Source organism: Bacillus sp. AFS055030 (assembly GCF_002574545.1).
Classification (GTDB): domain Bacteria; phylum Bacillota; class Bacilli; order Bacillales; family Bacillaceae_G; genus Gottfriedia.
Genome location: NZ_NUGT01000077.1, coordinates 115,344 through 173,014 on the forward strand (window position 1 = coordinate 115,344; position 57,671 = coordinate 173,014).

At 32.9% G+C, this 57,671-nt stretch carries 58 protein-coding genes and 2 other annotated features (2 of these 60 cut by a window edge); of the genes, 44 read left to right on the forward strand and 14 right to left on the reverse strand.

The window, feature by feature from the left end; all coding sequences use genetic code 11:
* Positions 1-685 carry the 5' portion of a TPM domain-containing protein gene (locus CN925_RS16585; RefSeq protein WP_098847627.1) on the reverse strand. The gene continues 41 nt to the left of window position 1, outside the view, so the window shows 685 of its 726 coding nt (coding positions 1-685); its start codon is at positions 683-685; the stop codon falls past the left edge of the window.
* Entirely contained in the window at positions 682-1,257 is a 576-nt protein-coding gene (locus tag CN925_RS16590) for a LemA family protein (RefSeq protein ID WP_098847630.1), read from the reverse strand. The genes CN925_RS16585 and CN925_RS16590 overlap by 4 nt, the downstream gene beginning before the upstream one ends.
* 185 nt (positions 1,258-1,442) lie before the next feature.
* Positions 1,443-1,674, forward strand: a binding site (T-box leader).
* Positions 1,675-1,740: 66 nt separating this feature from the next.
* Here CN925_RS16590 and tyrS point away from each other — a divergent pair.
* The 6 genes from tyrS to CN925_RS16620 all read left to right on the forward strand — a co-directional run bounded on the left by tyrS (position 1,741) and on the right by CN925_RS16620 (position 6,624).
* Positions 1,741-2,997, forward strand: coding sequence for a tyrosine--tRNA ligase (tyrS, locus tag CN925_RS16595; RefSeq protein ID WP_098847633.1), 1,257 nt, complete (start codon positions 1,741-1,743; stop codon positions 2,995-2,997).
* Positions 2,998-3,001: 4 nt separating this feature from the next.
* Positions 3,002-3,244: a binding site (T-box leader), on the forward strand.
* Positions 3,245-3,298: 54 nt separating this feature from the next.
* Entirely contained in the window at positions 3,299-3,760 is a 462-nt protein-coding gene (locus CN925_RS16600; RefSeq protein ID WP_098847636.1) for a GNAT family N-acetyltransferase, read from the forward strand.
* Between the two features lie 18 nt (positions 3,761-3,778).
* Complete coding sequence (gene nhaC, locus CN925_RS16605; RefSeq protein WP_098847639.1) at positions 3,779-5,158, forward strand: Na+/H+ antiporter NhaC; 1,380 nt, start codon at positions 3,779-3,781, stop codon at positions 5,156-5,158.
* 57 nt (positions 5,159-5,215) lie between these two features.
* Positions 5,216-5,350, forward strand: a complete 135-nt coding sequence (locus tag CN925_RS21630) for a hypothetical protein (RefSeq protein ID WP_088013475.1) — start codon at positions 5,216-5,218, stop codon at positions 5,348-5,350.
* A 189-nt stretch (positions 5,351-5,539) separates the two neighbouring features.
* Positions 5,540-6,121 carry a YdcF family protein gene (locus CN925_RS16615; protein WP_098847642.1) on the forward strand — a complete coding sequence of 194 codons (582 nt, stop codon included), beginning with the start codon at positions 5,540-5,542 and terminating at the stop codon, positions 6,119-6,121.
* Between the two features lie 134 nt (positions 6,122-6,255).
* A complete protein-coding gene (locus CN925_RS16620; protein ID WP_286138435.1) occupies positions 6,256-6,624 on the forward strand; it encodes a hypothetical protein in 369 nt (122 codons plus the stop codon).
* 148 nt (positions 6,625-6,772) lie between these two features.
* On the opposite strand, the gene rpsD is transcribed toward CN925_RS16620, so the two are convergent.
* Complete coding sequence (gene rpsD, locus CN925_RS16625) at positions 6,773-7,375, reverse strand: 30S ribosomal protein S4 (protein ID WP_098847648.1); 603 nt, start codon at positions 7,373-7,375, stop codon at positions 6,773-6,775.
* 297 nt (positions 7,376-7,672) lie between these two features.
* Complete coding sequence (locus CN925_RS16630; RefSeq protein ID WP_098847651.1) at positions 7,673-8,161, reverse strand: GAF domain-containing protein; 489 nt, start codon at positions 8,159-8,161, stop codon at positions 7,673-7,675.
* Between the two features lie 146 nt (positions 8,162-8,307).
* Between CN925_RS16630 and refZ the strand changes: the two genes are divergently transcribed.
* From refZ to tpx, 11 genes are all read left to right on the forward strand, one after another.
* Positions 8,308-8,955 carry a forespore capture DNA-binding protein RefZ gene (gene refZ / locus CN925_RS16635; protein ID WP_098847654.1) on the forward strand — a complete coding sequence of 216 codons (648 nt, stop codon included), beginning with the start codon at positions 8,308-8,310 and terminating at the stop codon, positions 8,953-8,955.
* 244 nt (positions 8,956-9,199) lie between these two features.
* A complete protein-coding gene (gene ezrA, locus CN925_RS16640) occupies positions 9,200-10,900 on the forward strand; it encodes a septation ring formation regulator EzrA (RefSeq protein ID WP_098847656.1) in 1,701 nt (566 codons plus the stop codon).
* A 97-nt stretch (positions 10,901-10,997) separates the two neighbouring features.
* Positions 10,998-12,140 (forward strand): cysteine desulfurase family protein, encoded by a 1,143-nt coding sequence (locus CN925_RS16645; protein WP_098847823.1) that lies wholly within the window; start codon positions 10,998-11,000, stop codon positions 12,138-12,140.
* Between the two features lie 4 nt (positions 12,141-12,144).
* Complete coding sequence (gene thiI, locus CN925_RS16650) at positions 12,145-13,374, forward strand: tRNA uracil 4-sulfurtransferase ThiI (protein ID WP_098847658.1); 1,230 nt, start codon at positions 12,145-12,147, stop codon at positions 13,372-13,374.
* 81 nt (positions 13,375-13,455) lie between these two features.
* Positions 13,456-13,665: an alpha/beta-type small acid-soluble spore protein gene (locus CN925_RS16655; RefSeq protein ID WP_098847660.1), complete on the forward strand. Its 210-nt coding sequence runs from the start codon at positions 13,456-13,458 to the stop codon at positions 13,663-13,665.
* Between the two features lie 140 nt (positions 13,666-13,805).
* On the forward strand, positions 13,806-14,678 hold the full coding sequence (locus tag CN925_RS16660; protein WP_098847662.1) for an aldose 1-epimerase family protein: 873 nt from the start codon (positions 13,806-13,808) through the stop codon (positions 14,676-14,678).
* Positions 14,679-14,909: 231 nt separating this feature from the next.
* Positions 14,910-16,484, forward strand: a complete 1,575-nt coding sequence (gene mbcS, locus CN925_RS16665; RefSeq protein WP_098847664.1) for an acyl-CoA synthetase MbcS — start codon at positions 14,910-14,912, stop codon at positions 16,482-16,484.
* Between the two features lie 107 nt (positions 16,485-16,591).
* Positions 16,592-18,166: an amidohydrolase gene (locus tag CN925_RS16670; protein WP_098847667.1), complete on the forward strand. Its 1,575-nt coding sequence runs from the start codon at positions 16,592-16,594 to the stop codon at positions 18,164-18,166.
* Positions 18,167-18,453: 287 nt separating this feature from the next.
* The gene (locus CN925_RS16675) at positions 18,454-18,960 is read left to right on the forward strand and encodes a DUF2953 domain-containing protein (protein ID WP_180232996.1); all 507 of its coding nucleotides are present in this window, start codon (positions 18,454-18,456) and stop codon (positions 18,958-18,960) included.
* A gap of 11 nt (positions 18,961-18,971) precedes the next feature.
* Entirely contained in the window at positions 18,972-19,415 is a 444-nt protein-coding gene (gene ytfJ, locus CN925_RS16680; protein WP_098847671.1) for a GerW family sporulation protein, read from the forward strand.
* 91 nt (positions 19,416-19,506) lie between these two features.
* Complete coding sequence (gene tpx / locus CN925_RS16685; protein WP_098847673.1) at positions 19,507-20,007, forward strand: thiol peroxidase; 501 nt, start codon at positions 19,507-19,509, stop codon at positions 20,005-20,007.
* 159 nt (positions 20,008-20,166) lie between these two features.
* Here the strand turns inward: tpx and proC are convergent, their stop codons facing one another.
* Positions 20,167-20,973 (reverse strand): pyrroline-5-carboxylate reductase, encoded by an 807-nt coding sequence (gene proC / locus CN925_RS16690; RefSeq protein ID WP_098847675.1) that lies wholly within the window; start codon positions 20,971-20,973, stop codon positions 20,167-20,169.
* A 163-nt stretch (positions 20,974-21,136) separates the two neighbouring features.
* On the opposite strand from proC, the gene CN925_RS16695 reads away from it, so the two are divergent.
* The 5 genes from CN925_RS16695 to CN925_RS16715 all read left to right on the forward strand — a co-directional run bounded on the left by CN925_RS16695 (position 21,137) and on the right by CN925_RS16715 (position 26,047).
* A complete protein-coding gene (locus tag CN925_RS16695) occupies positions 21,137-22,177 on the forward strand; it encodes a phosphatidylglycerol lysyltransferase domain-containing protein (RefSeq protein ID WP_098847677.1) in 1,041 nt (346 codons plus the stop codon).
* 307 nt (positions 22,178-22,484) lie between these two features.
* Positions 22,485-23,477 carry a class I SAM-dependent methyltransferase gene (locus tag CN925_RS16700; protein WP_098847679.1) on the forward strand — a complete coding sequence of 331 codons (993 nt, stop codon included), beginning with the start codon at positions 22,485-22,487 and terminating at the stop codon, positions 23,475-23,477.
* Between the two features lie 90 nt (positions 23,478-23,567).
* Entirely contained in the window at positions 23,568-24,758 is a 1,191-nt protein-coding gene (locus CN925_RS16705; protein WP_098847681.1) for an acetate kinase, read from the forward strand.
* 105 nt (positions 24,759-24,863) lie between these two features.
* Entirely contained in the window at positions 24,864-25,715 is an 852-nt protein-coding gene (locus CN925_RS16710) for an EcsC family protein (RefSeq protein ID WP_098847683.1), read from the forward strand.
* A 143-nt stretch (positions 25,716-25,858) separates the two neighbouring features.
* Positions 25,859-26,047 (forward strand): hypothetical protein, encoded by a 189-nt coding sequence (locus CN925_RS16715; RefSeq protein ID WP_098847685.1) that lies wholly within the window; start codon positions 25,859-25,861, stop codon positions 26,045-26,047.
* 51 nt (positions 26,048-26,098) lie between these two features.
* On the opposite strand, the gene CN925_RS16720 is transcribed toward CN925_RS16715, so the two are convergent.
* Positions 26,099-26,422: a hypothetical protein gene (locus CN925_RS16720; protein WP_098847687.1), complete on the reverse strand. Its 324-nt coding sequence runs from the start codon at positions 26,420-26,422 to the stop codon at positions 26,099-26,101.
* Positions 26,423-26,782: 360 nt separating this feature from the next.
* Here CN925_RS16720 and CN925_RS16725 point away from each other — a divergent pair, with 360 nt between their 5' ends.
* The 3 genes from CN925_RS16725 (at position 26,783) to CN925_RS16735 (ending at position 29,299) form a co-directional block, all read left to right on the forward strand.
* Complete coding sequence (locus tag CN925_RS16725; RefSeq protein ID WP_098847690.1) at positions 26,783-27,556, forward strand: SDR family oxidoreductase; 774 nt, start codon at positions 26,783-26,785, stop codon at positions 27,554-27,556.
* Positions 27,557-27,749: 193 nt separating this feature from the next.
* Positions 27,750-28,883 (forward strand): alanine dehydrogenase, encoded by a 1,134-nt coding sequence (gene ald, locus CN925_RS16730; RefSeq protein ID WP_098847692.1) that lies wholly within the window; start codon positions 27,750-27,752, stop codon positions 28,881-28,883.
* Positions 28,884-29,074: 191 nt separating this feature from the next.
* The gene (locus tag CN925_RS16735) at positions 29,075-29,299 is read left to right on the forward strand and encodes a hypothetical protein (RefSeq protein ID WP_286138442.1); all 225 of its coding nucleotides are present in this window, start codon (positions 29,075-29,077) and stop codon (positions 29,297-29,299) included.
* A gap of 58 nt (positions 29,300-29,357) precedes the next feature.
* On the opposite strand, the gene CN925_RS16740 is transcribed toward CN925_RS16735, so the two are convergent.
* Both CN925_RS16740 and CN925_RS16745 read right to left on the reverse strand, forming a co-directional pair.
* Positions 29,358-29,882: a GNAT family N-acetyltransferase gene (locus CN925_RS16740; protein ID WP_098847695.1), complete on the reverse strand. Its 525-nt coding sequence runs from the start codon at positions 29,880-29,882 to the stop codon at positions 29,358-29,360.
* 1 nt (position 29,883) lies between these two features.
* Positions 29,884-30,978 (reverse strand): M24 family metallopeptidase, encoded by a 1,095-nt coding sequence (locus tag CN925_RS16745; protein WP_098847698.1) that lies wholly within the window; start codon positions 30,976-30,978, stop codon positions 29,884-29,886.
* 190 nt (positions 30,979-31,168) lie between these two features.
* Here CN925_RS16745 and CN925_RS16750 point away from each other — a divergent pair, with 190 nt between their 5' ends.
* Both CN925_RS16750 and CN925_RS16755 read left to right on the forward strand, forming a co-directional pair.
* The gene (locus tag CN925_RS16750; RefSeq protein ID WP_098847701.1) at positions 31,169-31,855 is read left to right on the forward strand and encodes a metal-dependent hydrolase; all 687 of its coding nucleotides are present in this window, start codon (positions 31,169-31,171) and stop codon (positions 31,853-31,855) included.
* A 129-nt stretch (positions 31,856-31,984) separates the two neighbouring features.
* Entirely contained in the window at positions 31,985-33,301 is a 1,317-nt protein-coding gene (locus tag CN925_RS16755) for a DRTGG domain-containing protein (RefSeq protein WP_098847703.1), read from the forward strand.
* A 75-nt stretch (positions 33,302-33,376) separates the two neighbouring features.
* Here CN925_RS16755 and CN925_RS16760 read toward each other — a convergent pair whose 3' ends face one another.
* The gene (locus CN925_RS16760) at positions 33,377-34,414 is read right to left on the reverse strand and encodes a hypothetical protein (protein ID WP_098847709.1); all 1,038 of its coding nucleotides are present in this window, start codon (positions 34,412-34,414) and stop codon (positions 33,377-33,379) included.
* A 33-nt stretch (positions 34,415-34,447) separates the two neighbouring features.
* Positions 34,448-34,738: a YtpI family protein gene (locus tag CN925_RS16765; protein WP_098847712.1), complete on the reverse strand. Its 291-nt coding sequence runs from the start codon at positions 34,736-34,738 to the stop codon at positions 34,448-34,450.
* Between the two features lie 94 nt (positions 34,739-34,832).
* Between CN925_RS16765 and CN925_RS16770 the strand changes: the two genes are divergently transcribed.
* Positions 34,833-35,771, forward strand: a complete 939-nt coding sequence (locus CN925_RS16770; protein WP_098847829.1) for a DHH family phosphoesterase — start codon at positions 34,833-34,835, stop codon at positions 35,769-35,771.
* A gap of 48 nt (positions 35,772-35,819) precedes the next feature.
* On the opposite strand, the gene ytrI is transcribed toward CN925_RS16770, so the two are convergent.
* Both ytrI and ytrH read right to left on the reverse strand, forming a co-directional pair.
* Positions 35,820-36,323, reverse strand: coding sequence for a sporulation membrane protein YtrI (gene ytrI / locus CN925_RS16775; RefSeq protein ID WP_098847715.1), 504 nt, complete (start codon positions 36,321-36,323; stop codon positions 35,820-35,822).
* Positions 36,323-36,658, reverse strand: a complete 336-nt coding sequence (ytrH, locus tag CN925_RS16780) for a sporulation membrane protein YtrH (RefSeq protein WP_286138445.1) — start codon at positions 36,656-36,658, stop codon at positions 36,323-36,325. The genes ytrI and ytrH overlap by 1 nt, the downstream gene beginning before the upstream one ends.
* A gap of 173 nt (positions 36,659-36,831) precedes the next feature.
* On the opposite strand from ytrH, the gene dnaE reads away from it, so the two are divergent.
* The 7 genes from dnaE to CN925_RS16815 all read left to right on the forward strand — a co-directional run bounded on the left by dnaE (position 36,832) and on the right by CN925_RS16815 (position 47,216).
* The gene (gene dnaE / locus CN925_RS16785; RefSeq protein ID WP_098847718.1) at positions 36,832-40,176 is read left to right on the forward strand and encodes a DNA polymerase III subunit alpha; all 3,345 of its coding nucleotides are present in this window, start codon (positions 36,832-36,834) and stop codon (positions 40,174-40,176) included.
* Positions 40,177-40,343: 167 nt separating this feature from the next.
* Positions 40,344-41,546 (forward strand): NADP-dependent malic enzyme, encoded by a 1,203-nt coding sequence (gene ystJ / locus CN925_RS16790; protein ID WP_180233002.1) that lies wholly within the window; start codon positions 40,344-40,346, stop codon positions 41,544-41,546.
* Between the two features lie 370 nt (positions 41,547-41,916).
* Entirely contained in the window at positions 41,917-42,717 is an 801-nt protein-coding gene (accD, locus tag CN925_RS16795; RefSeq protein ID WP_098847834.1) for an acetyl-CoA carboxylase, carboxyltransferase subunit beta, read from the forward strand.
* Positions 42,718-42,722: 5 nt separating this feature from the next.
* Positions 42,723-43,673 carry an acetyl-CoA carboxylase carboxyl transferase subunit alpha gene (accA, locus tag CN925_RS16800; RefSeq protein ID WP_483295211.1) on the forward strand — a complete coding sequence of 317 codons (951 nt, stop codon included), beginning with the start codon at positions 42,723-42,725 and terminating at the stop codon, positions 43,671-43,673.
* 251 nt (positions 43,674-43,924) lie between these two features.
* The gene (pfkA, locus tag CN925_RS16805) at positions 43,925-44,884 is read left to right on the forward strand and encodes a 6-phosphofructokinase (RefSeq protein WP_098847727.1); all 960 of its coding nucleotides are present in this window, start codon (positions 43,925-43,927) and stop codon (positions 44,882-44,884) included.
* Between the two features lie 79 nt (positions 44,885-44,963).
* A complete protein-coding gene (gene pyk / locus CN925_RS16810; protein WP_098847730.1) occupies positions 44,964-46,718 on the forward strand; it encodes a pyruvate kinase in 1,755 nt (584 codons plus the stop codon).
* Between the two features lie 102 nt (positions 46,719-46,820).
* Positions 46,821-47,216, forward strand: a complete 396-nt coding sequence (locus CN925_RS16815; RefSeq protein WP_098847733.1) for an FxsA family protein — start codon at positions 46,821-46,823, stop codon at positions 47,214-47,216.
* Positions 47,217-47,283: 67 nt separating this feature from the next.
* On the opposite strand, the gene ytvI is transcribed toward CN925_RS16815, so the two are convergent.
* Entirely contained in the window at positions 47,284-48,396 is a 1,113-nt protein-coding gene (ytvI, locus tag CN925_RS16820; protein WP_098847735.1) for a sporulation integral membrane protein YtvI, read from the reverse strand.
* Positions 48,397-48,520: 124 nt separating this feature from the next.
* On the opposite strand from ytvI, the gene CN925_RS16825 reads away from it, so the two are divergent.
* The 4 genes from CN925_RS16825 (at position 48,521) to mdh (ending at position 52,662) form a co-directional block, all read left to right on the forward strand.
* A complete protein-coding gene (locus CN925_RS16825) occupies positions 48,521-48,979 on the forward strand; it encodes a DUF441 domain-containing protein (protein WP_098847737.1) in 459 nt (152 codons plus the stop codon).
* Between the two features lie 175 nt (positions 48,980-49,154).
* Positions 49,155-50,273, forward strand: a complete 1,119-nt coding sequence (gene citZ, locus CN925_RS16830) for a citrate synthase (RefSeq protein WP_098847740.1) — start codon at positions 49,155-49,157, stop codon at positions 50,271-50,273.
* Between the two features lie 133 nt (positions 50,274-50,406).
* Complete coding sequence (gene icd / locus CN925_RS16835) at positions 50,407-51,687, forward strand: NADP-dependent isocitrate dehydrogenase (protein ID WP_098847742.1); 1,281 nt, start codon at positions 50,407-50,409, stop codon at positions 51,685-51,687.
* Positions 51,688-51,723: 36 nt separating this feature from the next.
* A complete protein-coding gene (gene mdh / locus CN925_RS16840; protein WP_098847744.1) occupies positions 51,724-52,662 on the forward strand; it encodes a malate dehydrogenase in 939 nt (312 codons plus the stop codon).
* A 58-nt stretch (positions 52,663-52,720) separates the two neighbouring features.
* Here the strand turns inward: mdh and CN925_RS16845 are convergent, their stop codons facing one another.
* Entirely contained in the window at positions 52,721-53,185 is a 465-nt protein-coding gene (locus tag CN925_RS16845; RefSeq protein WP_098847746.1) for a phage tail protein, read from the reverse strand.
* Positions 53,186-53,499: 314 nt separating this feature from the next.
* Between CN925_RS16845 and CN925_RS16850 the strand changes: the two genes are divergently transcribed.
* From CN925_RS16850 to polA, 5 genes are all read left to right on the forward strand, one after another.
* A complete protein-coding gene (locus tag CN925_RS16850; RefSeq protein WP_098847749.1) occupies positions 53,500-53,970 on the forward strand; it encodes a MaoC/PaaZ C-terminal domain-containing protein in 471 nt (156 codons plus the stop codon).
* Between the two features lie 159 nt (positions 53,971-54,129).
* Positions 54,130-54,846 carry a response regulator transcription factor gene (locus CN925_RS16855; protein ID WP_098847752.1) on the forward strand — a complete coding sequence of 239 codons (717 nt, stop codon included), beginning with the start codon at positions 54,130-54,132 and terminating at the stop codon, positions 54,844-54,846.
* Positions 54,839-56,605 carry a two-component system histidine kinase PnpS gene (pnpS, locus tag CN925_RS16860; RefSeq protein WP_098847755.1) on the forward strand — a complete coding sequence of 589 codons (1,767 nt, stop codon included), beginning with the start codon at positions 54,839-54,841 and terminating at the stop codon, positions 56,603-56,605. The genes CN925_RS16855 and pnpS overlap by 8 nt, the downstream gene beginning before the upstream one ends.
* Before the next feature lie 314 nt (positions 56,606-56,919).
* On the forward strand, positions 56,920-57,096 hold the full coding sequence (locus CN925_RS16865; RefSeq protein ID WP_167555369.1) for a DUF4177 domain-containing protein: 177 nt from the start codon (positions 56,920-56,922) through the stop codon (positions 57,094-57,096).
* A gap of 214 nt (positions 57,097-57,310) precedes the next feature.
* Positions 57,311-57,671 carry the start of a DNA polymerase I gene (gene polA / locus CN925_RS16870; RefSeq protein WP_098847760.1) on the forward strand. Its footprint extends 2,264 nt past the window's final position, so only the first 361 of its 2,625 coding nucleotides appear in the window; its start codon is at positions 57,311-57,313; its stop codon lies beyond the right edge, outside the window.

The window sequence follows — 57,671 nt, forward strand, 5'->3', positions numbered from 1 at the left end:
CACCGCCACCTCTTGGGCCACCACCGCCCGAGGAGTTTAATAGTGCAGGTAATAAATTCAAAATGAAATAAGTAAGTACACCATTGAAGAACATCATATCAATGATGATGATCCCAATCACAATCGCTATGATGATGAATACTTTTAAATTGTCCCATAAATGACTTGTTTTAGAATGACTGGTTTGTTCAGAGCCATTTAAAATAACATTATAAAGTGATTTATAGGTGTTTGTTATTGCAAGGGATTCTTCACCTTTTTTCAAATATGGGATCGCACTTTGGTCCAGAATGTTACCAGATCTAATATCTGTTACAACCCCTTCTAAACCGTATCCTACTTCGATTCTTATTTGTCTGTCTTTTTTAGCATATAACAAAAGAACACCATTATTTTTCTCTTTATTACCTAAGCCATATTTTCGAAATGCTGTATTAGCATATTCTTTAATATCATTTCCTTCCAAACTTGGGATTGTTAATACCGCAAGTTGAGCAGTCGTAGTGTCTTCCAATTTTCTACCTAATTGAATTAGCGTTTGCGTATCTTCTCTGTTAAGAACATTTGCATAATCTTGTACATAAATGTCTCCTACTTGAGAAGGTATTTTAATTTCGGCATTTGCTCCAGTAGCAAATGAAAAAAGAAATCCTATTAGGAATATCGATGAGAGAAATTTTCTCATTTATTACCATCGCCACTAAAGTCAACCTCAGGTGTAGCTTGATCTTTTTCAGATACTTCAAAGTAATCTTTCTTCTCGAATCCAAAAGGTCCCGCTACTAGTACACCCGGGAATTTTTTGATTTTTTGATTATAAACAGTTACTGCATCATTATAATCTTTACGAGCAATCGCAAGTCGATTTTCAGTTCCTTCTAGGCTATCCATTAATGCTTGGAAATTTTGATTTGATTTTAAATCAGGATAGTTTTCTACGACAACTAAAAGACGGCTTAGCGCTCCAGATAATTCTGCATCGGCTTTACTTTTATCAGCAGTCGTTTGAGCACCAGCTAATTTTGCTCGTGCATCTGTTACTGAAGCAATCACATCTTTCTCTTGTGTAGCATATCCTTTTACTGTATTTACTAAGTTTGGTATTAAATCTGAACGACGCTTTAGTTGGTTATCAACTTGAGACATTTTATTTGTGACATTTTCTTCTTGAGTTACAAAGCTATTATAGCTTCCGACACCCATAAAGATTAGAACGACTACAATAGTTAAAGCAATCCATATTCCTTTATTCTTCAAGAAAAACACTCCATTTCCAAAATATGTATTTTTAAGATGTTAGTATTAATATTTAACCATATTATTTGATATAAATCATTTATATTCAAATATTGAATGATAATTTAAATAAATTTAATAAAAGTTTAATTATCTATTTGACTTAATCGTTTTATTTATGATATAAATGTTTCATAACATTTTAATAGTGAGCGTTGAAAGGCTTAGTAGTGTGAATGGTATTGGATCAGAGAGCTAATGGTTGGTGAGAATTAGCACAGTCATTGACATGAATTACACCCTGGAGCATTCTTTTTCGAAATTTGTTTAGTGCAAATTAGGATTAGAACGGTTAACAACCGTTAATTGTAAGAGAGGTAGTTAGTTTTATTAACTACAACTAGGGTGGTACCGCGATTATAATTATTCGTCCCTACTGTTTAACAGTAGGGACTTTTTGTTTTGTTTAAATGACGTATAGATCATAAAAGGGGTGGGCTAAAAATGGAAAATATCTTACAAGATTTAGAATTTCGTGGATTAATTAATCAAATGACAGATGAAGAAGGTCTACAAAAATTATTAAGCGAAGAATCAGTTTCATTATATTGTGGTTTTGACCCAACTGGTGATAGCTTGCACATCGGTCACTTGTTACCAGTGTTAATGTTAAAGAGATTTCAAGTTGCAGGTCATAAACCTATCGGTGTAGTAGGTGGCGCAACTGGAATGATCGGTGACCCGAGTGGTAAAAAGGCAGAACGTACGTTAAATACTGCTGATACAGTAAAAATGTTCAGTGAACGAATTCGTACTCAACTATTACCATTTTTAAGCTTCGAAGGTGACAATGCTGCTAAAGTAGTGAATAACTTTGATTGGACTGGCGAATTAGATGTTATTACATTCTTACGTGATATCGGTAAAAACTTCGGATTAAACTACATGCTAGCTAAAGACTCAGTTGCATCTCGATTAGAAGCAGGTATTTCATTTACTGAGTTCAGTTACATGATTTTACAATCATATGATTTCTTAAAATTATACCAAGACCATAATTGTAAATTACAAATTGGTGGTAGTGACCAATGGGGTAATATTACAGCTGGTATGGAATTAATCCGTAAGACAGAAGAAGATTCGAAAGCTTTCGGACTTACAGTACCTTTAGTAACAAAAGCTGATGGTTCTAAATTTGGTAAAACAGAAGGTGGAGCAGTTTGGTTAGATCCTGAAAAAACAACTCCATACGAATTCTACCAATTCTGGATTAATACAGATGACCGTGATGTAGTTAAATACTTGAAATACTTTACTTTCTTAACGAAAGAGGAAATTTTAGAGCTTGAGAAACAATTTAATGAAGCACCAGAACAACGTGTTGCTCAAAAAGCATTAGCCGCTGAAGTAACAAAACTTGTTCACGGTGAAGAGGCACTTGATCAAGCAATTAAAATTACAGAAGCACTATTTAGTGGATCTGTAAAAGAATTAACAGCTGCTGAAATTAAACAAGGTTTTAAAGATGTACCTTCATTTAATTTAAGTGAAGCGGAAAAAGGGTTAGTCGACTTATTAGTTGAAGCAAAAATTTCTCCATCAAAACGTCAAGCACGTGAAGATGTACAAAACGGTGCGGTATATGTAAATGGAGATCGTATACAAGACGTTGCAAAAGTGTTAACTAAACAAGATGCAATCGAAGAACAATTTATTATTATCCGTCGTGGTAAGAAGAAATACCACTTGGTTACATTATAATATCGAACAAACAGTGAACGAAAAAGCAGTAGTTTGGTTGGAAGTAGTCCAGAGAGCGAGTGGTTGGTGAAAACTCGTCTACACAATCAAATGAATTACATTTCGGGAGTTTTCTTTTCGAAGTTAGTTGGACTAATGGAGGGAAGAACGTAAATCTACGTTACAGATTCGAGTGATAAGGAATTTTACTAGTAATAGTATTGTTTCTTATAACTAGGGTGGTAACGCGATCGAGGTCGTCCCTATTTTTAATAGGGACTCCTCGATTTTTTATTGTCTTTTTTTGAAAGGGTGTAAAAACATGGAGATTGTTGCAACGAAAGATTACCGAATATTGGCAAAACTTAATGAGGGTGTTCAAAATTTACATGCAGAATTGTTTCCGGATTTTTTTAAGGTTCACAATCTGGATGAGATAACTGAGTTTTTTAAGAGTGTAGTTGAGAAACCGGGGCATTATTTTTTCATAGTAAAAGATATTGACGAATTGGTTGGATATGCTTGGATTGAAATAAAAAATATACCTGAAGGACCGATTAAAAAAGCTTTTCGGCTAGGGTATATTCATCAAATAAGTATTAATGAAGAAAAAAGAAATAAAGGATACGGTTCATTCTTAATCCATAAAATTGCTTCGTTTGCTCGCGAGAATAATCTATCTAGAATTGAGCTAGATTACTGGATCGATAATAAAAATGCAAGAAGCTTTTATGAAAAACTCGGATTCGTAAAACATCGTGAACATGTATATATGGAAATATAAATAAGGGAGAGTATTAAAATGAAAAATATGGAATTAGGTGCGTTAATTGCACTGTTTACAGTTATTATGTCTAGTTGTCTAGTTGTTATGAAATCAGATCCTCAAATTCCGCTTCTTTTATGTGTTGTTTGTTTAGCGGTATTTGGATTATTTAAAGGGTTTAAATGGGAACAGATTGAAAATGGGATGAAGAAGGGGATTCAGAATGGATTGTCCCCGACATTAATTTTAATGATGATTGGCCTATTAATTGGCTCTTGGATGCTAAGTGGTACAGTTCCTACATTATTATTTTACGGAATTTCTGTTCTTTCTGCTAAGTGGTTTGCAATCAGTGCAATTTTTATTACGATCATAGTTGCTAGTTTTACGGGTAGTACTTTCACAACAATTGCTACAGTTGGCGTAGCGTTAATGGGAATCGCTCATATTATGGGGATTCCACCAGCAATTGCAGCAGGCGCGATCATTAGTGGTGCGTGTTTTGGTGATAAGATGTCACCAATATCGGATACAACGAATTTTGTTCCAAGTATTTTAGGAATAAAGGTTAATGAACATATTCGACACATGGCATATACAACAATTCCAGCATTAATTGTGACAGTTATTTTATTCTTAATCATTGGTATGGGTCATGGAAATACAGATATGGCGCAAGTTACAGAAATGAAAAAAGCAATATCATCTAGTTTTGAAGTGAATCCTTTGTTACTAATCCCATGTTTAATTGTTTTCATTATGGCATTTAAAGGTTTTTCTACTTTACCAACGATGTCGGCTGGTATTGTTAGTTCGTTAGTTTTAGCATTTTTTATTCAAAAGGATATTACGCTTGCAAAAGTGTTTACAACATTACAAAATGGATTCCAAATGGATACAGGAAATGAAATGCTTAATTCGATTGTTAACCGGGGAGGATTACAATCGATGATGTGGTCTGTGTCATTAATTTTCATTGCCCTTGCTTTAGGTGGATTATTACAAGAGCTTCGAGTATTTGAGACATTAATTCAATCGCTATTTAATTTGAAACGTAAAGGAAGTATTGTGATTGCAAGTACATTATCAGCTATGGGGGTAAATCTTTTAACTGGAGAGCAATACCTTTCAATTCTACTTCCTGGGCAATTATTAAAGGATGTATTTATTAAAAAAAATATACCGCTTAAAAATTTATCACGTGCATTAGAAGATGGGGGAACCCTTTTTAATCCAATTATTCCTTGGAGTGTAAGCGGAGCGTTTTTTGCCTCCACCTTAGGAGTACCTGTTATTGATTACTTACCGTTTTCATTCGTATTATTTATTACACCATTATTCAGTATGTTAGCCGCTTTATTCGGTAAAGGACTAGAAGTTGAAAATAAAGATGGAAGTTCAAGAAATGCCGCATAAACAAATTGTTTCTACGTAAACTAGTTTTTGTACGAACTGGTTAATGGAGGGAAAAAAATGAGTCATGCAGCAGGTGGTTCAAAGAAAAATCGTCCTAGTGATGCAAATCATGTAGATGCAAAAACGAAAGCACATCAAAAGAGACTTTCGAAGGATCAACATAATCCTATGGGCGAAAAGTATCCTAGATAATAAATGTTGTATCAATCCCTTATACGGAAGAAAGGAAATCCATTTCTTTTGTATAGGGGATTTTTTATTTGCAGTGTAACTTAAGGAATAATATTAAATATTTGTGGAATATTCCAAAATTTAGTGAACTATACATAATTATTCGATAAAATGATAGTTAAAGTAATTTTATTTAAGGGGATAAAAGTAATGAGCTTTTTTAAAATAATTACATATACAATTATTATTGGGATACTAAGTTATGTATTCTGTATCGTTTTTATCGGTGTAAATAGTATTTTGCAATATCAGCATAAAGTACCTAAAGACGCCGATTATGTTATTGTGTTAGGTGCTGGTTTAAAAAAGGATAAGCCTACAAGAGCTCTACGTTATCGAATTGAAACTGCAGCTAAATATGCTAAGAATCATAAAAGTGCATTAATCATTGTCTCAGGTGGAAAAGGTAACGATGAATTGATATCGGAAGCTGAATGTATGAAAAGAGAATTGATCAAATTAGGAATTGAAGAAAGTCGAATCATTAAAGAAGATTTATCAACAAATACATACGAGAATATGAAATTCTCTAAAAAACTCATTCATAACGATCAAGCTCAAGGAATCGTTGTTTCGAATGATTATCATTTATTTAGATCTTTAAAATTGGCTAAAAAACAAGGGTTAAATGTAGTTGGTCTACCTGCAAAAACACCAAAAGTAATCATACCGACAGCGTACTTTAGAGAATGTTTATCTATTTTAAAAGCTATTTACTATAAACAACTATAAAAATGATGGGTAATCTATCATTTTTATAAAAACTATAATATAAATTGTACCAATGTCCGTTTCATTTTTTCTGTATGAAACATTTTATATTATTATGGATTGCTTGTCCAAATAATATGAAAGGAGTGACATTGATGGCAAAATTTTTATCAACTGGCGTATTAAGAAGACATTCTAGTACTCAATTTTTAACAGTTGAAGCACTTAATGTTGACCCGGATGATGTTCGTTCTGTGAGTGTTTTAATGTTTGACTGGTCCAGTGGTTCACCAGTGATTCTTCCTATGGCTGACCCATCTACTATATCAATTGCACCAAATCAATATAGAACATTTAGATCCTTACAACTGCCAGTAAATCTATTCGCTTATGAAATAAGAATTCTCCACCCAAAAGATCGCGATGTTGTAGTAAATGTATTTGGACTTAGTGACATTGCATTTGATCCACAAGAAGGTAATAATGCAATGCAACATGACTTAGCGGTAGTGAAATTAAAATAATAGAAAAGGTTATTTTAATACACCTCTCATTTCCGCATAAGTAGCCCTTCGAGTAAAGTCGAGGGCTTTTTTTTGTTGTATAAAATAATAAAAAAACCACAATCAAATTTGATTGTGGTTTTTCATCGCTTTCTAAGAAGCGATATGATTAACGGTTGTAGAATTCAACGATAAGAGCTTCGTTGATTTCAGCTGGTAATTCAGAACGCTCTGGTAAGCGGTTGAAAGTACCTTCTAATTTGTCAGCGTTGAAAGTGATGTACTCAGGTACAAAGTTGTTAACTTCAACAGCTTCTTTTACTACAGCTAAGTTTTGTGATTTTTCACGTAAGCTGATAGTTTGGCCAACTTTCACACGGAAAGAAGGGATGTCTACACGTTTGCCATCTACTAAGATGTGACCGTGGTTAACTAATTGACGAGCAGCACGACGAGTACGAGCAAGACCCATACGGTAAACTACGTTGTCTAAACGAGTTTCTAATAAGATCATGAAGTTTTCACCATGTTTACCAGTTAATTTGCCAGCGATATCAAAAGTGCGACGGAATTGACGCTCATTAACACCGTACATGTGACGTAATTTTTGTTTTTCAGTTAATTGTAAACCGTATTCTGATAACTTTTTACGTTGGTTAGGTCCGTGTTGACCTGGTGCATAAGGGCGTTTTTCTAATTCTTTACCTGTTCCGCTTAATGAAATGCCTAAACGGCGAGATAATTTCCAAGTAGATCCTGTATAACGAGACATTGATTGTCTCCTCCTTTAGTTTTTATTTTGGAGTAAAATAAAAACGTTCGTGTAGCCCCAGTTTGTTTATTTTGCTTTCATGTATCCTCGCTCCAGCAGCCAGAGTTACGCGATGACACCTCTTAGAGTTAAGTAGAGGAACAAAATAAATATCAAGCCTGTGCTTACAACGCTGCGTTATTTTACACAAATAATATTATAACTAGATAGTATAAAATAGTCAAGGACAGTTTTCTTTTGACCTTTTTATAAAAAAGAAGAAATCCACGATAGGATTCCTTTTTAAATAAAATTTTCTTATCTAATAGTCTCTTCAATTAAATTTACGATTGCTTGAAGATATTTTTGATCCACTTCATCAAAACGATTGAATTCTGGACTATCGATATCTAATACTCCGATCACTTCATCGTTATGCACTAATGGAATAACAATTTCTGAATTAGATGCAGCGTCACAAGCGATATGGCCAGGGAATTCGTGAACATTATCGATTCTTTGAACTGTTTTTGTTTGGGCAGATGTACCGCAAACTCCCTTGCCGTATGGAATACGTACACAAGCAGGAAGACCTACAAATGGACCTAATACTAATTCATCACGATTTCCATCTTTTAAATAAAATCCTACCCAATTTATTCGGTCCAAAAACTGATTTAATAAGGCAGATGTATTTGCTAAATTAGCAATTAGGTTGTGTTCACCATCAATTAAAGCCTTAACTTGAGCTGTTAACGTATTATATTGTTGTTCTTTCGTACCTGAATATTCGACTTTTTGAAACATTTGTAGACCCCTTTCCCTATTTTATGTGAAATATCATAGCATATTTCGGAAGAATACTGGTAATTTTGTCGAGCGATTTGTAGAGGAAATTATCATCATTTCGCTAATTAATAAAAGAATTGATGTAGTAAAAGAGGGTGACGAGTATGGAGCAAGATAAACTTGCAACAAAGAAGAAAGTCATCGAGACAGCGCTTACGTTATTTAAAATTAATGGATATCATGGTACCTCTGTTAGAGATATTTCTAAAAAAGCAAATGTAAATATCGCGACGATCTCATATTACTTCAAAGGTAAACAAGGTTTACTTGAACACATTATCGTAGATTTTTTAGAAGGATACGTTGAAATTTTAGATAAACATTGTTCGTCATTGTATGATAAAAACGCAAATTTAATATTAATAAACCTTGTTGACGAAGTACTTAATTATTATTTATTAAAAAAGGAATATGCTTCGATTTTTTACAGAGAGTTGACAATCGACTCTGTTTTCATTCGTGAAATTATGATGACCTATTTAGCAAGAGAACGTTATACTTTTACTAAAATTTATGATGCTATTCGTATTACTAATCCGAAACTAACAATGCCATTTTCTGTCTTTTTCGTCCAGTTAAAATCATTCCTTTCAACACCTTACTTATTTCCGGGCTACCTAAATGAAGTATTGTATATTCAGCAAAATGATCTGTATTTTTTTGAAAGATATAAAGAGTATGTAGAGAAGTGGATTGAATCTCTAATCGATATAGATGAGAGTCTTGTCAGTCGAATAGAACTTTCATCCTAAAAGTTCGCCTTTTTCAATGAAAAAGGCGTTTTTTGTTGTTTAAAAATCTGAAATTTCTACAAGCTTTTACAGTAATGATTATAGTTTGATAAAAATATGAAAAAATTGAAAAAATTAAGCCAAAAATCAACTGTATCATGTTATTATTAACTATGACCTAAATAAAGGGTATATTATTATTTCAAAAAATAACGTACAAATAAATAGATTCAGATAGCAGTAAAGGGGAGGTACATCAGAGAAAATGACAATGACATTCTATGTAATTTTAGTCGTAATAGCTATTGTTATCGCATTAATGATTGTAGCCTTAACAATTCGACAACGTTTATACAAAAAACTCGATGAACTTGAAGCATGGAGAATGCAGTTAATGAGCAAGCCCGTTACGGATGAACTTTCAAAGCTAAAGGGCTTAAATATGACTGGCCAAACGGAAGAGCTTTTTGATCAATGGAGAACCGATTGGGATGAACTAGTTACAACTTTTTTACCGAAAGTAACTGATTCCATCACAGAAATAGATGAAGCAATTAATAAATATCATTTCATGAAAGCTAAAGCAGGGATTACTGAAATAGAGAATAGCCTAAGTGAAGCGGAATCAAGCATCGATAAAATTCTAAATGAGGTAAGCGACTTAGTAGGTAGTGAAGAACAAAATAATTCGGATATTGAAATGTTAAATCAAGAGTATCTTGAGCAAAGAAAGCTTTTATTAACTCATCGACATTTATATTCAATTTCTGAAACCCAGTTGGAACAAAAGATGGATGAAATCAAACAACAAGTCCAATTATTTAATGAAACAACTGAAAAAGGAAACTATTTAGAGGCAAGAGGCTTAGTAAAAGAAATTGCTGATCAGGTTCATGTACTTAAAGCAAATATGCAAATCATACCGGATTTATATATTGAATCTTCTACTACAATGCCCTCGCAAATACATAATTTAACTGATGGTTTAAAGCAAATGAAAGCAGAAGGATATGTGCTTGATTTTGAAACATTAGAAAATGAAACAATCGAATGTTCTAAAATATGTATCGAATGTGTTGAATTAATTAAAAAACTAGAAATCACAGAAGCAAATGACAAGCTTGAATTTGTGAAAGCAAAAGTCGATTCAATCTATGATTTATTAGAAAAAGAAGTAGAGAGTAAATTTGTAGTTGAGAAAGAAATATGGACTTCGCAGGAAGAAATACAAAGTATTCGAGAAGATAATTTAAAAACAAAAGAAGAGACTCAATTAGTTCAGCAAATTTATGAATTAAGTGATGAAGATACTCAAGCTCAAAAAATGGTTGAAAAGCAAGTAAGTATCATTACAAAACGCTTTGAATTATTGCAGATTCGTGTAGCAGAACAAGATCTTGCATTTTCTGTAATAAGAGAAGAATTAGATTTACTAAAAAAACAAATGGAAGATGTGAAACAATCTCATTCGATGTATGTTGAGATGTTAAAAGCACTTCGAAAAGATGAATTACAAGCTCGTGATCAATTAATTGAAATGAAGCGATTAATGTTAGAGGTCAAACGTCTTGTTCAAATTTCTAATTTACCTGGTATGCCCGTAGCTTCTATGAAACAAATACAAGATGCACAAGAAAGTATGCAAATTGTTTATTTGGAATTAGAGAAAAAGCCATTAAAAATGACACATGTATCATTTTTACTAGAAAAAGCAGCAACTGCTGTACATACTTGCTATAACGATACAAAATATATGATTGAACAAGGATATTTCGTAGAAAAAGTAATACAATATGGAAATCGCTATAGAAGTAAAAATGTACAAATGGCCATGTCAATGGATAAGGCGGAACAATTATTTAGAGAATTTCAATATAATGAAGCTCTAGAAGAAGCTGCTGTTTCAATTGAAAAAATTGAACCTGGTGCAATCGATAAATTACAAGAAATACTAAATGAACAATAGTACACACTACCCCTATAGATGTAAATCTTAGGGGTTTCGTCTGTTTTCAGATATAATGAAAAATGGACTCAAGCAAGATGGAGGTACGAAAAAAAATATGATTTATTTTGATAATAGTGCAACTACTAAACCTTATAAAGAAGTATTAGACACATATATTACTGTTTCTGACCAGTTTTTTGGAAATCCTAGTTCGATTCATAAGCTAGGTGGACGCTCTGAGCAATTACTCTCAAAAGCTAGAAACCAAATTGCAGATCTTTTATCAGTTCAACCATCAGAGATTATCTTTACATCAGGTGGAACAGAGGGAAATAATTTAGCAATAAAAGGAACGGCCATGATGCATCGTTCAAGAGGGAAGCATTTAATTACGACTGAGATTGAACATCCGTCAATTTATGAAGCTTATAAACAATTAGAGGATTTAGGATTTGAAGTTACTTACTTATCTCCAAATGAAGATGGGTTTATTTCTGTTGATGAATTAAAAAATGCCTTAAGAGATGATACGATATTAGTTTCTGTCATCCATGTAAATAATGAAACAGGAGCAATTCAACCAATTGCCGAAATCGGGCGATTATTAACGGAATATCCAAAAGTATATTTCCATGTTGACGCTGTTCAAGGGATAGGAAAAGTACCGTTAAATATTAAACAAGCTGCAATTGATTTATTAACAATTTCAGGTCATAAATTTCATAGTGTAAAAGGAACTGGGATTTTATATATTAGAGATGGTGTAACATTATCATCTTTATTGACAGGTGGTTCACAAGAAAGAGAGATTCGTTCAGGAACGGAAAATCTAGCAGGAATTGTTTCGATGGCTAAAGCGTTAAGAATCACGCTGGAAAAACAAAAAACAATGGGTGATCACCTGTATAATATGAGAAATAAACTCATTTCACAATTAGAAAAGATTGACTTCGCTGTGTTGAACTCACCACGTTCAGATTTTGCTCCTCATATAATAAATATTTCATTTATAGGATTAAAGCCTGAGGTAATTGTCCATGCTCTATCAGAAGAAAATGTTTTTATTTCTACAAAATCAGCATGTTCTTCTAAAACCTTTGAAATAAGCCGCGTATTACAAAGTATGGGCAAGAGTGAAAAAGTAGCAAGTAGTGCTGTCAGAATCAGTCTTTCTTATGAAAATACAATGAGTGAAGTAGAGCAGTTTAATAAAATTATTAAAGAAGTAATTAAAAATTTATATAAAGTAATGGGGTAACAGCATGAATGTAGAATATATTTTAATTCGTTATGGAGAAATGACGACAAAAGGAAAAAATCGAGGTCGATTTACAAGTATATTAAGAGAAAATGTTCGAAATAGATTAAAAGCTTTTGAAAAAATTAAAATCACTGCGACGCGCGATCGTATGTATATAAAATTAAATGGTGAAGACCATGAGAAGGTTGCTGCCAACTTAAAAGAAGTTTTCGGAATTCATACGTTTAGTTTTGCTAGAAAAGTTGATACTGAATTGGAAGCAATGAAAGAAGGTGCACTTGAAGCTATTAACGAGCTTGGTGATAGCGTAAAAACGTTTAAAGTAAACGTACAACGTAGTTATAAACAATTCCCATTAAATACGCCGCAGTTAAATCGCGAACTAGGTGGGTATATATTACAAAATACAGAGCATTTAACTGTAGATGTTCATAATCCAGATGTAGCTGTCCGAGTAGAAGTACGTGATGATGCTACTTATATTACATGTGGTGAAGAATTTGGTGCAGGTGGCTATCCAGTTGGAGTTGGCGGAAAAGTTATGTTATTACTATCTGGTGGAATCGATAGTCCAGTAGCTGCGTATATGTTGTTAAAACGAGGCGTGTCAATCGAAGCGATTCATTTTGAAAGCCCTCCATTTACGAGTGATCGTGCAAAACAAAAAGTAATTGATTTAGCAAGTAAACTTACTCGATATTGTAAACGAGTGACTTTGCATGTTATTCCATTTACTGAAATTCAAAAAGCAATTCATAAAGAAATGCCTGCAAGTTACACAATGACAATCATGAGACGCGTTATGCTTAAAATTGCTGAGCAAGTTTCTGTTGATCGAAAAGCACTTGCATTAGCAACTGGTGAAAGCTTAGGACAAGTGGCTAGCCAAACATTGGAAAGTATGCATACAATCAATGAAGTAACTAATTATCCAGTTTTAAGACCATTATTAGCTATGGATAAATTAGAAATCATGGATATCGCTAAAAAAATTGATACGTATGATATCAGTATTAGACCTTATGAGGATTGCTGTACAATTTTTACTCCAGCTAATCCAACGACAAAACCAAAACGAGACAAAGTAGCTCGTTATGAGAGTCGTTTTGATTTTACAGAATTAATTAATGAAGCGGTAGTTAATAGAGAATCAATCATTTTTGAGAACGAAATGATCCGAAATCAATCTTCAACAAAAGTTGAAGAAATCGATATCGACACACTTTTATAAAATTACTAAAAATTACCAACCGAAATATGAATGAAGATATGCGTTTTATCACACTCTATACTCACAAGGAGGTGACAACACATGTCAAATAGAAATAATTCAGGTAGCAATCAATTATTAGTTGATGGTGCTGAGAATGCTTTAAACCAAATGAAGTATGAAATCGCTACAGAATTTGGTGTAAACCTTGGCCCAGATGCAACTTCTCGTGCGAATGGATCTGTTGGTGGTGAAATCACAAAACGTTTAGTACAAATGGCTGAACAAAGCCTTGGTGGATATTCTAGATAATTAATTTAAATAATAATGGATTAAGGGGTAGGGTTAAACCTACTCCTTTTCTATTTGCTCTACCTATTATTTTAGTTGATTTAATAATAAAGATTAACTTTGTTATAATTGAGGGAATAAATTAAAGGAGAGTTCTGTTCATGTCATATATTGAAAATGAATTTATTAAAATTACAACTAAATCACAGGGAGCAGAGTTGACGGGTATTTATACAAAAAAAGATAATCTAAATTATTTATGGAATGCTGACCCAGCTTACTGGGGGAGACATGCTCCTGTTTTATTTCCGAATGTAGGTAAATTAATTGATAATCAATATAAAGTAGATAATAAAATCTATGAGCTTTCTCAACATGGATTTGCAAGAGATATGGATTTTCAATTAACTGAAATGAAAGAAGACTGTATAAACTATGAGTTAAACAGTAATGAACAAACGCTTTTAAACTACCCATTTCAATTTACTTTAAAGATTAATTATAAGATTTTGAACAATACTGTTTTTATTAAATATGTAGTAACGAATAATGATCAGAAATCAATGCCATTTTCAATAGGGGCTCATCCTGCGTTTAATATACCTCTGAAGAAAGATGAAACTTTTGAGGATTATTACTTACAGTTTGAAGAGGAAGAAAGATTAGAAACAATTAAATTAGAAGGACCATATCGAAGTGGTAAAAGAGAACTAATCGGTCAAAATATTAAAAATTTATCATTAACTAGAGAACTATTTAATGATGATGCGTTAATTTTTGAAAAACTTAATAAAAACAGTTTGACAATTCGTTCGAAAAATCATCGTAATAAAATCAAAGTTGATTTCGAAGGGTTTCCATATGTTGGAATCTGGACCACGCAAACAGCACCTTTTCTATGTATTGAGCCATGGTATGGTGTTGCAGATGAAATCGGTCCAGTAAAAGAAATGAAAGATCGACTTGGAATTCAAATGCTAAATCCGAATGAAACATTTACTTGTACATACAGTATTACAGTTGAAAGTGATTAATTTACAGGATGTTCGAGCACCCCGTAATAGGAATCTTATTCCACTTTCTTCTGGGAAATAAACTATCATTTTCAGGTAGTTTATTTTTTTTTGTGAATTTTTGTTTAAATTTTCAGAAAAATAGTCGAAAAATAGCAGGAATTGATTAGACAATTAACGAAACCATTATTATTCTATTTTGCAAAATACAAAATATAATTTTAGTAATGATCAAAAGGGGGACTAACTAAGATGAACAGTACAAGTCTAATCGCTCCAAAAGTATATAATCTCGTTTGGGAAATTGAAAAATTTGCTACAACTGATAAAGTGGCATTAAAGTGGGTTGACCTAAATGGAGAATCACATCAATTAACATATAAGGAACTTTATAATAAAGTTCACCAATATGCCTTTACATTTAAAAATAGTGGCGTCGTAAAAGGGGACAAACTTTTTGTCATGATGCCTAGATGTGTTGAGACTTATGTAGTTTATTTAGCTATTTTAAAAATTGGATGTGTTGTCATTCCTGGATCTGAAATGTTAACGGTTAAAGATATTCAATATCGACTTGAACATAGCGAAGTAAAAGCGATTGTATCGCATGATGAATATATAGGTACGTTTAGCGATATTGCTAAGAGCGGAAAATATAAATTATTTACTATCCATAATCAACAAACCTTGTGGACTTCGTTAAATGACCAAGCAATTAGCGGAGCACATGTATTAACTGTGGAAACGAAAAGTGATGACTTAGCGTTTATTTCATATACGTCAGGAACGACTGGAAATCCTAAAGGTGTTGTACATACTCATAGTTGGGGTTATGCTCATATTCGTACAGTTGCTTCAAATTGGCTCGATGTGACTGAAGAAGATACTGTATGGGCAACTGCAGGGCCGGGGTGGCAAAAGTGGATCTGGAGTCCATTTTTAGCGACATTAGGCAGTGGGGCAACGGGATTCTTTTACGAAGGGAAATTTGATGCAGGTACCTTCCTAACATTGCTAAAGGAGCAAAATATTACAGTATTTTGTAGTACGCCAACCGAATACCGATTTATGGCAAAGGTTGAAAATCTAGATCAATATCAATTACCGGCATTACGAAGTGCTGTATCAGCAGGAGAGCCTTTAAATCAAGAAGTAATCCGTACATTCAAAAAACATTTCAATGTTGATGTAAGGGATGGTTATGGACAAACTGAAAATACATTATTAATCGGAACGATGAAGGATATTAAAGCAAAAGTAGGATCAATGGGGATACCAACTCCAGGAAACTTAGTTGAAATCGTTGATGATGAAGGAAATCCAGTCGGGGTTAATGAAGTGGGGCATATCGCAGTACATTTAAGTTCTCCAGCATTGTTTAAGCATTATTATAATGATCTGGAGCGTACAAAAGCACAAAGAAAAGGTGAGTATTATTTAACGGGTGACCGCGCTAAGAAAGATGAAGATGGCTACTATTGGTTTGATGGCCGTAGTGATGACATTATTATTAGTTCTGGTTATACAATTGGTCCTTTTGAAATAGAAGATGCTTTAGTTCAACATAAGCTTGTAAAAGAATGTGCAGTTGTTGCTAGTCCAGATCCTTTACGTGGTAATGTTGTTAAAGCATTTGTTGTTTTGACTGAAAATGCTTCTAATCAGGAAGAGTTAATATCTGAACTTCAAGAACACGTGAAAAAAATTACTGCTCCATATAAATATCCACGTAAAATTGAATTTGTCCAAGAGCTTCCAAAAACAACTTCTGGAAAAATTCGCCGAGTAGAATTACGTGCGATGGAACAATTACGTGAATCGAATTAAATAAATACTTATGTTAAAATGAGGGAAAATTCCCTCTTTTTTTGATTTTAGGACAATTTACTTTGCAGATTAATAAACAAATTTATGTGAACGGATGGTGGAATGAAATGAAGAAGCTTTGGCATAATGGTTTATTTTATACGATGGAAGGTGAGGGGGAAACTGTAGACGCAATCATCACTGAAGATGAAAAAATTATAAAAACAGGAACATTTGAAGTACTGCTTTCATTTTTAGACGGTGAACAATTTGAGAAAATGAATTGTAACGGAAAAATAGGTTTTCCAGGTTTTATAGATAGTCATTTACATTTAATCGGTCATGGAGAAGCGATGAATCGTGTAGATTTATCAAAGTGTCAATCATATGATGAGATGATTGAACGAATGAAGAGAGCTGTAAAGGACGCACACCCGAATGAGTGGATTGTTGGGGAAGGATGGAATGAAAACGAGTGGGAATCAAAAGCAGAATTCTGTATTGATGATTTAAATCGTTTATCAAGTACAAATCCGTTTGTATTAAAAAGAACTTGCAGACATGTTTACTTTGTAAATGCTATAGCACTTAATCATGCTCAAATAAATGAACATACCCAAATTGAAGGAGGACAAATTGGTTGCTTTGAGGACGGTTGTTTAAATGGATTATTGTATGATGAAGCGGTCAATTTAATCATTAAAGCGATGCCAGCACCTGATGATCAGTATTTGTCAAAAGCTATCATTTCTGCTATTAAAGATTGTTACCAATACGGTATTGTTGGAGCGGTAACAGAGGATTTATCCTATTACGGAAACGCCAATCTAGTGATTGATTTATATGAGCAATTGTTAAATGAAGTGCCATTTCATACGCATGTTTTAATTCATCACACGACTTTGGATGAAGTGAAAGGAAGAGTACATAAAGGGAATAAGAATGTATCATTTGGAGGCGTAAAAGCATTTATTGATGGCTCGTTTGGTGGTCGCACTGCACTATTAGAAAAACCTTATGACGACGATCAAAGTACAACAGGATTACAAGTAACTTCTTTAGAAAAATTAGAAGTAATTACAAAAAAAGCACGTGAAAATAAATTGCCAATAGCATTTCATATGATTGGAGATCTTGCAGTAAAGCAAGCTATTGAAGTTGTTAAAAAATATCCTAATCAAACTCAGCTACCTGATCGATTTATCCATTGCTCTCTTTTATCTCCAAAATTAATTGAGGAAATGAAAGAATTAAACATCGTTGTGGATGTCCAAACATCATTTATCTATGCCGATTATCCATGGTTAGTAGATCGTATTGGACACAGTCGAAATGAATATGCATTTTTAATTAAGTCACTGCTAAATGAATCAATCGCTATAGCGAATGGTTCGGATACACCGATTGATACAATTAATCCGTGGCAAGGCATATATACAGCGGTTACCCGAAAAGCAAAGGATCATAGAGCATATAATATTGAGGAAGCAATTAGCCTATATGAAGCAATTAAACTATATACGATTGATAGTGCAGCCTCATTCCATCAAGAAGATAAAAGAGGTCTCATAAAAGAAGGATATTTTGCAGATTTTATTTTATTTGACGAAAATCCATTTGAGATAGAAAAAGATGAACTACTGCATGTTAAATGTAGTGAAACAATTTGCCGAGGAAATATTGTCTATAAAAGACAGGGGTAATTTAACAAAATGACAAGCTTGGTTGTCTTTGAGGTTGTCCTGTGATCAGCTAATTTCAAAAATCTTATATTTTACTACTCGAAAAGAATGGTATGTATTTTACCATTCTTTTTTGTTTATCTAGAAGTTGCTTTGACCATAATGATACAAAAAAGGGTGGTTTTTTGCTTTACATATACTCTATTCTAATTTTTATTGCAATCGTTGTTTTTCTGTTAATAATTTTCATACTTTTTATAAATATGAAGGTCAATATTTTTTCCGTTTATACAAATGAAGAACGATTTATGAATATTAAACTGTCTATTTTGAACAACTTATTGCATTTTTCTTTTACGATTCCTTTAAAGAGACCGAAAGAAGTAAAAGAAGATCTTTCAGACTTAGAGAAAAAGAGAGATTTGTCCGTCCTACAACAAATTGATTTTTTCATAAATTTATACTCCAACGGACATACTATCATTAGAAAATTTTTAAACTCAGTACAAATTTACAATTTAAATTATCATATTCATTTCGGTGTTGGAAATTCTGCTTTAACAGGGATATCGATTGGGACAGCCTATAGTGCGATCGGAATTTTTGAAAACTTATTAAAGAAATTTACGATATTACATCATCCACCTACTATTGATATCACGCCCAATTATTATACTTCCGTATTGGAAACTAGTGGTAAGATACGGTTTTCATTTTCGGTACGAAAGGCCGTCTTTGCGGGATTATTATTACTTAAAGCATATTTGAAAACTAGAAAAGAATTTAGAGCAACACATCCAATCGAAACTAATTAGAGGTGATTACAATGAGTCAACATCCTATTGGAGACTTAATGCACGCGGCAATGGAAAATTTATCAGCAATGATTAATGTAAATACAATAATTGGTGATCCAATTTCAACACCAGATGGAAGCCTAATCTTAACCGTATCAAAAGTAGGAGTTGGCTTTGCAGCTGGTGGAAGCGAATTTCGAAATTACCATTTAGTAGATGGTGTTAAAGAAGCTGAAGTAAGAAGTCCACATCCATTTGGAGGAGGTACAGGTGGCGGTGCATCAATCACTCCAATTGCATTTTTAATCGTAGGGAAAGATGGTGTTAAACTACTTCACCTAGATCAAAATACACATTTAATTGAAAAGTTAATGGATTTAACACCACAAGCTTTAGAAAAAGTAAAGAAATATATGAAGAAAAAAGATGATTCAGATCACCACGCTGAAGATTTTGAACCAGATTTAGATTAAATATAAAATTTAAGTAAAGTTAATTGCATTCAAGGTTCCCTTCCAGTAAGATAAATGTTGTGAACATTTTGTAATTTTGGGAGGAAATATCATGGCAACTGTAACATTTAAAAACAATCCAGTAACTCTTATTGGACAAGAAGTAAAAGTAGGAGATAAAGCTCCAAGCTTTACTGTATTAGCAAACGATTTAAGCCCTGTAACTTTAGAGGCTTCAGCTGGTAAAGTACGCTTAATTAGCGCAGTACCTTCTGTAGATACTGGAATTTGTGATGCACAAACTCGTCGTTTTAACGAAGAATTATCAAACGTAGAAAACGTTGAAGTATTAACAATTTCTATGGACTTACCATTCGCACAAAAAAGATGGTGTGCTGCAAGTGGTTTAGAAAATGTACATACTTACTCAGATCACCGTGATGCATCTTTTGGTGAAGCATTTGGTGTTTTAATGCAAGAATTACGTTTATTAGCACGTGCGGTATTCGTAGTAGATTCAAATGACGTTGTTACTTACGTTGAGTATGTAGCTGAAGGTACAACTCATCCAAACTATGAAGCAGCAATCGAAGCTGTAAAAGCTGCTAAATAATATAAAAAACACTCTATCAAGAGGTAAAGGCTGTCGAGTAGAATCTCGGCAGTTTTTTTGTATTAAAAAAGGCATTCATAAATATTGAATGCCTAAAGCCTGGAACGCCCGTTTTCTTCATGACTTTACTAAGTTATGGTGCTCATTACTTAGTCAAAATTATTTACCTAGAGACATTGATTTCTCAGTACAACGTTCCATAGCTGAAATAATAGATGAGCGGAAGCCTTGTTTTTCTAATTCGGCAATTGCTTCTATTGTTGCACCACCTGGTGTGCAAACTTGGTCCTTTAATTCGCCAGGATGTAATTCAGTCTCAAGTACCATCTTTGCTGCACCTAAAACTGCCTGGGCAGCTAACTTATATGCTTGGTCACGCTTTATACCTTGTAATACAGCTCCGTCTGCTAAAGCTTCAATCATTAAGTAAACATAAGCTGGAGAAGAACCACTTATTGCGGGAATCGCATCCATTAATTTTTCACTTACTAATTCGCATTTCCCGAAGCTATTGAAGATTTCCATTACTTCAGCTAACTCATCATCGGTAACTAATTGATTATGACAAAGTGCACTCATGCCTTCTCTAACTAGCGAAGGAGTATTTGGCATCGTTCGAATGATTTTTACCTCTTTACCGAATGATTTTTCGACACCTTCTAAAGTAATTCCAGCGGCAATCGTAATGATGACAGTATTAATTGAAACAAATTCTTTAATTTCTTCAATGATAGTTGGATATAGATCAGGTTTAACTGCTAGAAACAAATAATCAACCTGTTTTGCTAAATCGATATTACTATTTAATGTTTGAACTTGATATAAATCCTTCACTTTTACAAGTGTTTCATTAGACCTTGCACTGACAAAAATTTGATGCTTTTCAATTACCTTCGAATCAATTAAGCCACCAATCATAGCTTGGGCCATTTTACCGCAACCAATAAAACCAATCTTTTTATTCATTCGTTCACATCCATTATATATAATAAATTGAATTATACAGGAGGAGCTAATGATTACCAAATAATACACTATTAAAAAAATTAATTAATGGATATCCATAAGAGGATATTTTTTTGTAAAATAGAATTTGTAAAGAAAAACGACTCTTTGTTTTGGGGGTATTATGAAAGAATTTTTAAAAGAATCAAATCATAAAACGACAATTGAGATTATTCAACAACTTATTAAAACATATGGTGGAACTTCATTAACACATTTAGGATTACTTGGAGATAAAAAAGTATTTCTATCAGAAGATCAAAAGTCTGCATTTGTTTACCGTAAACAAGGTAATAAATTAGTTGTTCTATGTGAACCAATTGGTGAGATTTCTTTTGAAAAAATAAAGGAGTTTGAAAATTATTCAAGGGCTATAAAATGTATTCCGTGCTTTTATCAAATAGATGAAAACTCAAAAATGTTTTATGAAAAAGCTGGCTATCGGTTGTTAAAATTAGGTGAAGAAGCAATAGTTGAACTAGAATATTTCGAAATTGCAGGTAAAAAAGGCGCAAAACTAAGGACAAAAAGGAACAAATTCATTCGACAGGGATATCAATTTGAAGTATCAATGCCTGGCCATTCTACTGATCTACTTCAAGAACTAAAAGGAGTTTCGGACGTATGGTTAAATGGGAGAGAAGAGTTATCTTTTTCAGTTGGTTCTTTCCATTATGATTATGTTTCAAATTTTCCGATAGGAATTTTAAAAGATAAAAATGGTCAAGTTATTGCTTTTGCGACATTACCGATTCAAGGAGAAAATATAACAATCGATTTAATGAGATATTTAAAAGAATTACCATATGGAACAATGGATATGCTTTTTGTTTCGATTATGTTTTGGGCAAAAGAAAATGGATTTAAAAATTGCAGTCTTGGAATGGCACCTTTAGCAAATGTTGGCCAAGAATCAAAATCATCAATCATCGAAAAATCTGCAAAGCTGATCTTTAAATATGGTAACTCAATCTATAACTTTAAAGGATTATTAACATTTAAAAGCAAATTTGCAAATAAATGGGAATCAAAATACTTAGCATACAAACCATATACACTACTATCGGTTATCACGAGCATATATCGCTTAGTACATGGAACAAAATCTTTGAACTACATAACACGGTTTAAGAAGCCAATCGAAAAGAAAATGAAAATAAGTTAAACAGGCTACTTTAATAAAAAATCTATATATATCATTACTTTTTTCAAGAGTACGAAAATAAGGACCTTACTAATAGAGGTCTTTATTTTTTTATATACTGATCAATAAAAACTACATAAAAAATTCAAAATGTATTAATTAAAAGTAAATACTCTTCAATTAAAATTAAATTAACAGTACTGGATTAAAATGAATGAAAAAAACCAAATACTTTCTAATAGAAGAATTTATTAAAGTGGACACGTTTAAGAGCCATACGTATAATGAAAAACAATGACTGTTCTATTATGAAAGTGAGGAAGGAAAAATGGTAAAAGAGAATTCAGTGGAATTTTTATTTAAATACATAGATGAATCGACAGAATGTTTAAAAGATAATTTAGAAATTTCTTATTTAGAGGCATTAATTGAAACAGGTGAAAATTTCTTTGAAGGGGAAGTAATGCAAGAAGAAATTACTGGTTCACAAAAAGAAAAGCTTATGAATACAATTCAACAATTCACAGCCGTTTCAAAAGATAATGAGAGTATTCGTAGAGCATTTCAATTAGCGATATTAAAAGGTATGAAGCAAGGGGTACAAACAAACCATGAAATGACGCCAGATGGTATTGCTTTTATTATTACTTATTTAGTTGGAAAGTTGACTGAAGGTAAACAAAATTTAACGATTTTAGATCCAGCGATTGGTACAGGAAATCTTTTATTAACAATTTTAAATTCTACAAAGGATAAATTTGCTGCTTCTGTTGGAATAGATGTAGACGACGTTCTTGTTAGAATTGCATTCGTTATTGGCAACTTATTAGGACATGAAATAGAACTATTTAATCAAGATAGTTTAGCGCCTTTATTTGTTGATCCGGTTGATCTTGTCGTTTGTGACTTACCCATTGGGTATTATCCAAACGCTGATCGTGCAAAAGAATATAATTTAAAAGCAAAAGAAGGCATGTCTTATGCTCATCATTTATTTATTGAGCAAAGTATGAACTACTTAAAATCTGGTGGATTTTTCATCTCATTAGTGCCAAATCACTTATTTACTTCAGAGCAATCTGCGCAATTACAAAGCTATATTAATGAAACAGGTGTTATTCAAGGATTGATACAGTTGCCAGTATCTGCCTTTAAGGACGAAAGACATCAAAAAAGTATATTAATTATCCGCAAAAATGCAGAAAATATGAAGAAGCCAAAACAGGCTTTATTAGTTGATTTCCCTAAGTTATCGAATATGAAGGCAGTTGAAGATATTATGCTTCAAATGAATGAATGGTTTAAAGAAAATTTACAATAATTGAACTTTTAAACACGTAAACTAATTTGTGTTATAATAATTTCAGCTTAAAAAATATAACAGTTTCATGTTTAAAGGAGATGTAAAAACATGGCAAACATTCTTGCTATTAATGCAGGTTCATCGTCATTAAAATTTCAATTAATTGAAATGCCTAGCGAAAAAGTACTTACAATTGGTTTAGTAGAACGTATCGGTTTAAAGGATAGCGTTTTTGTAATTTCAGTAAACGGTGAAAAAATTAAAGAAGTAACTGATATTGCTGATCATTCTGTTGCAGTAAAAATGCTTCTTGAAAAGCTAACAGGTTTAGGAATTATTTCTTCATTCGATGAAATTCATGGTGTTGGACATCGTGTAGTTCACGGTGGAGAATTATTCACAGATTCTGCTTTAATCACTGAAGAAGTTGAACAACAAATTGATCAACTTTCAGATTTAGCTCCACTTCATAACCCAGCTAACTTAGTTGGTATTCGTGCATTTAAAGAATTATTACCAAATGTTCCTGCAGTAGCTGTATTTGATACTGCATTCCATCAAACAATGCCTGAAGAATCTTACTTATATAGCTTACCTTATGAGTACTATAAACAATTTGGTATTCGTAAATATGGATTCCACGGTACATCACATAAGTATGTAACAGAAAGAGCTGCTGAATTAATTGGTAAGCCACTTGAAGAATTAAGACTTATTTCATGTCACTTAGGAAATGGTGCAAGTATTGCTGCAGTTGATGGAGGAAAATCAATTGATACTTCAATGGGATTCACTCCGCTTGCTGGTGTAACAATGGGAACTCGTTCAGGTAACTTAGACCCTGCTTTAATACCATTTATTATGGAAAAAACAGGTAAAACAGCTGAGGAAGTACTTGATGTTTTAAATAAACAAAGTGGTATGCTTGGAATCTCTGGATTCTCAAGTGACTTACGCGACATTGAGACTGCAGCTGAAGAAGGTAATAAACGTGCGAAGATTGCTCAAAGTGTATTCGTAAACCGTATCCACAAATATTTAGGTTCATACGCTGCTCGTATGAAAGGCGTAGATGCAATCATTTTCACTGCAGGTATTGGTGAAAATGGACCTGAAATTCGTCAAGCCGTTCTTGAAGGTCTTGAATTTATGGGTGTGTATTTTGACCCAAGTAAAAATAACTTTAGAGGAAAAGAAGCTTTCATTAGCTTCGATCATTCTCCAGTTAAAGTAATCGTAATTCCTACAAATGAAGAAGTTGTAATCGCAAGAGATGTAGTACGAGTTGGAATGAAATAATCCGTTAGTAAACATAAACGTAGAGCATACAAAAATAGATGACCTCATATTCTTAAAATGAGATCACTTTTTGGCTCTACGTTTTTTTATATTTGAGGTGATAGTATGGATCAAATGAAAGAATATAATCTATGGCTTGAACTAAACGATTTGATTGAAAAGAAACATCAACAGCAAAATTTAAATAAAATTGAACTGATGTATCAAAATGCTTCTAATTTTCTCCTCAAAAAAATACCTCAGGGCTATTCGAAAACTTTAAATGAATTTTTTTCAACTGCTTTTTTCCACACTCAATCTTTAATACAAACAACAAAACAGTTTCAAGATAAGAAATTAGATATTCTAAATCGAGCACAAATATTAAGAAGAGATATTAGGACCATAAGCGATTTAAGAAAGTTACCATTAAGACAATTAAATTTCTTAGCTGAACAAGAAATATCGAAAGCATTAATTGTCTCAAGTGTTCAAGGTGGAATAAGTGGATCTAGTTCAAAGCTTGCTTTATTTGGAGATTTACCGGCTTTGTTATTTATTAATCTTAAAACTGTACAAGAAATAGCCCTTTGTTATGGATATGATGTAAGTATTCCAAAAGAGATGGAGTGTAGCTTAAAAGTGTTACAAGGTGCAATTCTCCCTTCTACCGAAAAATATGTTGTTTGGAGTAATTTAATGGACGATATTTTAAAGCATGAGGATTCAGACGTATTTGCAACTTGGGAAAATGAATTTAAGGGAGAAGGGGTTTATTACGCAGTCATCTTACAAATGTGCAAGTTATTAATGATTCATTCATTACGAAATAAAGTACTTGGTGGCATTCCTTTATTAGGCGTTACTGTTGGCTCAAAATGGAATGAATCTTTTACAAAAAACGTATTAGATTATACGAAGAAATTTTATCAATATCGTATATTATCAGAACGGGTAAACTATGAGCCAGCAGATTAATAAATCAAATTAGAGAAGATAATAATTTTTTGTGTTAGCTTTATTAGAGTATAGCTTGGTCAATATACGTAGTTCCTTGAATAGCGGTTTGGTTGTAAACGAGTATATGGTATGCTAAAAGAAAACCATTCAAGGAGAGAATTATGAAGCCAACATCAAGTTTTCAACTGGAACAATCCATTGGAAAGTTACGAAAAGTGGTTGACCAACTAAACAAGCAAATTAAAGAAGCATCTTCCGAAAAAGTTGCAAATGAAACGATCCGACTAAAAGAGGAACTAAAAATAATCGGAGAGACTCTTCTACAAATTCAAAAGCGCGAAAATGAATAAACATAACAATAGTGGTAATGGAAAAAGCTAACAAATTTATTGTTAGCTTTTTTAGCCGTGTATTTTTGTATCATTGGAAATTTGTTGATTACTTCTAAACCAAATCCAAAGATCGTTAATAATTGATGCCAAATCTGCAATTTCAGAATTTAATTTACAGCTCAATACAAAGTCAGACTCATGATTTAATTGCTCTTGTTTATGGTTAATCGAAAACTCTAATCGCTTAATTTGATCAGGTATACTACCACGTATATATTCCCATTCTGTTAGAATCATTTGTTGCTGATCGTGAGAGTAATCTTCCCAATCCAACTTAAGGCTTGGTAGAAAAATACCTAATCGTTCATCGTATGAAAAATAATCTTGTAACATTTTTACTCCACCTCTTCACTATATTATACATTGAAAAATTATGTGAAACATATTGATTTTTAAATTTCTAGATTTGTGATAAAGAATTGTCTGTAAATAGTTTAAAATCTAAAAATAAAAATTATTAAAATAAAAGGAAAATAATTCATAATAATAGAAAACATAGATATCTTTTAATAAAATAATCTTACTAAATTAAAGATAGTTGTATAAGAAAATGGCAAAATTTTTAATGAATTGACTTTTATGGATAAATAACATATTTAAAAAGGTTATTAAAAATACATACAATTGATTGATTTATCTAGATGATTTTCACGAATATATAAAATTATTTTTAGACTTGAAAGGAAGAGTTTTATGAGGCATGCTGTCATTACAGCAGGATCGAAGGGGTTAGGGAAGAAAGTAACTGAATCATTTTTAAACGAAGGTTATTCTGTAACTGTTACATACTTTTCTGATGAACAAGCTGTCAAAGCGCGAAAAGAAGAATGGAAAGATTACTTGGACCGAGTTCTTTTTGTAAAAGGTGATATTTGCGATAAAAAATTTATTAATGAGATTGTCTCAAAAACGATGGAGAAATTCGGAAGGGTTGATTGCCTTATTAATAATGCTGGCCCGTATTTATTTAACCGAAAAAAACTGGCTGACTATACGGATGAAGAATGGGAATACTTGTTGTATGGAAATTTGCATAGCGTGTTTTATCTTTTAAAGCAAATTATTCCAATTATGCGAAAGCAAAAATATGGACGGATAATAAATTATGGGTTTCAAGGTGCCAATTCAGCTTCGGGATGGATTTATCGTTCTGCATTCAGTGCAGCTAAAGTCGGTCTAGTATCATTAACTAAAACAATAGCCTATGAGGAGGCTGAAAATGGCATAACATCTAATATGATTTGTCCTGGAGATATTTTTGGTGATATGAAAGAATCAAATCAAACAGATGCAAGTAAGGAAGGAAAAGGCCTTGCACCAGTTGGAAGATCTGGTACGGGAGAAGATATAGCAAGAATGGTACAGTTTTTGTGTAAGGAAGAGTCTGATTTTATTACTGGAGATATTTTTGAAGTAACTGGTGGATTGGATGTTATTAATAAATACAGACATATTCCATTATCGTGAGAATTCATGGACAATTCCATTTATAAAGCATAATTTATAGTAAAAAAAGATTCTGAATTAATATTTATTAAAGGAAATTAAGCGTTTTCATTTTCTGCACTATTGTTTTGTGTTAATATAAAAATGTAATATTTATTTAATAAATAAAGCTCTTTAAGAGACACGAATTAAATATATTTCAGGGGGAAATAACATGCGCATTGGGGTACCAAAAGAAATAAAAAACAACGAAAATCGTGTAGCAATGACACCAGCTGGAGTAATGAACTTAGTTGGACATGGTCATTCAGTTTTTATTGAAACAAATGCTGGACTTGGTTCAGGGTTTACGAATGAAGAATACGTAAATGCCGGTGCAACAATTGTTGAAACTGCAGAAGAGGCTTGGAATAACGAAATGGTTATGAAAGTTAAAGAACCAATTCCAAGCGAATATGGATATTTCCGTGAAGGATTAATTTTATTCACATACTTACATTTAGCTCCAGAGCCTGAATTAACTAAGGCTTTAATTGATAATAAAGTAGTAGGAATTGCATACGAAACTGTACAAGTTGGTAATACATTACCATTATTAACTCCAATGAGTGAAGTAGCAGGACGTATGTCAGCTCAAATCGGTGCTCAATTCCTTGAGAAAAATAAAGGCGGAAAAGGTATTTTATTAGGTGGAGTACCAGGAGTACGTCGTGGAAAAGTTACAATCATTGGTGGAGGTGTAGCAGGAACAAATGCTGCTAAAGTAGCTGTTGGTCTTGGTGCTCATGTAACGATGATTGACTTAAATCCAGATCGTTTACGTCAACTAGATGACATTTTTGGTCATCAAATTACGACTTTAATGTCAAACCCTTACAATATTGCTGAAGCAGTTAAAGAATCTGATCTAGTAATCGGTGCAGTATTAATTCCAGGTGCAAAAGCACCAAAACTTGTAACAAAAGAAATGATCGAAACAATGGAACCAGGTTCAGTTGTAGTTGATATTGCAATTGACCAAGGTGGTATTTTCGAAACAACAGATCGTATTACAACTCATGATTTCCCAACATATGAGAAGCATGGAGTAGTACACTACGCTGTAGCAAACATGCCTGGTGCGGTTCCTCGTACTTCTACAATGGCACTAACAAATGTTACAGTACCTTATGCAGTTCAAATTGCTAACAAAGGTTATCAAAAAGCTTGCTTAGATAACGCTGCATTATTCAAAGGTATTAATACACTTGATGGATATGTAACATACGAAGCAGTAGCAGAAGCTCACGGCTTAGAATATAAAGAAGCAACTACTTTATTACAAGGTACATCTGTTTCTACAAACTAATAAAAAGTAAAATCCCTTTATCGAAATCGGTAAAGGGATTTTATGTTATTCTCAATTCTAATAACAGTCACTTTGTAATTTATAGTATAATTAGATTGTAATTTCCATTTTATGTAAAAAGGGTGATAGAATTGGAATTTATTTTTATACTTATTTTTCTGATTATGGGTATTTTGGGGTTTAACTGGCTAATGGGTTATCGTAACCAAAATATTACATTAGATTTAGATGAGCGCTATTTAGATTTAAATGAATATGCGAAGGCTGTGAAGGCTGAATTACAAAGCCAAGGTAAAACAGTTGATTACAGAGGAAATAGACTTTTTATCATAAATGGTAAACAATATCATCTAATTGAACGAAATGTATCAATGGGTGGTGTTCCATTACAACATACGATCCTTCAAAAGGTATAAAATAAAAACCCCCTTCTCTATATGATGAAAGGGGTTTTTACTTGGTAATTAAACTTTATTAAAAATTATATTCTTCTTTCAAAATGCTATATTGATACATATCACGATGAGCACCTTTAAAAAACTCATGCTTGCGCAATATACCATCTAAATGAAAGCCTAGTTTTGTAAGGAAATTTTGTGAAGCGATATTGTAATCGTATACTTCACCATATATTTTTATGAGTTTTAATTCATTAAAAGCGTAATTTAGTAGATAGTTTAATGCAAATGAACCAATTCCTTTATTTTGCATTGATTGATCTCCAATTACGATTCCAAAAGCGGCATGATTATTCTCTTGATCAAGATTTCCTAATTCAATTCTTCCAACACAAATACCATTGTATTCGATTGTGAACAAACGGAGATTAGGTTTAAGTCCGTCAAAATATTTTCCATATCCTTGTAGCATTTCATCTAAAGAACGTGGTTTTTCTATTCCGACAAGTTTACCAATCTCTTCATCACATTCCCATTTGTGCATAATTGGGACATCTGATGGAAGTACTTGTCGAATCGTTAGTAGTTCGGCTTGATTCATATTATAGGATGATTAATTCTTTAGGGAATTTTGTTAATGTGATTGCACCTGTTTCTGTAATAACGATATCATCTTCAATACGAACGCCACCTATATTTGGTACATAGATTCCTGGTTCAATTGTATATGACATACCCGTTTTAATAATATCAGTATTTGAATCATTTACTGATGGGTAATCGTGGATACCAATACCTAAACCGTGACCAATACGGTGAACGAAATATTCGCCATATCCAGCGTTTGCGATGACTTGGCGAGCAGCACGATCAACATTTCCTAATACCTCGCCTGGTTTACTTACTTCGATTGCAGCAAGTTGACCTTTTAAAACGGTTTCATAAATTTCTCGTTGTTGCTCATTTGGTTGACCAAACATTACTGTACGAGTAATATCTGAGCAATATCCATCAACGATAAAACCTAGGTCCATAAGTACGAAATCACCCTTTTTAATTGGGTTTGTACCTGGATTACCATGTGGTAAAGCTGAATTTGCACCAGTTAATATTAAAGTGCTAAATGATGTTTTAGAAATGCCTTTTTTCTTCATTTCATATTCCATTTCAGCAATTAAATCCATTTCTGTTTTGCCTTCAGCAATACGATCAACAATAATTTGGCAAGCCATGTCAGCCGCTTCAGCAGCAACTTGCATACGACGAATTTCTTCACTATCTTTAATTAAACGTAAGTCATGTAATTTTTCCTCAGCTGCAAGGAATTGTGCACCAGGGAAAAGTTGTACTAATCTTTCATAGCGGCCAACTAGAAGATGTTCTTTTTCAATCGCCATACGATTTACTGAAATATTGCGTTTTGCTAATGATTCTTGAATCATTGCCCAAGGGTCTTGACTATCATTAAAGCCTATTACGCCATATTTCCAGCCAGCATTTTGTACATGTCCAACTTCCATTTGTGGACAGACAAGAATTGGCTCTTCATTTGGAAATACAAGACAAGCTAAAAGACGTTCATGTGGATTACAATGGAAATTAGTTAAATAAAATACGTTCTCAGTAGATGTAATAAATCCTAGTTGAATATCTTGTTCTTTTAACCAAGTTGATAGATTTTGTATACGGTGTTCCATGTGTAACATCCTTTCTTAAAAAACAATTTACTGCAATAAACAAAAAAAGTCTCTACAGTTTGTAACACTCCTATTTTATCATTTTTTATCGAATTTCGTAAAATAGTTAACGTATTTCAAATTTTTGTAATAGAAAATAATCTGTTAAAATGTGTTAGAGACTAATTTTAAAATAAAGGAGCGACTTCAATTGAAAATTACATATTTTGGGCATAGTGTTATTTTAGTAGAACACGGTCAAGATTCAATTATTATTGACCCATTTATTAATGGTAATCCACATACTAATGTGAAAGTAGAAAATATTAAAGTGAATTATATTTATGTAACACACGGTCATGGTGATCATTTAGGTGACACAGTTGAACTTGCGAAACGAAATGATGCAACTGTTATTGCTCCAGTAGAATTAGCAACATGGATCTCTTGGCAAGGTGTTAATGTTGTCCCTATGCATATCGGGGGAGAAAAAGAGTTTTCATTTGGTAAGCTAAAATTAGTAGAAGCGATTCATGGTTCAAGTATTGTTGATGAAGAAAATAAACAAATTATTAATGTAGGACCACCATCAGGCGTCTTATTAAAAATAGCTGGTAAAACAATTTATCATGCTGGTGATACCGCATTATACAGAGGAATGAAAACATTAGGTGAGTATGAAAATATTGATATAGCCTATTTACCAATTGGTAATCATTTTACAATGGGAATCGACGATGCAGTGATTGCTTCTGAGTGGATTAACGCACAGCAAGTCATTCCAATGCATTATAATACATTTCCACCAATCCAAGTAGACCCAAATGAGTTCCTTGCAAAATTACCAAAAAATAATGGTTTTATTCATGAGCCAAATACAACAATTACACTATTGTAGTATCTGGCATAGAAAAAATATTAGTACAGTACTAGAAGCACGTTGAAACGTGCTTTTTTTCATGGTATGAATTGTTATATAATAGTTAATAAAAATATTAATACAACCATTGAAAGCTTGGTGAGGTAATTGACTACAAAGCATGATCAAATACTAGAACATATTGAACAACTACCAGTCGGTCATAAAATATCAGTTAGACAAATTGCAAAAGATTTAAGTGTAAGCGAAGGTACTGCATATAGAGCAATTAAAGATGCAGAAAATAAAGGATTTGTTAGTACTATTGAACGAGTAGGGACAATTCGAATTGAAACAAAAAGAAAAGAAAATATTGAAAAATTAACTTTTGCCGAAGTTGTTAATATCGTTGATGGACAAGTTTTAGGTGGAAAAGAAGGATTACATAAAACACTTAATAAGTTTGTTATTGGTGCAATGCAGCTTGATGCGATGATGAGATATATTAGTGCAAATAATTTATTAATCGTCGGAAACCGAGTAAATGCGCATGAATTAGCATTAAAAGAAGGGTCAGCAGTTTTAGTAACAGGTGGATTTGATACAGATGAAAGCGTAAAACGTCTTGCGGACGAAATGAAAATGCCGATTATTTCTTCTAGTTATGATACGTTTACTGTTGCGACATTAATTAATCGTGCAATTTATGATCAGTTAATTAAGAAAGATATCGTACTAGTTGAAGATATTTTAATACCAACTGAAAAAACAGCTACACTCTCTCCATTTGATGAAGTTGAAAAATGGTATGAATATAATCGAGAAACAGGTCATGGAAGATATCCTGTAATTGATGATCGAGGTAAGTTAATTGGCATTGTAACTTCAAAGGATATCATACATGAACAAAGAACCCAAAGAATTGATAAAGTGATGACTAGACATCCAATCAGTGTAAATGAAAAGATGTCGGTTGCTGCAGCCGCTAGAATGATGGTTTGGGAAGGTATAGAGTTGCTACCGGTCGTAAATACATCGAATAACTTAATCGGTATTATAAGTCGTCAAGATGTACTTGAAGCACTGCAGCAATTACAACGTCAGCCTCAAGTGGGCGAAACAATTGATGATATCGTTACTAGTCAATTTCATAATAATAAAGATCAAAAAAATGAGGACTTTACAATTAGATGTAATGTAACTCCGCAAATGACGAATGTAATTGGTACTCTTTCACATGGCGTATTTACGACGATTGTAACCGAGGCAGGTAAACGAGCCGTTCGTGATATGAAAAAAGGGGACTTAATCGTAGAAAATATAACTATTTACTTCGTACAGCCAGTTCAAATTGATGATGTCATTGAAATTAAACCAAAAGTTTTAGAATTGGGTCGTAAGTTTGGAAAAGTCGATGTTGAAGTATTTCAGCAAGGAACATTAGTTGGTAAAGCGTTAATGATGATGCAGTTATTAGATCGATAGATATGGAAGCCATATTAGGGCTTCCATTTTTTTTACAAAATAAAAAAGCAGGAAACCATTCCCTGCCTTTGAAGTTTATGAAAAAATCATCCCGTTTTTTACATTCGAAAGTAGTTTATTAACCCGATTAACAAATTCATTATTTTCGTTTCTAGTATCAAAATCTTTTGCTAAGTCATATACAATTTTTTCTAATTTCACTAAGTCGTAAATAAATTCATCTTCATTTATTTTCAATTTTTTCGCCATAAATAATGCTGCTAGCCAAAATTCGAATTTATATGATAGATTCGAAAGATTGTCGCATAAATCAACATGTTTATAAAACAATTCAATTGCTCTATCCGGATCACAAAACGTTAAAAAAATGATTTGCTCACTTAGTTCAGGAATGTATTTAGTGCGATTATATGTTACAAAATATGCTTTTTGTTGAATGATTAATGCTTCATCAATTTTTCTATCTTCTAGTAAAGGAAGAAGTAATTTTGAATAGGATTTGTGAATCGCTTCGTCACAATCAACAGTACTATTCATTATTTTATTTTGTAAATTTAAGGCTTCTTGAAGATGATCAGTTTTTAGTAAATAAATCATTTCGCTATACATTTCACATTTTTCACAATTACTTAAATTATCCCTTGGAGATTTTTTATATAGTTGATAGCTTTGTTTTGCGTAATCAATTTGACCTAAATATAAGTTCATTATAAATAGAGCTTGAAAATACGGTCTTAAAGAAAAGTTAGCAATTACTAAACGATTCTTAAAATCCTCGAAATAATGATGAATTTCCTCTAAAGAGAATCTTAGTGACTGGGGTATTATTTCTAACAACCATTTATACAGCCATAGAATCTGCTCTTGATCGATACGTTCTTCGTTTTGATCATATAAATCTACACACCATAAAAAGGTATCAATAAATAAGTCTATTTCACCAATAGAAAAAGCAGTTTCGGCTAATTCCATATTAACGTAATATAGATATCCCCATTCCTCTTGATTCTCTAATTCTTCTGCAAATGTCAGTAGTTTTTGAAGTTTAATACTAGAATGTGATAATTCTACTAGTTCATCAAATTTTGATGAAAATAGTTCTTCTGTCATCATGTAAGTTTTCTCACTTTCTAGATTACTTTAAGATTAAACAGTTTGTTTATTTTCAATTGCTTTATAATGTTTATTCTGTAAGTATCCACGATATAGATTTGCCACACCAAAAACGATGAACACAATCCCAACACAAATTCTTATTAATTCAAGATCTATCACAATTTGGTTTATACCGTAAAGCAATAGGAATAATCCAAAAGTTAATCTTGCACGTGATCCTGCAATTTTTTTTGTTAGTAGTTCGCTTGTAAAGAAAAATTTGGTAACGTAAAATAAGAAGAATAGAAAAGATATAATTACTATTGTTGCAATGCTATTCACTTAGCTTCCACCTTTCAATGACTAAATACATAATTATATTTTACAGTCATAGAAACTATATTTCAAAAGTTTTCATATAAAGGAGAGTTTAATGTTGAAGGAACAAATTTTAAAAGATATCCATTCGTTTGATACGATAATCATTCATCGTCATGTTCGTCCAGATCCAGATGCTATTGGTTCACAGTGTGGTTTAGCAGAGATGATTAAAGCAAGTTATCCTGCTAAAAAAGTATATGTAGTAGGACAATTGCCTGAGTCTCTAGCGTTTTTATATAAAATGGATGAAATTGAAGATGAAGTCTATAAGGATGCACTTGTCATTGTTTGTGATACTGCTAATACTGAACGAGTAGATGATGCTAGATATTCAACTGGAAAGAAACTGATCAAAATTGACCATCATCCAAACGTAGATCAATACGGAGACATTATGCATGTAGATACTACTGCCAGTTCAACTAGTGAGTTAATTTTTGAACTTGCAGAGAGTAGTAATGAACAATTAGTCGTAACTGACGAAGCTGCGAGACTAATTTATGCGGGAATTATAGGGGATACAGGAAGATTCTTATTTCCAAGTACAACAGAAAGAACTTTTCATGCAGCTAGTAGTTTGATTAAAAAGGATTTTTCTATTAATGAAATATATGACAATATGTACGAAACATCAATTGAGATGGCTCATTTAAATGGATATGTTCTTCAAAATTTTAAATTAACCAAAGAGGGAGTCGGTCATATCAACATGACAAAGGCTCTAATGGATGAATATAATGTAAACTCTGAACAAGCTTCATTGGCTGTAAGTTCACTTGGACATATAAAAGGGGTAAAAGCTTGGGTGATCTTTTTAGAAGAAGAGGAATTAATTCGAGTACGTCTTCGTTCAAAAGGACCAGTTATTAATGGAGTAGCTGCGATGTTTAACGGTGGTGGACATCCGCTTGCATCTGGAGCGAAAATCTTCTCATGGGAAGAAGCAGAAAAAGTAGTGGAAGAATTACAAAAAGTTTGTAGAGAAGAAATATAAAAGTTGAAAATAAATTTGAGAGGCTAATCAAGCAGTCTAGCCTCTCATTTATTTTGTGCTTTTTATTTTTAATGTAATTTCTAATACGGTATCAAAATAGATTGTATCGATTTCAAGTTTAAATCGCCGATCATCTTTAATATAAACTTTGTTTTCGATCGCCCGTCTTAATAATTCACGATTTTGGGAAACACTTTTTATATCTTGAGTAAGTAGGTTACTTAGGTCATTCTTTACATCACTAATAAGTTGATGATTCGTATATACATTTATATTGTATTGTTTGTAATTTAAGATTGTCACTTTGATTTCTTGAACGGTTAAATTTCGTTTCTTTTCCTTGTTCATTCGCTCCATATTTTCAAAAAATATATTTTTATCTCTTAAATATTCTTTATTGAGCATTTTCAATTCAGTTATTTGTTTTACTTGTTCTTCTTCTGTCACTCCATAAAAATAAATAAAGACAAGCCAGCTAATGATAAACCCGAAAAAAATGCCTACAAAAAATTTTGCCCAAGAGTGTGAGAGTTGTTCTGGAGGAGCTTTCATTATACATGTTCTCCTGTAAACCATTGGATAATGATTGTACCTGTATGTGTTCCACCCATGGCGGCTATAATCATGATAATTTGCTTAATGAATTCGATTGTTTCTCCTTCAAATAATCCTTTTTCAAAACTATAAAATGTATCAAATGTTCCACCTATCGCCCCAACAATTGCCCAAATTCGTAGTTTCATTGATAAATCATACATGCTGCTAAGTGGTGGCTGTCCAATGACATAGTAACCAATTGAACCAATGATCGATCCACCTATTATAATTCCTAGTGAAATAAAATACATTGAAATTAATGCTGGTATGAATGGCAACTTAAGCTCCAATTGTCCTCACTCCTTCAATTAATATATATGGACAAATTGTTACGTGTATGATGAGTATTAAAGTAAGTTTAAAATAAATGATTTGTTTTCTTTTTTACGAACAAAAATAGAATGTAAGTTCGTGTTTTGTGATAGAATAGATTATATTAAAAAGATGGTAAGGAGGAATGTAGATGAGTTTTGTTCATTTGCAAGTTCAAAGTTCTTATAGTTTATTGCAAAGTGCATGTAAAATAGATGAATTAATTAATGCTGCTGTTAGAGAAGGACATCCTGCGCTTGCTATTGCAGATGAAAATGTCATGTACGGGGTAATTCCTTTTTATCATGCGTGTAAAAAAGCGGGGATTAAGCCAATTGTTGGGGTGAAAATCTCAATTTTAATGGATGAACAGCAGTCTTATCCGATGATTTTATTAGCAAAAGATTTGACAGGTTATCAAAACCTTCTAAAACTTACAAGTATTATAGGGACGAAATCACCAGAAGGAATTCCTAAAAAGTGGTTATCGGCATATAGTACCGGTGTGATTGCAATTACACCAGGAATCGAGGGAGAAATTGAAAACTTACTATTAAATGGAGAAATCGAAAGAGCTATTGTTCATGTAAAAGAATACCAAACAATTTTCGATCACTTTTTTGTCAGTATTCAAGATCACGGTTTACCTGAAGATCGTTTGTTATATCCATTAATTAAACAAGTACAAAAAGAAACAAACATCGGTTTAGTTGTTACAAATGACGTTCGATATATTGAAAAAGAGGATGCACTTATACAAGATGCATTATTTTCAGTTAAAAATGGTACTAAGTTATCAGATGAATCAAGACCAAGATTACTTTCTAACGAATATTATTATAAATCAAAAAACGAATTAGTGAAGCTGTTCTCTGATGAAGAAGAAGCATTTCAAAACACGATCCATATTTCAGATATTTGTAATGTAACGATACCTTTTCATCAGCCGTTATTGCCTAAGTATCCAGTACCTGATGGATATTCTACATTGGAATATTTAAAAATGGTTTGCGAAAATGGCATGATAGAGCGGTATGGGGATATTAGTGATGAACTTAAACAAAGATTAGAATTTGAGTTAAATACAATCGATAAGATGGGATTTAATGATTACTTCCTCATTGTTTGGGACTTTATTAAATATGCACATGAAAAAGGGATATTTGTTGGACCAGGACGTGGTTCCGCCGCGGGATCTTTAGTGGCATACGTATTAAAAATTACAAATGTAGACCCAATCCATTATCATTTACTATTTGAACGATTTTTAAATGAAGAAAGAATTACAATGCCAGATATTGATATTGACTTTCCTGATCATCGACGAGATGAAATGATTGATTATGTAGCTGCAAAATATGGTGATGTACATGTTGCACAAATTATTACATTCGGAACATTAGGAGCAAAAGCAGCCATTCGAGATATTGCAAGAGTAATGGGGCTAACACCAACAGAAATAGATCGTTATTCGAAGCTCATTCCTTCATCTCTCGGAATTTCATTAAAAGATGTCTATGAGCAATCAAAAGCATTTAAAAGTCACGTAGAACATTCTGGTATTCATAAACGGATATTTGAAGTAGCTTGCCAAGTTGAAGGTTTTCCTCGTCATACAAGTATTCATGCGGCAGGTGTTATTATTTCTGAACTTCCGTTAACAAATGTTGTCCCCTTACAAGAGGGGAATCATGGAGTGTTTTTAACACAATATCCTGCAGAAATACTTGAAGAGCTTGGTTTAGTAAAGATGGACTTCCTTGGCCTACGTAACTTAAGCTTATTGGAAGAGGTCTGTCGATTAATTTATGAATCAAAAGGCGAAGTAATTCGTTTAGAAGAAATTCCGTTACAAGATTCAAAAACATTTGAAATTCTTAGTAAAGGTGATACTTCAGGTGTATTTCAACTAGAATCATCAGGGATGAGAAGAGTACTACAGCAACTACAACCGAATCAGTTTGAAGATATAGTTGCTGTAAACGCGTTATATCGTCCAGGTCCAATGGAGCAAATCCCTAAATTTATTCAATATAAACATGGATTGGAGAAAGTTACCTATCCGCATCCAGTTTTAGAAAAAATATTAAAACCAACATATGGCGTAATTATTTATCAAGAGCAAATCATGCAAATTGCTTCAACTCTTTCAGGGTTTACCTTAAGTGAAGCAGATTTACTTCGTAGAGCAGTAAGTAAAAAGAAGAAGGAAGTTTTAGACAAAGAAAGAATTCATTTTGTAGAAGGCGCACTTGCTAAAGGTTATGATGAACAAGTTGCAAATGAAGTATACGATTTAATTGTTCAATTTGCTAACTATGGATTTAATAGAAGTCATGCTGTTGCGTATAGTATGATTGCGTATCAGCTAGCATATTTAAAAGCAAATTTTCCTCTAGAATTTTATGCAGCACTGCTATCGAGTTTTATAGGAAGTGAAGAGAAAGTATCGAATTATATTGGTGAAGCAAAATTGAAAGGGATCCCAATCTATCCACCTTCAATAAATAAAAGCCAATATGCTTTTGTAGTTGAAGGAAATGGCATTCGATATAGTCTATTAGCAATTAAAAATATTGGAATGGCGACTGTAAGAGAAATTCTACAAAAACGGCCATATAAAGATTTTTTTGAAGTGTGTATTAAAATTTCACCAAAAGCATTAAACCGAAAAAGTATAGAGAATTTAATTTTTTCGGGATGCTTTGATGAGTTTGAGCTTGACCGTGCGACACTATTAGCAAATATTGATATGATCTTTGATTATGTGGATATAGTAAGACCTGAAAATGAGGATCAATTTGATTTATTTCTTGATGAAGAATTTGTGCCTAAACCAGAAATTATTAAAGTGGATCCAATGAAAATTTCAATTAAGCTTGAATTAGAAAAACAGGCTTTAGGTACTTATTTATCAGGTCATCCAGTTAGTCAATATGAGAAGCTGCTTAAAGAAAGTGATGCCGGGACTATTTCATCAATTATGATGAAGAAAGATACAGAACATCTATTGTTTGTCTATATTAAGGATTTAAGGGTTACAAAAACAAAAAAACAACAACATATGGCTTTTTTACAAGTTGAAGATTTAAGTACTTCAATCGATGCGGTCGTGTTTCCGACTACTTTTGAAAAATACCGTCATAAATTAAAAGAAAAAGAAGTAGTCGTAGTAAAAGCAAAAGTTGATGAACGGGATGAAAGAAAACAATTAATTATAAATGAAGTTCTAACAATTGAAGAAATGGAAGAAATAAATGACCAAAAGAAGTATACTTTATTTATTAAAATAACGGGACATACTAATAAAAATATTTCATATACAATTCAGCAAACGATTTCTAAGTTTAAAGGGTATGCAAAAGTTGTGCTTTATTATGAGGAAGATAAAAAAGCTGTTCAATTATCTGAACATTATTATGTAAATCCTACTGTAAATTGTCTTGCAATGTTAAGAAAAATTGTAGGAGATGCAAATGTTGTATTAAAGAAATAGACATTCTTCTCTAAACTATTTATTATTAACGTACATGTGATATCATACAAAAAGAAAATTTCCTTTTTTAAAAAGAAAATCACTAAGAAATAAACAGTTGAAAAGTCAACTCGTCATCATTAGGGAGAGTGAATAGTTTGTCATTATTAAGTGAAGAAGCATTACATATGCATAGAGTACATCAAGGTAAATTAGAAACAGTTTCTAAGGTGCCGGTTACAAATGCGAAAGAATTAAGTTTAGCGTACTCACCAGGCGTTGCCGAGCCGTGTAAAGAAATTTACGAAGAAAAAACTAGAGTATATGAATACACAATGAAAGGTAATATGGTTGGTGTAGTTTCGGATGGATCTGCAGTTCTTGGACTTGGTAATATTGGACCAGAGGCCGCTTTACCTGTAATGGAAGGTAAAGCTGCGTTATTTAAAAGCTTTGCTGGTGTTGATGCATTTCCTATCTGCTTAAATACGCAAGATGTAGAGCAAATCATTCAAACAGTAAAATTGTTAGAACCTACATTTGGTGGAATAAATTTAGAGGATATTGCAGCTCCGAACTGCTTTATTATAGAAGAGCGCTTAAAGCGCGAAACCAATATTCCAATCTTCCACGATGATCAACATGGAACAGCTATCGTTACACTTGCAGGTTTAGTAAATGCTTTAAAAATCGTGAATAAAAATATGGCTGATATTAAAGTAGTTTTAAATGGTGCAGGAGCAGCTGGTATTGCTATATTAAAATTATTATATCGTTTCGGTGTTCGCCAAATTATTATGTGTGATACAAAAGGCGCGATTTACGAAGGCCGTCCAGTTGGTATGAATAGCGTCAAAAATGAAGTTGCAAAATACACTAATAAAGATAAAATACAAGGTAGCCTTAAAGAAGTACTTGAAGGGGCAGATGTATTTATTGGGGTTTCTGTAAAAGGAGCAGTAACGCAAGAAATGGTTCGTTCAATGAACGAAAATCCTATTATTTTTGCTATGGCTAATCCTGATCCAGAAATTATGCCAGAAGATGCAAAAGAAGCTGGTGCTTTAGTAATTGGTACTGGTCGAAGTGATTATCCTAACCAAGTAAATAACGTTCTTGCGTTCCCTGGTATTTTCCGTGGCGCATTAGATGTTCGTGCTACACATATTAATGAAGAGATGAAAATTGCGGCAGTAAATGCAATTGCAAGCTTAGTAAGTGAAGCAGATTTATCTCCAGATTTTATTATTCCAGCACCATTTGATCCGCGAGTGGCACCTAAAGTAGCTGCTAGTGTGGCAAAAGCTGCGATGGAAACTGGAGTTGCAAGACTAAATGTTGATCCGAAAGAAATCGAAGAAAAAACAAAAAAACTAGCTTTAATTAAATAGTTTTAATACCAGATATTAATATTTATGGGGATAGTATTACAATACTAAAATTAAGTAGTGTAGTACTATCCTTTTTTATCTGATATAATACTTAGATGTGGTAAAAATCCGCAGAGGTTATTGGAAAATAAAGGGATTTCATAAAAAATGAATAAATTAATACTTTAAGATTTTCTACAAATTTCATGCTCAATGAATGGTTGAAATGACGAAATTTAGCTGAATTTTATCGACAAATGTTAACAAAAAGTGTATAACATTTATAGTATCCTATTAGTATTTAGTACTAAAAAAGTTAGGAGGAATTAGGTTGCAAATAAAAGACTTATTTTCCAAAAAGAAAAAATATGCATCTATACCTTCAGAAGTAATGAGACAAGATTTACCTGACGGTGTTATGACAAAATGTCCTAAATGTAAAAAAATTAGTATTACAAAAGAATTAATAAAAAACCTAAAAGTTTGTAATAGTTGTGGATATCACCATCAAATGACAGCATTCGAAAGAATCGAAAGCTTAATTGATGAAAATACTTTTGAAGAATTTGATCAAAACATGGTTTCTGCGAATCCCCTACACTTCCCTGATTACATAGAGAAGCTTGAAGGTGATCGTAAAAAAACAGAGCTTAACGAGGCGATTGTTACAGGAAAAGGAAAAATCGACGGAATTCCTGTTGTAATTGCAGTTATGGATGCAAGATTCCGAATGGGAAGCATGGGATCTGTTGTTGGAGAGAAAATAACTCGTGCAGTTGAGCGAGCTTCATCTGACGGTTTACCATTTATTATTTTTACTGCATCTGGCGGAGCACGTATGCAAGAAGGTATTTTAAGTTTAATGCAAATGGCAAAAACTAGTGCTGCACTTAAAATGCATAGCGAGCTAGGTTATTTAGCAATTTCAATTATGACAAATCCAACTACGGGTGGAGTATCTGCTAGTTTTGCGTCTTTAGGCGATTTTAACTTTGCTGAGCCTGGTGCATTAATTGGTTTTGCTGGTAGACGTATTATCGAACAAACGATCCGTGAAGAATTACCTGAAGACTTCCAAACTGCTGAATTCCTTCTGAATCATGGTCAGCTTGACGCAGTCATTTCGCGATTAGAATTACGTTCAAAATTATTTACAATTCTTAACTTACATCAAGGGGGTGTCTTGCAATAGTGGTTATGCTAGAATTCGAAAAACCGATTCATGAACTAAAGACGAAAATTGACGAACTAAAGGTTTATACAAGTCAACATGATGTTGATTTTACTGAAGAAATCAGACGTTTAGAAGAACGTTTAAAAACCTTAGAAAATGAAATTTACGGAAATATGGGAGTTTGGGATCGAGTACAAGTTGCTAGACATCCAGAACGACCAACTACTTTAGATTATGTTAATAGATTATTTACGGATTTCTTTGAGTGTCATGGTGATCGATTATTTGGAGACGATGCTGCAATCGTATCAGGTATCGCATCTTACCGTGGATTACCAGTTACGATCGTAGGACATCAACGTGGTAAAGATACAAAAGAAAATATTAGACGTAATTTCGGTATGCCACATCCAGAAGGTTACCGAAAAGCACTTCGTTTAATGAAGCAAGCTGAGAAATTTAACAGACCGATTATTGCGTTTATTGATACAAAAGGCGCATATCCTGGTAAAGCAGCCGAAGAGCGTGGACAAAGCGAAGCAATTGCTCGAAATATTTTTGAAATGGCAGGCTTAAAAGTGCCTACTATTTGTATTGTAATTGGTGAAGGTGGTAGTGGTGGAGCGTTAGCATTAGGAATTGGTAATAAGTTACTGATGCTAGAAAACTCAACTTACTCTGTTATTTCTCCAGAAGGTGCAGCAGCATTATTATGGAAAGATTCTTCACAAGCACGTAGAGCTGCTGAAACTATGAAAATTACAGCTCCAGACTTATTAGAATTAGGTGTAGTTGACCAAATTATACCTGAGGTAAAAGGTGGAGCACAAAATGATGTTGAACAACAGGCTAAATATATCGACAAGTACTTATACGAAACATTAAAGTCATTGTTATCTATGGATAAAGAAGAGCTGGTTCAACAACGATATGAAAAACACGCAAAGTTAGGGAAAATTTCTTTTAATCATTAATATTTAGTTTAACTTCTAGAGTGTGTGAAACAATATGTTAGCATGCTCTTTTTGTATTTTTTTAAAAAAATTAGTAAAAAATAGCAATATGCATAAAGAGTGTCGTCATACTTTTTACAAGGTATCATTGATTAAAAAAAGTTTATGAAAAAGTTCACATTATTTCTATTGTTTAAATATGCATTACATGGTACTTTATTTAAATGAATAAATGCATAATGTTAATGTAAAATCATTGAGGTGAATACATAATGAAAAGAATTGGCGTATTAACTAGTGGAGGAGACGCTCCAGGAATGAACGCTGCTGTACGAGCAGTCGTAAGAAAAGCGATTTTCCATGGCTTAGAAGTTTACGGTATATACCAAGGATATACTGGTCTTATTAATGGAAATATTGAGAAGCTAGAGTTAGGTTCTGTTGGCGATATTATTCATCGTGGTGGAACAAAACTACTTAGTGCACGTTGTCCTGAATTTAAAACATTAGAAGGACAAATGAAAGGAATTGAACAACTTAAAAAGTTTGGTATTGAAGGATTAGTTGTAATTGGTGGAGACGGTTCATATCAGGGGGCAAAAAAGCTGACTGAACATGGTTATCCTTGTGTAGGTGTCCCAGGAACAATTGATAATGATATTCCAGGTACTGATTTTACAATTGGATTTGATACAGCTTTAAATACTGTTATTGATGCGATTGATAAAATACGTGATACAGCAACATCACATGAGCGTACATATGTAATTGAAGTGATGGGTCGTAATGCAGGTGATATTGCATTATGGGCAGGTTTAGCTGATGGCGCAGAAACGATTTTAGTCCCTGAATGTGACTATGATATGGATGATATTATTAGTAAATTAAACCGCGGTAGTGAACGTGGTAAAAAACATAGTATTATTGTGGTTGCTGAAGGTGTAGGAAGTGCAATTGAGATAGGTAAAGTAATACAAGAGCGAACTCACTTTGACACGCGTGTAACTGTTTTAGGACATGTTCAACGTGGTGGTTCACCAAGCGCTGCTGACCGAGTTTTAGCAAGTCGTCTAGGAGCAAGAGCGGTAGAACTACTTATGGAGGGCAAAGGTGGACGTTGTGTTGGAATCCAAAATAATAAGTTAGTTGACCACGATATTATCGAAGCATTATCTAAAAAGCATGAACTTGATCAAGATATGTATCAGTTATCTCAAGAACTTTCTATTTAATTAGATAGATTTAATTGAGCAATCGATTTCATAAATTTCTTAATAGTTTATAGTTTTGTATAAATTTGGAGGGTAAAAAATGCGTAAAACAAAAATAGTTTGTACGATTGGTCCTGCTAGTGAATCGGTAGAAAAATTAGTAGAGTTAATTAATGCAGGAATGAACGTAGCACGTTTAAACTTCTCGCATGGTTCTCATGAAGAGCATGCTGCAAGAATTAAAAGTATCCGCGAGGCTTCTGAAAAAACTGGTAAAACTGTAGCGATTCTTTTAGATACAAAAGGACCTGAAATTCGTACTTTAGATTTCGAAGGTGGCCAAGCAGAGTTAAAAACTGGAAATGAAGTTATTATTACTACTGAACCAGTAGTTGGTACAGCAGAAAAATTTGCAGTATCTTACGAAGGATTAATTGATGATGTACATGTTGGTTCAAAAATTTTAATCGATGATGGATTGATTGGTTTAGAAGTAATCGGTATTGAAGGAAATGATATTCGTACTAAAGTGTTAAACAGCGGTTTTGTAAAAAATAAAAAAGGTGTAAACGTACCAAATGTACGTGTAAATCTACCTGGTATTACAGAAAAAGATATAAGCGATATCGAATTTGGTATTGAGCAAAATGTTGATTTTATTGCTGCATCTTTCGTTCGTAAAGCATCTGATGTATTAGAAATTCGTGAACTATTAGGTAAACATCGTGCGGATTATATTCAAATTATACCGAAAATCGAAAACCAAGAAGGGATCGATAATATCGATGAAATTCTTGAAGTTTCAGATGGTTTAATGGTTGCACGTGGTGACATGGGCGTAGAAATTCCACCAGAAGAGGTACCAATCGTTCAAAAACAATTAATTAAAAAATGTAATAATGTAGGTAAGCCGGTAATTACAGCTACTCAAATGCTAGATTCTATGCAACGTAATCCTAGACCAACACGAGCAGAGGCAAGTGACGTTGCAAATGCCATTCTTGATGGTACTGATGCAATTATGTTATCAGGAGAAACAGCTGCAGGTTCATATCCAATCGAATCAGTTTCAATGATGAATTCAATTGCGCTTCGAATTGAAAAAAGCTTACAATACGAAGAATTATTTAAAAAACGTCAAAGAGAAAATAAAGGAACAATTACTGATGCAATTGGTCAATCGGTTGCAGCAACAGCTTTAAACTTAAAAGTTTCTGCAATTATTGCTCCTACAGAGAGTGGACATACTGCGAAAATGATTTCAAAATATCGTCCAAAAGCTCCTATTTTAGCTATTACATCTGATATTCGTATTTGTCGCCGTCTATCTTTAGTTTGGGGAGTTCAAACTCAATATAGAGAAAGAGCAAACTCAACTGATGAAATGTTACAACATGCTATGGATGCGGCTCAAGAAGCTAAATATGTTTCAAATGGTGATACTGTCATCATTACGGCTGGATTACCAATTGGTGAAACAGGTATGACGAATATGATGAAAATCCATGTAGTAGGTGACGTGATCGCTCAAGGTCAAGGTATCGGTCGCAAAACTGCTGCAGGAAAAGTTATCATCGCAAAAACAGGTGAAGAAGCTGTTTCGAAAGTTACACCAGGTAGTATTCTTGTAACAAATAGTACAGATAGAGATATGATGCCAGCAATTGAAAGAGCAGCAGCTATTATTACTGAAGAAGGTGGTTTAACTAGCCATGCTGCAGTAGTAGGTGTTAGCTTAGGAATTCCAGTAATTGTTGGAGTTGAAAATGCGACGAACATCTTAGTAAACGGTCAAGCTGTTACAGTAGATGCTGCTAGAGGAATCGTTAGTACAGGACATAAAAGTATATTTTAAGATATAATAAAGAGAAGGACAATTTTCCTTCTCTTTATTTTTTAAAGACAAATATAAGATTATTAAATGATATTTTAATTCTAAGCAAGAGGTGAAACTATCATGAAAAAACTTGTTGGTTGGCTAATTTTAATCCCATTAATTGATTTAATCTGTTTAACATTACTTAGTAGAGTAATTGGTTCCTTATCAGTATTTCTTTGGCTTATCGGTACGCTTTTGATTGGTATTTATATCATGAGAACCGTTTGGGTTACAGTTAAACAACAAGCCGGAGAACAGCTTCGGGCAGGCAAAATGCCAGATTTAATCATGATAGAAGGATTATCTTTTTTTCTAATTGGTCTCCTATTTTTTATTCCGGGACCAATTACCGACGTATTGGCAATCGTGTTGCTAATTAAACCAATTAGAATCAAATTTGTTCAACAACTTATTTATTTTGTAATGAAAAAGCTAAAAGGTAATGTTGTTTGGACGGGATATATAAAGAAATGATTATTGGAAATGCTTTAAAAGACAAAAACGAGAAAGCACTTAGCGATCTCGTTTTTTAATTTGCAGTTTAATTTGAACCTCTAATATAATACCAAAGTTCATGGAAGACTCGTGCTCGATATAAAGTTGATAAAATGACTAAAGTTACTGGACCGGCAATCAATCCTAGTAGACCCAAAAATTTAAAACCAACAAATAACGAGATTAAAGTAGGAAGTGGTTGTAGTCCTATATTTGAAGATAGAACTTTTGGCTCTGCAAGTTGACGTTGGATAATGACAACACCATATAAAATTGCCAGACCAATCGTTAATTTATAATCGCTAGACAGAAAAGTATATAAGATCCATGGTACGAAAATTAAGCCAGTTCCTAAGTATGGAAGTAAGTCAATGAAACCGATCAGAATAGCTATTGTGATTGCGAAAGGAATTCTCAATATTAATAATCCGATTAGGACTAGCACAGTCGTCATAGAAATAAGAGTGATATGTGCTTTAATAAAACCAAATAAAGCTTTCCGTAAATCAATAAAAATTGTTTTGCTGTAATGTTGAATTCGATTTGGAGTATATTTTGCGAATAAATTTTTTATTTTGTACCAGTCTTTACTAATAAAGAATGTTGCTAATAAAGAAACGAATATTAAGGTAGCGGTATTAGGTAATAAAGCGATTACTAATTTAATTCCTTCAATGATTCCGTTTAATGCTTCTTTACCTAGATTAATAGCGGAATCGCCAATCGATTGTATATTTGTACGAATCGTTTGTTGTTGACCAGCACCGAGTTGACTATATTTACTCATAATTAAGTCATATAGAGGAACTATCTTATCCGTAACAATATTTTCAACGAAATAAATTAATCGTTCAAAACTTTCTGGTACAACTTGAATTAAATAGGTCGACCCTGAAATGATTTCCGTAATTAGTAATGTAAATAACCCTGCTAAAACAGCTAATAGTAAAATAATGGATAAAAATGCAGCTATTCCTCTAGGTATTCTGGCTTTTTCGTTTAATAAATTGACTAGTGGATTTAAAAAGTAGGCAATGATAAAAGCAATGATGAAAGGGTATGTAAGTTTTGAGATGAATAGTGCAGCGTAAAAACCTAAAATAATACATGCGATTACAAATAAAAACCGAATGATCTGAAAAACTAAAGTTCTATTCAAACTTTTACCTCCTTCCAAAAATGAAATGAGTCTCCTTGTCTTATTTTATCAAGAATTATTTTTTTATAATAGTAAAGTTTGATAGTATTTATTAATAAATTATACAATAAGGAGCTACTAACAAATGAGCGAATCAACAATATTTCTTTTAGTTTTACTACTAATTGGTGCAATTGCTAAAAATAACTCTTTAATCATTTCAATTATAGTATTGTTCGTACTAAAATATACTCCTCTTGGAGATCGAGTATTTCCCTATATGCAAACAAAAGGGATAAATTTAGGTGTAACAGTTATTACGATTGCTGTATTAGTACCAATCGCTACCGGTGAAATAGGTTTTAAAAATTTAATGGAAGCATTAAAAACCCCTGTAGCCTGGATCGCACTTCTCTCTGGAATCGCCGTGGCTCTGTTGGCAAAAGGTGGAGTACAATTATTAGCTACTAGTCCACAAATAACAGCAGCATTAGTACTAGGTACTATACTATCTGTAGCTGTATTTAAAGGGGTTGCAGTAGGGCCTTTAATAGGGGCTGGAATCGCATATCTATTCATTTGGATTGTAGGATTAATTAAGTAATTGAATAATAATTATATTTTAGTAAATTGTTTTCATTCACAAAAGTCAGATTATTGTTTATAATAAATGATAGTAGGGTTCCTTTCTATGTATACTAGGTAATTGAAAAGAGTTATACCAGTATATGTATGTAGTAAATACTAGGGAAATTTTTGCGTAAAGGAGAGAGGGGAATATGACAGTTAAAAGTGGTTTAGAGGGTGTTGTAGCAGCTACGACTTCTATAAGTTCTATTATTGATGATACATTAACGTATGTAGGTATCGGTATCGATGAATTAGCAGAATATGCAAGTTTTGAAGAAGTAGTATATTTATTATGGCATCGCAAATTACCAAATAAGGTTCAACTTAAAGAACTTGCTTCTCAATTAGCAGATAATGCCGAGTTACCAGAAGAAGTTATTACTTACTTAAAATCAACAAACTTAAAAAATGTACATCCTATGACTGTTTTACGTACAGTTATTTCAATGCTTGCATTGTATGATAAAAATGCTGAAGCAATGGACTCAGATTCAAATTATCTTAAAGCAATCCAACTTCAAGCTAAAGTTTCAACTTTTGTGGCAGCGTTTTCTCGAATCCGTAAAGGACTTGAGCCAGTTGCTCCTAATAAAGATTTATCATTTGCAGCTAACTTCTTATATATGCTGACTGGTGATAAACCGAATGAAATTGCGGAAGAAGCAATTAATAAGGCATTAGTACTACATGCTGACCATGAATTAAATGCTTCGACATTTACTGCACGCGTTTGCGTTGCAACATTATCTGATATTTATTCAGGTATTACAGCTGCGATTGGTGCTTTAAAAGGTCCATTACACGGTGGCGCAAATGAAAGCGTTATGAAAATGTTAGCTGAAATTGGTGAGATTGAAAATGTTGAATCTTACATTCAAGAGAAAATGGATGCTAAAGCTAAAATCATGGGATTCGGACATCGCGTATACCGTGGTGGTGACCCACGTGCGAAACATTTAAAAGAAATGTCTCGTCAATTAGGTGCAATTACTGGAGAGTTAAAATGGTACACAATGTCTGAAAAAATAGAAGAACTTGTTACAACTCAAAAGAATATTCCACCAAATGTTGATTTCTACTCTGCATCTGTTTATCACAGCTTAGGAATTGAACATGATTTATTTACTCCAATCTTTGCTATTAGCCGTATGTCTGGTTGGACTGCTCACATTTTAGAACAATATGATAATAATCGTATTATTCGTCCGCGTGCAGATTATACAGGACCAGAGAAAAACTCTTACATTCCAATTGAAGAGCGTGTATAAAGAATTATTTGAATACTTAAAATAGTATTTAATATTCGAATGATAGTGGTATAGTAAAGAGAGGGAGAGGAATCTTCCTCTCAAAAGCATGTATTTAATGAATTTAACTTATTTATTCAAGGGGGAGCATGTAATGCAAGCTGAAAAAATCACATTAGTAGACGGCCAATTAAACGTGCCAAACAATCCAATTATTCCTTTTATTGAAGGCGACGGTACAGGCCCAGATATTTGGGCAGCATCTTCACGTGTTTTAGATGCAGCTGTAGAAAAAGCATATAATGGTAATCGTAAAATCGAATGGAAAGAAGTTCTTGCTGGTGAAAAAGCATTTAATGTAACTGGTGAATGGTTACCTCAAGAAACTTTAAATTTAATTGAAGAGTACATGATTGCAATTAAAGGACCTTTAACAACTCCAGTTGGTGGCGGTATTCGTTCTTTAAACGTTGCTCTACGTCAAGAATTAGATTTATTTGTATGTTTACGTCCTGTACGTTACTTTGAAGGTGTACCTTCACCAGTTAAACGTCCAGAAGATACAGACATGGTCATTTTCCGCGAAAACACTGAAGATATCTATGCTGGTATCGAATATGAAAAAGGCTCTGAAGCAGTTCAAAAAGTAATTGAATTCTTACAAAAAGAAATGGGTGTTAATAAAATCCGTTTCCCAGAAACATCTGGTATCGGTATTAAACCAATTTCTGAAGAAGGTACAAAACGTCTTGTACGTGCAGCAGTTAATTATGCAATTCAAGAAAACCGTAAATCTTTAACGTTAGTTCATAAAGGTAATATCATGAAATTTACTGAAGGTGCATTTAAGAACTGGGGTTATGAAGTTTGTGAGCAAGAATTCGGCGATAAAGTATTTACATGGGCAGAGTACGATCGCATTGTAGAAACAAGCGGTAAAGACGCAGCTAACAAAGCAATGGAAGAAGCAGAAAAAGCTGGTAAAATCCTAGTAAAAGACAGCATTGCTGATATCTTCTTACAACAAATTTTAACTAGACCACGTGAGTTCGATGTAGTAGCTACAATGAACTTAAATGGTGACTATATTTCTGATGCACTTGCTGCTCAAGTAGGTGGAATCGGTATCGCTCCTGGAGCAAATATCAACTACGAAACTGGACATGCTATCTTTGAAGCTACACATGGTACAGCACCTAAATACGCTGGATTAGATAAAGTAAACCCATCTTCAGTTATTCTTTCTGGAGTATTAATGCTTGAGCATATGGGTTGGAATGAAGCAGCTTCTATGATTCTTAAATCAATGGAAAAAACAATTGCTTCAAAAGTTGTTACTTATGACTTTGCTCGTCTAATGGATGGGGCTACTGAAGTAAAATGTTCTGAATTTGCAAACGAATTAATTTCAAATATGGAATCAGTTCTTGTATAATTAAATTGTGTTTGTAAACAAAAGGGAGGTATTTATATGTCAATTCGTAGACGTAAAATTTCTGTAGTGGGTGCTGGATTTACTGGTGCTACAACAGCTTTCTTGCTTGCACAAAAAGAACTAGGGGATGTAGTAATAGTTGATATTCCTCAACTAGAGAACCCTACTAAGGGAAAAGCCTTAGATATGCTTGAAGCAAGTCCAGTTCAAGGGTTTGATGCGAACATTATTGGTACTAGTGATTATGCTGACACAGCTGATTCAGATGTAGTAGTCATTACAGCAGGTATCGCTCGTAAACCGGGTATGAGCCGTGATGATCTAGTATCAACCAACTCAAACATCATGAAAGCAGTTACTCGTGAAATCGTAAAATACTCTCCTAACTGTACAATCGTAGTTTTAACGAACCCGGTTGACGCAATGACTTATACAGTATACAAAGAAGCTGGTTTTCCAAAACACCGCGTTATTGGACAATCTGGAGTTCTTGACACAGCCCGTTTTAGGACGTTTGTGGCCAAGGAATTAAATTTATCTGTTAAAGATATTTCTGGATTTGTTTTAGGTGGTCACGGAGACGATATGGTACCATTAGTGCGTTATTCATATGCTGGTGGTATTCCATTAGAAAAATTAATTCCAAAAGATCGTTTAGATGCTATTGTTGAACGTACTCGTAAGGGTGGCGGAGAAATCGTAAATCTACTAGGTAACGGAAGTGCTTATTATGCACCTGCTGCATCTTTAGTAGAAATGGTTGAAGCTATTCTTAAGGACCAACGTCGCGTGTTACCTACAATTGCTTATTTAGAAGGCGAATATGGTTACAGCGGTATTTACTTAGGAGTTCCTACAATTATAGGCGGAAACGGTATTGAACAAATTATTGAATTAGATTTGACTGCTGAAGAAAAAACGGCATTAGATCGCTCAGTTGCAGCTGTCAAAAACGTTATGAACGTTTTAGCTTAAAAAGAAGACCCACAAGGTAATGAACATTTACCTTTGGGTCTTTTAATTTTAACGTTCTTTAATACTCACCTTTTATAACAAAATAAGAACCACGAATCGTTCCAGCCAGTTTAGACTTCTGCCTAGCAAACTTAAATTTTTCTTCTAATTCCTTTGGTATTTCCATTCCTTCAGAAAGTTTAAAACCAACAGCACGCTTTTTAGGATCATCGACTGTATACATCACATTGACAGAGAGTCCATCCTCATAAAAGACGTAGGCAAATTTAATATTTTCTACTTGAAAGCGGGAAGTTTCTAAAGGCTTAGCAGCGAATTCTATATCACGCTCTTCTTTTAAAATTCGGTTCACATAATCAAGTGTTTCCTGACTTTCACTTGCTGGTACAACTGTGAATTCATGTTTGTACTTGTTCATAAAATAACGAGCTTCATGAGCACGTAAACCTGCAAGCGCATCAACTACGGGGGAAGACTCTAAACCAATAGTAGAAACATTTTTGAAATCAACCGCATTGGACATTTCAATCTCTCCTTTTTCACTTAACTAAATTTAAATATCTAATCTACTAAATTATACCAAAAGTTTGTGCTCCCCAGATAACATTTCATGATATAAGTATATACAAGTTTTTGATATAACAAACAAAATGATCCTTATTAAGAGGTAAAACGGTTAGTGTGTAAATGTAGTAGATAAAATAGAGATTTAGGAGAAATAGAATTTTCTCTTCCATAAGGGGGAAAAATAATTTTATAAAAATTTTGCCGATTAAGAAGGAAAATTGCTATTGTTTATCGAATTTTTAAAATATTAAGATAAACAGGGGGTCTAATATGTTAACTAAAAAAGCAAAAATCGGACGAAAACTTGAAGACATTTCAATTGGTGAAAAGTTAATTGTAACAGAACATATTGATGAAAAACATATTTACTTATACCTGGCTTTAACAGGCGATACAAATCCACTATATACACAATACAACTATGCTTCGCAAACAAAATACAATAAACCGATTGTTCCAAGTTTTATAATAAGCGGATTAATCTCTGCGGCAGTTACAAAACACTTACCTGGCCCAGGAAGTCATATTATAAAAAAAGAACTTCAATTCGATCAACATATCTATCATAATGAAACAATTTCAATTCATTTTGAAGTAGTTGAAATTAACTTAGATTTAAATGAAGTATGCATTAATGTAAGCGTTTTAAATAAAACGCAAACTGAAATTGCAAGTGGAAAACTGATTGTAACTCCACCAACTGTAAACCAATCGAATGCTCTGTTATATGAGAATTTTTAACTTGAAGAATGTCAACTGACATTCTTTTTTTTGTTGTAAACGTTCCATCACTTTTTTTCGTTTTACGTTTGATTGAAATTTTAGTATATTAAAAAGTAGATAAAGATAGAATTGGAAACAAATGGATGAGGGTTTAATAATAACCTGGAGGAATATGAAATGAGCAATAAAATTCTTGTAGTTGACGATGAAGAGCATATCTTAACTTTAATCAAATTTAACCTAGAACAAGCAGGGTTTCAAGTTGTTACGGCTACTGATGGAGAAGAAGGTCTACAGAAGGCTGAACAGGAAAAGCCAGATTTAATCGTATTAGATCTAATGCTACCTAAAAAAGATGGTATGGAAGTATGTAAAGAATTAAGACTTCAAAGAAATCTGACGCCAATTTTAATGGTTACAGCAAAAGATGATGAATTTGATAAAGTGTTAGGACTTGAACTTGGTGCCGATGATTATATGACAAAACCATTTAGCCCAAGAGAAGTCGTAGCAAGAGTTAAAGCGATATTAAGAAGATCTAAAATTACTGAAACACCAGTACAATCAAACGACGAAGCTGAAACTTTAGTAATAGCCGATTTAAAAATTTTAGCTGATTATTATGAAGCATATTTCCAAGGTGAAAAACTGGAATTAACACCTAAGGAATTTGAATTATTATTATATTTAACGAAAAATAAAGGTAGAGTATTAACTAGAGATCAATTATTAAGTGCCGTTTGGAATTATGATTTTGCTGGAGACACTCGAATTGTCGATGTTCATATTAGCCATTTAAGAGAAAAAATTGAACTAGACTCGAAAAAACCAGTTTATATAAAAACAATTCGTGGGTTAGGGTATAAATTAGAGGAACCTAGAGTAAATGAGTAATCTAAATCGAAAATTGCTCTATGGATTTTCTGCAATAATAATCGTTATTCTTGCTATATTAGGAATCGTAATAGGGCAAATATTTAAATCCTTTTATCTGACAAACTATGATCAAAGAATTGAGAGAGAGACTAACTTAATTGCTTCAATTATGGAGTCTAATTTACCATTAACAAAGAATATATCGAATCAAACGTTAAAAAAGATATCAAAGGACTTAAATATCGATATTATTTTATTTGATGATCATTATAATCTTATCGCAAAATCTAGTGATGAGAATGGGGAATTGAATAGTTCATCAAAGAATTTAAAAGCTTATCTAGAACGACTTGATAAAATAGAGAGTGCAGCTAAATTTAATGAAAAAGATTCTACAGCAAAATATTACGGCAAGAAAATAATCGATCAACATGGTAATAAGCAATTTTTGGTTGTTGATTATTCAACTAAGTCAATCAAAGAAGTTTACCGAAGTATTTGGATGTTATTATTTTCATTATTAGGCTTTGTTTTATTTGCCATCATCATTTTACTGGTACGATACTCGCATCAATTTTCAAAACCGATAGAAGATATTACGCAAGTAGCAATTGAATTATCCAAAGGGAATTATAAAGCTAGAACATTAACCGAAAGTAATGAATCTACAACAATGTTAAGTCAAGCAATGAATGTGCTTGCAAAAAATTTACAAGAAATGACTAGTCAACAAGAAATGCAACAAGACCGGTTAAACACTTTAATCCATAACATCGGCAGTGGAGTTGTTTTAATTAATAGTAGGGGTCATGTAAACCTAATTAATAAAACATATCGGGAAACGTTTAAAGTTGAATCGAGAAGTATATTGGGTGAGCTTTATTATGATGCATTTAAACATAAAGAAGTCATTGAAATTGTGGAAGAAATTTTTCTAAAAGAAATAAAAGTAAGAAAGCAAATTATTTTACCATTATCTATTGAAAGAAAACATTTTGAAATATACGGTGCACCAATTATTGGGATGAATCACGAGTGGAAAGGGATTGTTCTTGTTTTTCATGACATAAGTGAATTAAAGAAACTAGAGCAAGTTCGAAAAGATTTTTTTGCAAATGTATCTCACGAGCTTAAAACGCCAATTACATCAATTAAAGGTTTTACTGAAACTCTTCTAGATGGAGCAATGGAAAGTGATGACTTATGCAAAAACTTCTTATCGATTATTTTAACCGAAAGTGATCGAATGCAGACGCTTATTCAAGATTTATTAGACCTATCAAAAATTGAGCAACAGAGTTTTAAATTAGATCTTGCAAAAGTATCTGCTAAACAGGTTATTGAAGATGTACAGCAAATGCTTAATCAAAAAGCAGAAGAAAAAAATATTGACTTCAAATTGTACTTAAATAGTCCGTTAGTTGTATATGCTGATGCGTTAAGATTAAAACAAATCATTATTAATTTAGTGGATAACGCAATTCACTATACTCCAGCTGATGGCAAAGTATTTATTACTGCCTCTGAGACAAATGATCATATTGTATTAAAGGTCAATGACACAGGAGTTGGAATAGGAAAAGAAGAAATATCTCGTATATTTGAACGTTTTTACCGAGTAGATAAAGCAAGAAGTAGGAATTCTGGAGGGACAGGCCTAGGACTAGCAATCGTAAAGCATCTTGTCGAAGCCCATAAAGGCAAAATCGAGGTTGAAAGCAAACTAGGCCATGGGACATCATTCATTGTAACATTAAATAAAAATCTTTCGATGTGACATTTACATTGTTTTTACATTGAATTTATTAATCATTAATAAAAAATTGATATAGTTATGATGAAAACCCCTTCATCCAAGGAGTTGTCTTAAACCGGGAGTAGATCTACTTCCGGGATTTTTTATTTATAAACTGTTTTATTTTTCCTTTAAGGTGTCCATACTATTTGATACTTTTTATTGCACTAAGTACGACTAGACCTCTTTTCAAAAAGGTTTGTCAGTCGACCTAGTTTTCTTTTTTTGATCATATTACTTTTATAATTTTTGGGGAAATTATGAGTGTTGAATCATACATCGGAAGGTGGATACAGATGTACGAATACGAATTTGTAAAAGTTAATACTAAATCATCAAATCGTCATTATTATGATGTAGTTGGGAACTATGCAAAAAGTGGCTGGCGCCTTCATCAGGTTGTAAACAATCAGCAAGCAATAGAAGGTTCATGTGTTGAACTTATTTTTGAGCGAGAAATCGACTTAAATTAATTACAGAGGTAGTCTTACGATTCATTCTTAAAAGTCATCATTATTCAACTTTAATTCAAGTGAATAAAAGCTTTTAATATGATGAATCAAAGACGACCTCTTTTTCTTTTATGAATAGTTCGTGTTAAAATGTTAAGAGCAAGGAATCGATTAACGTAAAATAAAAATTATACATAAAAAGATAGTGAGATTTGTAATAGGAAGGGGATCTATTTTGAAGAAGAAATTGGTATTAATTGATGGAAATAGCATTGCTTATAGAGCCTTCTTTGCATTGCCTCTTTTGAGTAATGATAAGGGTGTCCATACGAATGCAATTTATGGGTTTACAATGATGTTAATGAAAATTCTAGAAGATGAAAAACCGACTCATATGCTTGTTGCATTTGATGCAGGGAAAACAACATTTAGACATAGTACATTTAAAGAATATAAAGGTGGAAGACAAAAGACTCCACCAGAGTTAAGTGAACAGTTTCCACTTGTTCGTCAGCTATTAGATACATATGGTATTGCGCGTTATGAATTAGAAAATTATGAAGCGGATGATATTATCGGAACACTTGCTAATCAAG

Coding starts and splice junctions, on each gene's coding strand:
- CN925_RS16850 (WP_098847749.1), top strand. CDS start 53,500: ATGTTAACTAAAAAAGCAAAAATCGGACGAAAACTTGAAGACATTTCA.
- CN925_RS16645 (WP_098847823.1), top strand. CDS start 10,998: ATGATTTATTTTGATAATAGTGCAACTACTAAACCTTATAAAGAAGTA.
- rpsD (WP_098847648.1), bottom strand. CDS start 7,375: ATGTCTCGTTATACAGGATCTACTTGGAAATTATCTCGCCGTTTAGGC.
- mdh (WP_098847744.1), top strand. CDS start 51,724: ATGTCAATTCGTAGACGTAAAATTTCTGTAGTGGGTGCTGGATTTACT.
- CN925_RS16865 (WP_167555369.1), top strand. CDS start 56,920: ATGTACGAATACGAATTTGTAAAAGTTAATACTAAATCATCAAATCGT.
- accD (WP_098847834.1), top strand. CDS start 41,917: ATGAGACAAGATTTACCTGACGGTGTTATGACAAAATGTCCTAAATGT.
- CN925_RS16630 (WP_098847651.1), bottom strand. CDS start 8,161: ATGTTTCAAAAAGTCGAATATTCAGGTACGAAAGAACAACAATATAAT.
- CN925_RS16700 (WP_098847679.1), top strand. CDS start 22,485: ATGGTAAAAGAGAATTCAGTGGAATTTTTATTTAAATACATAGATGAA.
- ytrI (WP_098847715.1), bottom strand. CDS start 36,323: ATGAAAGCTCCTCCAGAACAACTCTCACACTCTTGGGCAAAATTTTTT.
- ystJ (WP_180233002.1), top strand. CDS start 40,344: ATGCATAGAGTACATCAAGGTAAATTAGAAACAGTTTCTAAGGTGCCG.
- CN925_RS16845 (WP_098847746.1), bottom strand. CDS start 53,185: ATGTCCAATGCGGTTGATTTCAAAAATGTTTCTACTATTGGTTTAGAG.
- ald (WP_098847692.1), top strand. CDS start 27,750: ATGCGCATTGGGGTACCAAAAGAAATAAAAAACAACGAAAATCGTGTA.
- CN925_RS16660 (WP_098847662.1), top strand. CDS start 13,806: ATGTCATATATTGAAAATGAATTTATTAAAATTACAACTAAATCACAG.
- CN925_RS16600 (WP_098847636.1), top strand. CDS start 3,299: ATGGAGATTGTTGCAACGAAAGATTACCGAATATTGGCAAAACTTAAT.
- pnpS (WP_098847755.1), top strand. CDS start 54,839: ATGAGTAATCTAAATCGAAAATTGCTCTATGGATTTTCTGCAATAATA.
- icd (WP_098847742.1), top strand. CDS start 50,407: ATGCAAGCTGAAAAAATCACATTAGTAGACGGCCAATTAAACGTGCCA.
- CN925_RS16705 (WP_098847681.1), top strand. CDS start 23,568: ATGGCAAACATTCTTGCTATTAATGCAGGTTCATCGTCATTAAAATTT.
- citZ (WP_098847740.1), top strand. CDS start 49,155: ATGACAGTTAAAAGTGGTTTAGAGGGTGTTGTAGCAGCTACGACTTCT.
- CN925_RS16815 (WP_098847733.1), top strand. CDS start 46,821: ATGAAAAAACTTGTTGGTTGGCTAATTTTAATCCCATTAATTGATTTA.
- tpx (WP_098847673.1), top strand. CDS start 19,507: ATGGCAACTGTAACATTTAAAAACAATCCAGTAACTCTTATTGGACAA.
- CN925_RS16620 (WP_286138435.1), top strand. CDS start 6,256: ATGGCAAAATTTTTATCAACTGGCGTATTAAGAAGACATTCTAGTACT.
- CN925_RS21630 (WP_088013475.1), top strand. CDS start 5,216: ATGAGTCATGCAGCAGGTGGTTCAAAGAAAAATCGTCCTAGTGATGCA.
- CN925_RS16745 (WP_098847698.1), bottom strand. CDS start 30,978: ATGGAACACCGTATACAAAATCTATCAACTTGGTTAAAAGAACAAGAT.
- dnaE (WP_098847718.1), top strand. CDS start 36,832: ATGAGTTTTGTTCATTTGCAAGTTCAAAGTTCTTATAGTTTATTGCAA.
- CN925_RS16675 (WP_180232996.1), top strand. CDS start 18,454: ATGAATATTAAACTGTCTATTTTGAACAACTTATTGCATTTTTCTTTT.
- CN925_RS16715 (WP_098847685.1), top strand. CDS start 25,859: ATGAAGCCAACATCAAGTTTTCAACTGGAACAATCCATTGGAAAGTTA.
- CN925_RS16710 (WP_098847683.1), top strand. CDS start 24,864: ATGGATCAAATGAAAGAATATAATCTATGGCTTGAACTAAACGATTTG.
- tyrS (WP_098847633.1), top strand. CDS start 1,741: ATGGAAAATATCTTACAAGATTTAGAATTTCGTGGATTAATTAATCAA.
- CN925_RS16655 (WP_098847660.1), top strand. CDS start 13,456: ATGTCAAATAGAAATAATTCAGGTAGCAATCAATTATTAGTTGATGGT.
- CN925_RS16855 (WP_098847752.1), top strand. CDS start 54,130: ATGAGCAATAAAATTCTTGTAGTTGACGATGAAGAGCATATCTTAACT.
- refZ (WP_098847654.1), top strand. CDS start 8,308: ATGGAGCAAGATAAACTTGCAACAAAGAAGAAAGTCATCGAGACAGCG.
- CN925_RS16615 (WP_098847642.1), top strand. CDS start 5,540: ATGAGCTTTTTTAAAATAATTACATATACAATTATTATTGGGATACTA.
- pfkA (WP_098847727.1), top strand. CDS start 43,925: ATGAAAAGAATTGGCGTATTAACTAGTGGAGGAGACGCTCCAGGAATG.
- CN925_RS16695 (WP_098847677.1), top strand. CDS start 21,137: ATGAAAGAATTTTTAAAAGAATCAAATCATAAAACGACAATTGAGATT.
- proC (WP_098847675.1), bottom strand. CDS start 20,973: ATGAATAAAAAGATTGGTTTTATTGGTTGCGGTAAAATGGCCCAAGCT.
- CN925_RS16670 (WP_098847667.1), top strand. CDS start 16,592: ATGAAGAAGCTTTGGCATAATGGTTTATTTTATACGATGGAAGGTGAG.
- ezrA (WP_098847656.1), top strand. CDS start 9,200: ATGACAATGACATTCTATGTAATTTTAGTCGTAATAGCTATTGTTATC.
- nhaC (WP_098847639.1), top strand. CDS start 3,779: ATGAAAAATATGGAATTAGGTGCGTTAATTGCACTGTTTACAGTTATT.
- CN925_RS16825 (WP_098847737.1), top strand. CDS start 48,521: ATGAGCGAATCAACAATATTTCTTTTAGTTTTACTACTAATTGGTGCA.
- ytfJ (WP_098847671.1), top strand. CDS start 18,972: ATGAGTCAACATCCTATTGGAGACTTAATGCACGCGGCAATGGAAAAT.
- accA (WP_483295211.1), top strand. CDS start 42,723: ATGCTAGAATTCGAAAAACCGATTCATGAACTAAAGACGAAAATTGAC.
- thiI (WP_098847658.1), top strand. CDS start 12,145: ATGAATGTAGAATATATTTTAATTCGTTATGGAGAAATGACGACAAAA.
- CN925_RS16760 (WP_098847709.1), bottom strand. CDS start 34,414: ATGATGACAGAAGAACTATTTTCATCAAAATTTGATGAACTAGTAGAA.
- mbcS (WP_098847664.1), top strand. CDS start 14,910: ATGAACAGTACAAGTCTAATCGCTCCAAAAGTATATAATCTCGTTTGG.
- pyk (WP_098847730.1), top strand. CDS start 44,964: ATGCGTAAAACAAAAATAGTTTGTACGATTGGTCCTGCTAGTGAATCG.
- CN925_RS16720 (WP_098847687.1), bottom strand. CDS start 26,422: ATGTTACAAGATTATTTTTCATACGATGAACGATTAGGTATTTTTCTA.
- CN925_RS16735 (WP_286138442.1), top strand. CDS start 29,075: ATGGGTTATCGTAACCAAAATATTACATTAGATTTAGATGAGCGCTAT.
- CN925_RS16740 (WP_098847695.1), bottom strand. CDS start 29,882: ATGAATCAAGCCGAACTACTAACGATTCGACAAGTACTTCCATCAGAT.
- CN925_RS16725 (WP_098847690.1), top strand. CDS start 26,783: ATGAGGCATGCTGTCATTACAGCAGGATCGAAGGGGTTAGGGAAGAAA.